The organism is Pseudomonas sp. XP1, from assembly GCF_053557675.1.
In genome coordinates, this window is record NZ_JBNRIJ010000016.1 from 8,897 (window position 1) to 63,744 (window position 54,848).

53 protein-coding genes, 4 tRNA genes and 2 pseudogenes (1 of these 59 cut by a window edge) are annotated in these 54,848 nt (G+C 62.3%); 38 read left to right on the forward strand and 21 right to left on the reverse strand.

The window, feature by feature from the left end; all coding sequences use genetic code 11:
• The 4 genes from tsaA to ACK1U9_RS15415 form a co-directional block, all read right to left on the reverse strand.
• The coding region (gene tsaA / locus ACK1U9_RS15400) for a tRNA (N6-threonylcarbamoyladenosine(37)-N6)-methyltransferase TrmO (RefSeq protein WP_449109992.1) at window positions 1–626 on the reverse strand (626 nt) is incomplete at its 3' end.
• Window positions 627–632: 6 nt separating this feature from the next.
• The gene (locus tag ACK1U9_RS15405; protein WP_013973832.1) at window positions 633–1,094 is read right to left on the reverse strand and encodes a YehS family protein; all 462 of its coding nucleotides are present in this window, start codon (window positions 1,092–1,094) and stop codon (window positions 633–635) included.
• A 48-nt stretch (window positions 1,095–1,142) separates the two neighbouring features.
• On the reverse strand, window positions 1,143–1,853 hold the full coding sequence (locus tag ACK1U9_RS15410) for an rRNA pseudouridine synthase (protein ID WP_046616220.1): 711 nt from the start codon (window positions 1,851–1,853) through the stop codon (window positions 1,143–1,145).
• 77 nt (window positions 1,854–1,930) lie between these two features.
• Complete coding sequence (locus tag ACK1U9_RS15415; protein WP_108481168.1) at window positions 1,931–2,383, reverse strand: GNAT family N-acetyltransferase; 453 nt, start codon at window positions 2,381–2,383, stop codon at window positions 1,931–1,933.
• A 199-nt stretch (window positions 2,384–2,582) separates the two neighbouring features.
• Here ACK1U9_RS15415 and ACK1U9_RS15420 point away from each other — a divergent pair, with 199 nt between their 5' ends.
• The 4 genes from ACK1U9_RS15420 to ACK1U9_RS15435 all read left to right on the forward strand — a co-directional run bounded on the left by ACK1U9_RS15420 (window position 2,583) and on the right by ACK1U9_RS15435 (window position 6,764).
• The gene (locus ACK1U9_RS15420; RefSeq protein WP_449109993.1) at window positions 2,583–3,299 is read left to right on the forward strand and encodes a hypothetical protein; all 717 of its coding nucleotides are present in this window, start codon (window positions 2,583–2,585) and stop codon (window positions 3,297–3,299) included.
• A 143-nt stretch (window positions 3,300–3,442) separates the two neighbouring features.
• The gene (locus ACK1U9_RS15425; RefSeq protein WP_135002168.1) at window positions 3,443–4,288 is read left to right on the forward strand and encodes a DUF6502 family protein; all 846 of its coding nucleotides are present in this window, start codon (window positions 3,443–3,445) and stop codon (window positions 4,286–4,288) included.
• Window positions 4,285–5,958: a DUF5666 domain-containing protein gene (locus ACK1U9_RS15430; RefSeq protein WP_108480105.1), complete on the forward strand. Its 1,674-nt coding sequence runs from the start codon at window positions 4,285–4,287 to the stop codon at window positions 5,956–5,958. The genes ACK1U9_RS15425 and ACK1U9_RS15430 overlap by 4 nt, the downstream gene beginning before the upstream one ends.
• A gap of 56 nt (window positions 5,959–6,014) precedes the next feature.
• Window positions 6,015–6,764, forward strand: a complete 750-nt coding sequence (locus tag ACK1U9_RS15435) for a hypothetical protein (protein ID WP_108480106.1) — start codon at window positions 6,015–6,017, stop codon at window positions 6,762–6,764.
• 71 nt (window positions 6,765–6,835) lie between these two features.
• Here the strand turns inward: ACK1U9_RS15435 and rimO are convergent, their stop codons facing one another.
• Complete coding sequence (rimO, locus tag ACK1U9_RS15440) at window positions 6,836–8,167, reverse strand: 30S ribosomal protein S12 methylthiotransferase RimO (protein ID WP_013973825.1); 1,332 nt, start codon at window positions 8,165–8,167, stop codon at window positions 6,836–6,838.
• Window positions 8,168–8,402: 235 nt separating this feature from the next.
• On the opposite strand from rimO, the gene ACK1U9_RS15445 reads away from it, so the two are divergent.
• On the forward strand, window positions 8,403–10,313 hold the full coding sequence (locus ACK1U9_RS15445) for a potassium transporter Kup (RefSeq protein ID WP_046616214.1): 1,911 nt from the start codon (window positions 8,403–8,405) through the stop codon (window positions 10,311–10,313).
• Window positions 10,314–10,377: 64 nt separating this feature from the next.
• Here the strand turns inward: ACK1U9_RS15445 and ACK1U9_RS15450 are convergent, their stop codons facing one another.
• From ACK1U9_RS15450 to ACK1U9_RS15465, 4 genes are all read right to left on the reverse strand, one after another.
• A complete protein-coding gene (locus ACK1U9_RS15450) occupies window positions 10,378–11,670 on the reverse strand; it encodes a virulence factor family protein (protein ID WP_046616213.1) in 1,293 nt (430 codons plus the stop codon).
• Window positions 11,670–14,312, reverse strand: a complete 2,643-nt coding sequence (gene mprF, locus ACK1U9_RS15455; protein WP_085600988.1) for a bifunctional lysylphosphatidylglycerol flippase/synthetase MprF — start codon at window positions 14,310–14,312, stop codon at window positions 11,670–11,672. Before mprF ends, ACK1U9_RS15450 begins: the two co-directional genes overlap by 1 nt.
• Window positions 14,313–14,571: 259 nt before the next feature.
• A tRNA-Met gene (locus ACK1U9_RS15460) sits at window positions 14,572–14,648 on the reverse strand.
• A 134-nt stretch (window positions 14,649–14,782) separates the two neighbouring features.
• Window positions 14,783–14,859, reverse strand: a tRNA-Met gene (locus ACK1U9_RS15465).
• A gap of 220 nt (window positions 14,860–15,079) precedes the next feature.
• On the opposite strand from ACK1U9_RS15465, the gene dinB reads away from it, so the two are divergent.
• Entirely contained in the window at window positions 15,080–16,138 is a 1,059-nt protein-coding gene (gene dinB / locus ACK1U9_RS15470; RefSeq protein ID WP_178081787.1) for a DNA polymerase IV, read from the forward strand.
• Between the two features lie 27 nt (window positions 16,139–16,165).
• On the opposite strand, the gene ACK1U9_RS15475 is transcribed toward dinB, so the two are convergent.
• The 3 genes from ACK1U9_RS15475 to ACK1U9_RS15485 all read right to left on the reverse strand — a co-directional run bounded on the left by ACK1U9_RS15475 (window position 16,166) and on the right by ACK1U9_RS15485 (window position 20,281).
• The gene (locus ACK1U9_RS15475; RefSeq protein ID WP_046616210.1) at window positions 16,166–17,119 is read right to left on the reverse strand and encodes a lipoprotein; all 954 of its coding nucleotides are present in this window, start codon (window positions 17,117–17,119) and stop codon (window positions 16,166–16,168) included.
• Window positions 17,120–17,139: 20 nt separating this feature from the next.
• On the reverse strand, window positions 17,140–18,855 hold the full coding sequence (locus ACK1U9_RS15480) for a proline--tRNA ligase (RefSeq protein WP_046616209.1): 1,716 nt from the start codon (window positions 18,853–18,855) through the stop codon (window positions 17,140–17,142).
• A 160-nt stretch (window positions 18,856–19,015) separates the two neighbouring features.
• Entirely contained in the window at window positions 19,016–20,281 is a 1,266-nt protein-coding gene (locus tag ACK1U9_RS15485) for an OprD family porin (RefSeq protein ID WP_108480107.1), read from the reverse strand.
• A 692-nt stretch (window positions 20,282–20,973) separates the two neighbouring features.
• Between ACK1U9_RS15485 and ACK1U9_RS15490 the strand changes: the two genes are divergently transcribed.
• The gene (locus ACK1U9_RS15490; protein WP_046616207.1) at window positions 20,974–21,393 is read left to right on the forward strand and encodes an HIT family protein; all 420 of its coding nucleotides are present in this window, start codon (window positions 20,974–20,976) and stop codon (window positions 21,391–21,393) included.
• 1 nt (window position 21,394) lies between these two features.
• Window positions 21,395–21,601, forward strand: a complete 207-nt coding sequence (locus tag ACK1U9_RS15495) for a SlyX family protein (protein ID WP_025340266.1) — start codon at window positions 21,395–21,397, stop codon at window positions 21,599–21,601.
• 62 nt (window positions 21,602–21,663) lie between these two features.
• Here the strand turns inward: ACK1U9_RS15495 and ACK1U9_RS15500 are convergent, their stop codons facing one another.
• The gene (locus ACK1U9_RS15500) at window positions 21,664–22,257 is read right to left on the reverse strand and encodes a cold-shock protein (protein WP_085600991.1); all 594 of its coding nucleotides are present in this window, start codon (window positions 22,255–22,257) and stop codon (window positions 21,664–21,666) included.
• A 277-nt stretch (window positions 22,258–22,534) separates the two neighbouring features.
• On the opposite strand from ACK1U9_RS15500, the gene ACK1U9_RS15505 reads away from it, so the two are divergent.
• From ACK1U9_RS15505 to ACK1U9_RS15590, 18 genes are all read left to right on the forward strand, one after another.
• The gene (locus tag ACK1U9_RS15505) at window positions 22,535–23,008 is read left to right on the forward strand and encodes a Dps family protein (protein ID WP_025340264.1); all 474 of its coding nucleotides are present in this window, start codon (window positions 22,535–22,537) and stop codon (window positions 23,006–23,008) included.
• A 161-nt stretch (window positions 23,009–23,169) separates the two neighbouring features.
• Window positions 23,170–23,499: a ribbon-helix-helix domain-containing protein gene (locus tag ACK1U9_RS15510; protein ID WP_024087590.1), complete on the forward strand. Its 330-nt coding sequence runs from the start codon at window positions 23,170–23,172 to the stop codon at window positions 23,497–23,499.
• A 92-nt stretch (window positions 23,500–23,591) separates the two neighbouring features.
• The gene (locus ACK1U9_RS15515) at window positions 23,592–23,813 is read left to right on the forward strand and encodes an FmdB family zinc ribbon protein (RefSeq protein ID WP_003254776.1); all 222 of its coding nucleotides are present in this window, start codon (window positions 23,592–23,594) and stop codon (window positions 23,811–23,813) included.
• Window positions 23,814–23,908: 95 nt separating this feature from the next.
• Entirely contained in the window at window positions 23,909–25,684 is a 1,776-nt protein-coding gene (gene aspS, locus ACK1U9_RS15520; RefSeq protein WP_449109994.1) for an aspartate--tRNA ligase, read from the forward strand.
• Between the two features lie 114 nt (window positions 25,685–25,798).
• A complete protein-coding gene (locus tag ACK1U9_RS15525) occupies window positions 25,799–26,545 on the forward strand; it encodes a YebC/PmpR family DNA-binding transcriptional regulator (RefSeq protein ID WP_046616204.1) in 747 nt (248 codons plus the stop codon).
• A 185-nt stretch (window positions 26,546–26,730) separates the two neighbouring features.
• Window positions 26,731–27,255 (forward strand): crossover junction endodeoxyribonuclease RuvC, encoded by a 525-nt coding sequence (ruvC, locus tag ACK1U9_RS15530; RefSeq protein WP_004375291.1) that lies wholly within the window; start codon window positions 26,731–26,733, stop codon window positions 27,253–27,255.
• 109 nt (window positions 27,256–27,364) lie between these two features.
• A complete protein-coding gene (ruvA, locus tag ACK1U9_RS15535) occupies window positions 27,365–27,982 on the forward strand; it encodes a Holliday junction branch migration protein RuvA (RefSeq protein ID WP_015271473.1) in 618 nt (205 codons plus the stop codon).
• The gene (gene ruvB, locus ACK1U9_RS15540; protein ID WP_108480111.1) at window positions 27,979–29,025 is read left to right on the forward strand and encodes a Holliday junction branch migration DNA helicase RuvB; all 1,047 of its coding nucleotides are present in this window, start codon (window positions 27,979–27,981) and stop codon (window positions 29,023–29,025) included. Before ruvA ends, ruvB begins: the two co-directional genes overlap by 4 nt.
• Before the next feature lie 125 nt (window positions 29,026–29,150).
• Window positions 29,151–29,603, forward strand: coding sequence for a tol-pal system-associated acyl-CoA thioesterase (gene ybgC, locus ACK1U9_RS15545; RefSeq protein WP_015271472.1), 453 nt, complete (start codon window positions 29,151–29,153; stop codon window positions 29,601–29,603).
• A 2-nt stretch (window positions 29,604–29,605) separates the two neighbouring features.
• Window positions 29,606–30,301: a protein TolQ gene (gene tolQ, locus ACK1U9_RS15550; RefSeq protein WP_015271471.1), complete on the forward strand. Its 696-nt coding sequence runs from the start codon at window positions 29,606–29,608 to the stop codon at window positions 30,299–30,301.
• Window positions 30,302–30,315: 14 nt separating this feature from the next.
• Window positions 30,316–30,768: a protein TolR gene (tolR, locus tag ACK1U9_RS15555; protein ID WP_196173963.1), complete on the forward strand. Its 453-nt coding sequence runs from the start codon at window positions 30,316–30,318 to the stop codon at window positions 30,766–30,768.
• Window positions 30,768–31,865, forward strand: coding sequence for a cell envelope integrity protein TolA (gene tolA / locus ACK1U9_RS15560; protein ID WP_046617158.1), 1,098 nt, complete (start codon window positions 30,768–30,770; stop codon window positions 31,863–31,865). The genes tolR and tolA overlap by 1 nt, the downstream gene beginning before the upstream one ends.
• 26 nt (window positions 31,866–31,891) lie before the next feature.
• Window positions 31,892–33,163, forward strand: coding sequence for a Tol-Pal system beta propeller repeat protein TolB (tolB, locus tag ACK1U9_RS15565; protein ID WP_046617157.1), 1,272 nt, complete (start codon window positions 31,892–31,894; stop codon window positions 33,161–33,163).
• A 53-nt stretch (window positions 33,164–33,216) separates the two neighbouring features.
• Window positions 33,217–33,717 (forward strand): peptidoglycan-associated lipoprotein Pal, encoded by a 501-nt coding sequence (gene pal, locus ACK1U9_RS15570; protein ID WP_003254755.1) that lies wholly within the window; start codon window positions 33,217–33,219, stop codon window positions 33,715–33,717.
• A 6-nt stretch (window positions 33,718–33,723) separates the two neighbouring features.
• Window positions 33,724–34,530 (forward strand): tol-pal system protein YbgF, encoded by an 807-nt coding sequence (ybgF, locus tag ACK1U9_RS15575; RefSeq protein WP_046617156.1) that lies wholly within the window; start codon window positions 33,724–33,726, stop codon window positions 34,528–34,530.
• 160 nt (window positions 34,531–34,690) lie between these two features.
• Window positions 34,691–35,338, forward strand: a complete 648-nt coding sequence (gene queE / locus ACK1U9_RS15580; protein WP_015271468.1) for a 7-carboxy-7-deazaguanine synthase QueE — start codon at window positions 34,691–34,693, stop codon at window positions 35,336–35,338.
• A gap of 17 nt (window positions 35,339–35,355) precedes the next feature.
• Complete coding sequence (gene queC, locus ACK1U9_RS15585; protein WP_046617155.1) at window positions 35,356–36,030, forward strand: 7-cyano-7-deazaguanine synthase QueC; 675 nt, start codon at window positions 35,356–35,358, stop codon at window positions 36,028–36,030.
• 60 nt (window positions 36,031–36,090) lie between these two features.
• Window positions 36,091–36,166: transfer RNA gene (locus ACK1U9_RS15590), tRNA-Lys, on the forward strand.
• 177 nt (window positions 36,167–36,343) lie between these two features.
• Here ACK1U9_RS15590 and ACK1U9_RS15595 read toward each other — a convergent pair.
• From ACK1U9_RS15595 to ACK1U9_RS15605, 3 genes are all read right to left on the reverse strand, one after another.
• Window positions 36,344–37,303 carry a cation diffusion facilitator family transporter gene (locus ACK1U9_RS15595; RefSeq protein ID WP_085600994.1) on the reverse strand — a complete coding sequence of 320 codons (960 nt, stop codon included), beginning with the start codon at window positions 37,301–37,303 and terminating at the stop codon, window positions 36,344–36,346.
• Window positions 37,304–37,458: 155 nt separating this feature from the next.
• Complete coding sequence (gene mcpU / locus ACK1U9_RS15600; protein WP_085600995.1) at window positions 37,459–39,522, reverse strand: methyl-accepting chemotaxis protein McpU; 2,064 nt, start codon at window positions 39,520–39,522, stop codon at window positions 37,459–37,461.
• 66 nt (window positions 39,523–39,588) lie between these two features.
• Complete coding sequence (locus tag ACK1U9_RS15605; RefSeq protein ID WP_085600996.1) at window positions 39,589–40,941, reverse strand: APC family permease; 1,353 nt, start codon at window positions 40,939–40,941, stop codon at window positions 39,589–39,591.
• Between the two features lie 445 nt (window positions 40,942–41,386).
• On the opposite strand from ACK1U9_RS15605, the gene ACK1U9_RS15610 reads away from it, so the two are divergent.
• Entirely contained in the window at window positions 41,387–42,895 is a 1,509-nt protein-coding gene (locus ACK1U9_RS15610) for a YdgA family protein (protein WP_449109995.1), read from the forward strand.
• Window positions 42,896–43,190: 295 nt separating this feature from the next.
• The gene (nadA, locus tag ACK1U9_RS15615) at window positions 43,191–44,249 is read left to right on the forward strand and encodes a quinolinate synthase NadA (protein WP_003254747.1); all 1,059 of its coding nucleotides are present in this window, start codon (window positions 43,191–43,193) and stop codon (window positions 44,247–44,249) included.
• A gap of 109 nt (window positions 44,250–44,358) precedes the next feature.
• On the opposite strand, the gene ACK1U9_RS15620 is transcribed toward nadA, so the two are convergent.
• Window positions 44,359–45,795, reverse strand: coding sequence for a M48 family metalloprotease (locus ACK1U9_RS15620; protein ID WP_025340255.1), 1,437 nt, complete (start codon window positions 45,793–45,795; stop codon window positions 44,359–44,361).
• A 122-nt stretch (window positions 45,796–45,917) separates the two neighbouring features.
• On the opposite strand from ACK1U9_RS15620, the gene ACK1U9_RS15625 reads away from it, so the two are divergent.
• Complete coding sequence (locus ACK1U9_RS15625) at window positions 45,918–46,157, forward strand: sulfurtransferase TusA family protein (protein WP_004375233.1); 240 nt, start codon at window positions 45,918–45,920, stop codon at window positions 46,155–46,157.
• 19 nt (window positions 46,158–46,176) lie between these two features.
• Window positions 46,177–47,247, forward strand: a complete 1,071-nt coding sequence (locus tag ACK1U9_RS15630; protein ID WP_015271461.1) for an AI-2E family transporter — start codon at window positions 46,177–46,179, stop codon at window positions 47,245–47,247.
• A gap of 88 nt (window positions 47,248–47,335) precedes the next feature.
• Here ACK1U9_RS15630 and ACK1U9_RS15635 read toward each other — a convergent pair whose 3' ends face one another.
• Together ACK1U9_RS15635 and ACK1U9_RS15640 are read right to left on the reverse strand one after the other, a co-directional pair.
• Window positions 47,336–47,809 carry a peroxiredoxin gene (locus tag ACK1U9_RS15635; protein WP_108480117.1) on the reverse strand — a complete coding sequence of 158 codons (474 nt, stop codon included), beginning with the start codon at window positions 47,807–47,809 and terminating at the stop codon, window positions 47,336–47,338.
• A gap of 11 nt (window positions 47,810–47,820) precedes the next feature.
• On the reverse strand, window positions 47,821–48,381 hold the full coding sequence (locus tag ACK1U9_RS15640; protein WP_013973793.1) for a glycine cleavage system protein R: 561 nt from the start codon (window positions 48,379–48,381) through the stop codon (window positions 47,821–47,823).
• Window positions 48,382–48,640: 259 nt separating this feature from the next.
• Between ACK1U9_RS15640 and dapA the strand changes: the two genes are divergently transcribed.
• The 8 genes from dapA to ACK1U9_RS15680 all read left to right on the forward strand — a co-directional run bounded on the left by dapA (window position 48,641) and on the right by ACK1U9_RS15680 (window position 54,021).
• Window positions 48,641–49,528, forward strand: a complete 888-nt coding sequence (dapA, locus tag ACK1U9_RS15645) for a 4-hydroxy-tetrahydrodipicolinate synthase (RefSeq protein WP_046616494.1) — start codon at window positions 48,641–48,643, stop codon at window positions 49,526–49,528.
• Between the two features lie 15 nt (window positions 49,529–49,543).
• Window positions 49,544–50,665, forward strand: coding sequence for an outer membrane protein assembly factor BamC (bamC, locus tag ACK1U9_RS15650; protein WP_004375223.1), 1,122 nt, complete (start codon window positions 49,544–49,546; stop codon window positions 50,663–50,665).
• A complete protein-coding gene (locus ACK1U9_RS15655) occupies window positions 50,666–51,424 on the forward strand; it encodes an MBL fold metallo-hydrolase (RefSeq protein ID WP_046616493.1) in 759 nt (252 codons plus the stop codon).
• 30 nt (window positions 51,425–51,454) lie between these two features.
• On the forward strand, window positions 51,455–52,165 hold the full coding sequence (gene purC, locus ACK1U9_RS15660) for a phosphoribosylaminoimidazolesuccinocarboxamide synthase (RefSeq protein ID WP_004375217.1): 711 nt from the start codon (window positions 51,455–51,457) through the stop codon (window positions 52,163–52,165).
• Between the two features lie 91 nt (window positions 52,166–52,256).
• Window positions 52,257–52,346: transfer RNA gene (locus tag ACK1U9_RS15665), tRNA-Ser, on the forward strand.
• Window positions 52,347–52,550: 204 nt separating this feature from the next.
• Window positions 52,551–53,183: a hypothetical protein gene (locus tag ACK1U9_RS15670; RefSeq protein WP_449109996.1), complete on the forward strand. Its 633-nt coding sequence runs from the start codon at window positions 52,551–52,553 to the stop codon at window positions 53,181–53,183.
• Between the two features lie 98 nt (window positions 53,184–53,281).
• Window positions 53,282–53,803: a transglycosylase domain-containing protein gene (locus ACK1U9_RS15675; protein WP_449109997.1), complete on the forward strand. Its 522-nt coding sequence runs from the start codon at window positions 53,282–53,284 to the stop codon at window positions 53,801–53,803.
• A 23-nt stretch (window positions 53,804–53,826) separates the two neighbouring features.
• Window positions 53,827–54,021, forward strand: a complete 195-nt coding sequence (locus tag ACK1U9_RS15680; RefSeq protein WP_196188445.1) for a hypothetical protein — start codon at window positions 53,827–53,829, stop codon at window positions 54,019–54,021.
• A gap of 3 nt (window positions 54,022–54,024) precedes the next feature.
• On the opposite strand, the pseudogene ACK1U9_RS15685 reads toward ACK1U9_RS15680, so the two are convergent.
• Together ACK1U9_RS15685 and ACK1U9_RS15690 are read right to left on the reverse strand one after the other, a co-directional pair.
• Window positions 54,025–54,492 (reverse strand): annotated as a pseudogene (locus ACK1U9_RS15685) (recombinase family protein); the annotation flags it as partial.
• A gap of 232 nt (window positions 54,493–54,724) precedes the next feature.
• A pseudogene (locus ACK1U9_RS15690) lies at window positions 54,725–54,848 on the reverse strand (addiction module antidote protein) (its annotated part continues 41 nt past the right edge of the window); the annotation flags it as partial.

Genomic DNA, 54,848 nt, shown 5'->3' on the forward strand with positions numbered 1-54,848 from the left:
TCCCAGAACTTCACCCCATACACCCGCTCGGCCGGCGGCACCTGGTAGGCCGGCCGTGGGTCCTGCGCCAGGCATTGCTCGATCAGTTCGACCAGCGGTTCACCCAGGCGCAGTGCATGTTCGCGGGCCTGGGGCAGGGCGTTGTCGCCCCACTGCACGGCGATCGCGGCAGGTGCTTGGTTGGCCATCTGGTTGCTGGCGCCAGCGATGCTGTCGGCGTACGGCACATACGGCTTGATGTCCAGCACCGGCGTACCGTCGAGCAGGTCGATGCCAGACAACAGCAGGCGCCCTGGCTCGACGCCTTCCAGGCGTACCACTGACTGGCCGATGCCATTGGGCCGGTGAGTAGCGCGGGTGGCGAACACCCCCATGCTCTTGTTGCCCCCCAGGCGTGGTGGCCGCACCTTCAGGCGGGGTTTGTCTTCCAGTGCCTGGTGGAACAGGAACAGCAGCCAGACATGGCTGACCTGCTCCAGCCCTTCGACCGCATCGCCCTGGTCGAACGGCGGCAGCAGCTCGAGCACGCCGCGTGCAGCGGGCGCCAGTTGCGGCTGGCGCGGGATGGCGAACTTCTCCTTGAAACAGGAGCGGATGATGCCGACCGGGGTAACCGTATGCTGCATGGCCAATCAGCCGCGCACGCGCAGGGTCAGGCCCTTGAGGAAGTTGCGCAGCAGCTGGTCGCCGCACGGGCGGTAGTTGTCATGGCCGGCCTTGCGGAACAGCGCGCTGAGCTCGGGCTTGCTGACCGGGAAGTTGACCGACTTGAGGATCGCATGCAGGTCGTCTTCCTTGAGCTCGAAGGCTACCCGCAGCTTCTTGAGGATGAGGTTGTTGGTCACCGGCAGCTCGATCGGCTGCGGCGGGCGGCTGTCATCCTTGCCGCGACGGTGGATCACCAGGCCGTCGAGAAAGTGCGCCATGACCCGTTCAGGGCAACGCACGAAGCCTTCCTCGTCTTCCTTCTTCAGGTAGGTGGCCAGCACCAGGGGATGCACGTCGAGGCCGGATAGCCCGATGATTTCGGCCATCTTGGCGTCATTCACCTTGAGCATGTAGCGCAGGCTGCGCAGGACGTCGTTGTGGTTCATTGTTGCAGAATCCTGTTCAGGTGCCGCACCTGCGGCGCGGCGTATTGCTTAGAAACGTTCGGTAGCGGCCAGGTAGCGCCACTGGCCCAGGGGCAACTTGCCCATCGACACGCCACCCAGGCGAATGCGGCGCATGCCCACCAGCTCCAGGCGCAGATAGGCGCACAGCTCGGCGATCTGCCCTGGCTGCGGATTTTTCAGGGCCATGCGCAGGTGGGTCTCGTTCTGCCAGCTGGCCTTGGCTTTGGGCAGCTCGCGGTCATTGCGGGTGGCACCGCGCGCCAGGCGTTCCAGCGCCTGGGGCGTGGTCTCGCCGCGTACTTCAACGATGAATTCCTGTTCCAGGCGGCGCAGGTCGGCGTCGATCTTGCGGGTTACCCGCCAGTCCTGGGTGAATACCTGCAGGCCGCTGGCACCGCGCTCCAGCGGCGCCACGCAAGCCTGCCGGGCAAAATGCCCGTGCAGTGCGCGAACACCTTCGCGGTGGGCTTCGCTGAGGCTGCCCATGTTCATGCTTGCGCGGGCGGTTTCGCTGTCCAGGCTGGCCGGCTGGTTCAGCAGCAGGGTTACCGGTTCCAGCGTTTCGGCACGGGCACCAGGTAGCAGTTCGACGCGCTGCTGCTCGACCTTGAACTGCGGTTGCTCGACCACCACGCCATCGACCGTGACCCAGCCGCCTTCAATGTACAACTCGGCCTCGCGGCGGGAGCAGCCAAGCTGCTCGATAAGGCGTTTGGACAGGCGGACGGGTTCGGACATGACGGCGATTCGCAAAGGCAGGGAAAGACCTGCATTGTACCTGCCCGCGCGGCAGAGGGGCTGGGAATCTGTTCCATTTACGCCGTTTTGCGCAGGCGCAGGTGCAGCAGCGGGTAGGGTTGCCCCAGGCCGTCGGTTTCCGAACGGCCGATCACCTCGAAGCCTTCATGCAAATAGAAGCCCAAGGCTTGTTGGTTCTGTTCATTGACGTCCAGGCGCTCGGCATTGAGTTCGTCGATCGCATAGTGCAGCAGGCGCTTGCCGACCCCTTTGCCACGGTAATCCGGTGCGACGAACAGCATGTCCACGCGCCCGTTGGCGACCCCGGCGAAGCCGCAGATGCGCTGGCGGTCCTTGCAGCAGATCAACATCACTGCATCAAGGTAGCGACGCAGCACCTGGTCGCGCAGCAAGACGATGTAGCAATCCGGCAGGAAGTCGTGGGTGGCGCGTACCGAGTCCTCCCACACCTGTACCAGTTCGCCGTAGTCACTAAAGCGCGGGGTTTGCAGCGTCAGTACCGAATGCATGCCGGTGTTCCTCCATGACGGTAAGGCAAACATAGCAGGGCAACCGCCGGTCGGCTTCTCCGGGCGTTGCTTGAACGTCGGGGGGCCGCAGTCTATTACTTTGTCGTGGGAAAAATTCCCACAGAAGAAAAAGCAGGAACCGAACACAAGATTCCGGTTCGATCTGGCGTTTCTCATGGCGACGACCTGGAGACGAAATATGCAAATCCATGTGCTGTTCAAAAAGGCGCTATTGGCGGTTGCCGTTGCTGGCGTGCTATCGACTTCCATTGTTCTGATCCCAGACTCGATATCCAGTGGTTCCAGCGCCTATGCCAAGGATGGTGGCGGCGGAGGTGGTCACGGAGGCGGTGGCGGAGGCCATGGTGGCGGTGGTGGTCACGGTGGCGGCGGTGGTGGCCATGGCGGTGGCGGTGGTCACGGTGGCGGCGGTGGTGGCCATGGTGGTGGCGGTGGTCACGGTGGCGGCGGTGGTGGCCATGGCGGTGGCGGCGGTGGTCACGGTGGTAGCGGTGGTGGCCATGGCGGTGAAGGCGGTGGCCACGGCGCTGGCGGAGATGGAGATGGCCATGCCGGCAACAGTGGGCGCGGCCATGACGGCTCCTCGAACTCTGGGCGCAGCGGCAACCACGCTGAGGCGGGTGATGATCATGGCAATCACGTTGGCGGTGAGCCTGGGGACGATCACGGCAATCACGTTGGCGGCGAGCCCGGTGACGATCATGGCAATCACGTTGGCGGTGAGGCCGGGGACGATCATGGCAATCATGTTGGCGGTGAGCCTGGCGATGACCACGGCAATCACGTTGGTGGTGAACCTGGTGATGATCGTGGCGATCATCTGGGTGGCGAACCGGGTGATGACCGCGGTGAGCATGCCGCAGGCGAACCGGGTGATGACAACAGCAGGAGCTGACTGGCGCTGAACGGCAGCCCCACTCAACGCGAATGCAATGAGCGCCGACGACTATCCCTCATCTCGTCCGGGATATGGTCACAGTTGGTGTGGGATCTTTTCCCGCGTCGTATACTGGGTTCATCTGTCAAGGAATGCGCTCAATGCAATCGCCTACCATCCCCCCTTCGATGTTAAGCGCACTGCGGCGTGTCATGCGTCCTCTGGTGCGCCTGATGCTGCGCAAAGGGGTCACCTACACGATGTTCGCCGACCTGCTCAAGGAAGTGTTCGTCGATGTGGCCCACCGCGAGTTTCGCCTGGACGGTACGGTACCGACCGACAGCCGCATCAGCCTGCTCACAGGCGTGCATCGCAAGGATGTCCGGCGTTTGCGCAGCGAAGGGGGCACATCGCTCGCAGCACTGCCGGAAAACATCACGTTAGGTGCACAGTTGGTCAATATGTGGACCACCGGCAAGCCGTTCTGCTCGGCGCCTGGCCAGGCGCTGCCGTTGCCGCGCCTGGCGAGCGTTGGCGGCGATTGTTCCTTCGATGCCCTGGTGGCGAAGATCAGCACCGACATCCGCGGGCGGGTTGTGCTGGATGAGTGGTTGCGCCTGGGTATCGTCCGGCTCGACGACCAGGACTGTGTTCACCTGCAGGCCCAGGCATTCGTGCCGCAGAAAGGCTTCGACGAAAAGGCCGCTTACTTTGGCCACAACCTGCATGACCATGCCTGCGCAGCAGTGCACAACCTGAGTGGGGGCGGCCAGCCGTTCTTTGAGCGCAGTGTGCACTATGACGCCTTGAGCCCGGCCAGCGTCGACCATTTGCGTGCAACGGTGGACAAGGACGGCATGCAGATGCTGCTTGCCTTCAGCCGGCTCGCAGCAGAGCTGGAAGATGCCGATGTGCCCAGCGCCGAGGAACGTCAGCGCATCACGGTCGGGCTTTATTTCTACACTGAAACTACCGACCCCGGTTTGTCGAAGACTCCAGACCCATGACTTCCCTCGCACGCTGCCTCAGTGTCGTCACACTGGTCCTGGGTTTCGGGTTGAACCTGGTGGCGCCTGCTGAAGTGGCCGCAGCACCGGTATGTGTCAGCCGTGACGAAGTGGGTATGGCGGGGGCGGCGGGCTTGCAGTTCCCAGGCGGTATTGGTGGTACCGGGGCCAGGACGGGCGGTGTCGGTGGTACCGGCGTACGCAGCGAAAACGGCGGAGTGGGTGGCACCGGTGCGCCGCTGCCGCAGCGTCCCGGCGGCACGGGCGGGACCGGCGCGGTGGCCGACGGTGTGGACGGCACCTTCATCGATCACGGCGGGGCAGGCGGTACCGGTGCACCGATCCTGCGCCCGGGCGGTACCGGTGGTACCGGCATTGTCGGCACCATTACCGGGTTCGCCTCGATCTGCGTCAATGGCCTGGAAGTGCACTTTGGCAAGGACGTGCCGGTGAGTGAAAACGGTGCGCCTGCCAGTAGCGCTCACCTGGCAATCGGCCAGGTTGTCGCGGTGGAGGCATTTGCCGGCAAACGCGGCCTGCAAGCAGGGCGCATCTCGATCCTCAACGTTTACGAAGGGCCGCTGACGGCACTGCCCAATGCTTCGGCCCCTCTGCGGGTCATGGGCCAACCTGTGCGGCTTGCTGCAGGGGCGCGGGTGGCTGAAGGGTTGCGCCCGGGCGAGCCGGTCAGGGTCAGTGGCCTGCGCGATGCCAGGGGCGAAGTGGTAGCCAGCCGTATCGAACGGGCGCCGGGGCTCAGGGAAGCCAGTGCCATCGGTGCGGTTGACCGTGCCGGCAGCCTACAGGGGCTGAAGCTGGGGACCCGTGTGGCACCCGCACGGGAAGTGCTGGTACGTGGCCAGTGGACCGGACGCCAGCTGGAAGTGGCGCAAACCCGCCCAGACCCGAGCCTGCCTTTTGCTGGCCGTGTGCAGGCGGCGGTGATCGAGGGGCTGGTGCAGCGCAGCCACGCTCAGCAACTGGTGGTGGCAGGTATCAAGGTGACGCTGGGGCAGGGCACCGTGATCGTCGGCAAGCAGCCCGCGGCATTGGCGCTCGATCAACGTGTGCGGGTGAGCGGGGTGTTCAGTGGCAAGCACGAGCTGCGGGCAACCCGCGTGGAGTTCCACGACGACCGTGCCGACAACCCGGACAGAGGGCGTTCGGGGCGTGGCAGCGAACACGGTACCCGTGACGCTGAGGGTTCCGGCGATAGCGGGCATGGCGGCCGCGATGCGACCAGTGATCGCATCGAAAGCAGCGATGATCACAGCGGACACGGCGGTGTTGACGATTCCAGTGGTCGGGACAGTGCTGAAAGCGTGGACAAGTCCGGAAAGTCGGAGCATGTCGACACCGTGGAGCAACCCGAGAGCAGCAATAGTGGAAGCTCTGACCGGGTAGAGAAGGTCGAGCTTGAAAAGGTGGAAAAGATTGAAAAAGCAGAGAAGCTTGAAAAGGTAGAGAAAGTAGAAAAAGTCGAGAAGTCCGAAAAGCCCGAAAAGGTCGAGAAGATCGAGAAGATCGAGAAAACCGAGAGGCCCGAAAAGGTTGAGAAGATCGAAAAGCCTGAGAAAATCGAAAAAGTAGAAAAAGTCGAGAAGGTCGAAAGGCCTGAGACAGTAGAGAAAGTCGAAAAAGTGGAGCATCCAGAGCGATCCGGGCATTAGGCAACTAGGCTGGGTAGGTGCCATCACCTTTCCCGTCCGGGGATATCGAGGTGCAGATGAAACCCACGCTCCCTCTTTTTGCCTGTTTGCTGTGTTGCGCCAGCGCGTCGGTGCTGGGCGATACCTTCAGCGCCGCCATGGGCATGGACTATTCAAGTGGCGACTATGGCACGGGTACAACCTCGGAAATCTGGTACATCCCCGTGGTCGGCAAGTATGAAACCGGCCCAATGACCTACAAGGTCACAGTGCCCTGGCTGCGCATCACCAACCCTGAAGTGGGCCCGAATGGTGACCCCTTGCCCGGTGGCTGCCGGGATGTGGAAAGCGGGCTGGGAGACACGGTTGCCAGCGCCGGTTATGCCCTGCTCGATGGCAGTGACGGCGGCCTGATGCTGGACCTGATCGGCAAGGTCAAATTCCCCACTGCCGATGAAGACCAGTGCCTGGGCACCGGTGAATACGACTACACCGGCCAGGTAGACATCGCCAAGGCCCTTGGCCCGGTGACCGGCTTCGCGACCCTGGGCTGGAAGAAGTTCGGCGATCCGCCCGACAGCGATTTCGACGACCCAATATTTGCCAGTCTCGGCTTCGCCATGCCCGTGGCTGCAGGCACTTCCGCGGGTGCCTCCTATGACTGGCGGCAGAAGGTCGTCTCGACGGGCGCGCAGATCAAGGAACTTACCCTGTTCCTGACACACAAGCTCAACCAGCAGTGGAAAGTGCAACTCTATGCAGTCAAAGGCTTCTCGGATGCCAGCCCGGATGCAGAAGGCGGCCTGATGCTTTTTCACGCGTTCTGACGAAAAAGCCCCTGGCCCGGCAGTTCCTTGTGGGGAGTGGCGGGGCAGGGGCTTTTCAGTATGCAGCTGCCTTAGATGGGTTCAGCCCACATGTCGTATTCGTCGGCATCCACCACGCGGCAACGCACCTTGTCACCCGGCTTGAAGCCGTGGTCGCCATCGATGAACACGCTGCCGTCGATTTCCGGGGCATCGAAGAAGCTGCGGCCAACCGAACCTTGCTCTTCCACTTCATCGATCAGCACGTCGATTTCCTTGCCGATGCGCAGCTGCAGGCGGGCGGCGCTGATGGCCTGCTGGTGGGCCATGAAGCGGTCCCAGCGATCCTGCTTGACGTCGTCCGGCACTTCTTCCAGGCCCAGGTCGTTGGCCGGGGCGCCTTCCACCGGCGAGTACTGGAAGCAGCCCACGCGGTCCAGCTGGGCTTCGGTCAGCCAGTCCAGCAGGTACTGGAAGTCTTCTTCGGTCTCGCCCGGGAAGCCGACGATGAAGGTGGAGCGAATCACCAGCTCCGGGCACTGCTCGCGCCAGTTCTTGATACGTGCCAGGGTGCGGTCTTCGAAGGCCGGGCGCTTCATGGCCTTGAGCACTTTCGGGCTGGCGTGCTGGAACGGGATGTCCAGGTACGGCAGGATCTTGCCGGCGGCCATCAGCGGGATCACGTCGTCGACGTTCGGGTACGGGTACACGTAGTGCAGGCGTACCCAGGCACCCAGGCTGCTCAGTGCTTCGCACAGCTCGAGCATGCGGGTCTTGACCGGGCGGCCGTTCCAGAAGTCGGTCTTGTACTTGACGTCGACGCCGTAGGCGCTGGTGTCCTGGGAAATCACCAGGATTTCCTTGACCCCGGCCTTGACCAGGCGCTCGGCCTCGCTCAGCACTTCGCCGACCGGGCGGCTGACCAGCTTGCCGCGCATCGACGGGATGATGCAGAAGCTGCAGCTGTGGTTGCAGCCTTCGGAAATCTTCAGGTACGCATAGTGGCGCGGGGTCAGCTTGACGCCTTGCGGCGGCACCAGGTCGATCAGCGGGTTGTGGTCCTGGCGTGGCGGCACTACTTCGTGCACGGCATTGACCACCTGCTCGTACTGCTGCGGGCCGGTCACCGACAGCACGCTCGGGTGCACGTCACGAATGCTGCCTTCCTCGACACCCATGCAGCCGGTGACGATGACCTTGCCGTTTTCCTTGATCGCTTCGCCGATCACTTCCAGCGACTCGGCCTTGGCGCTGTCGATGAAGCCGCAGGTGTTGACCACCACCACGTCGGCGTCCTCGTAGGTGGGCACGACTTCATAGCCTTCCATGCGCAGCTGGGTCAGGATGCGCTCGGAATCGACCAGGGCTTTTGGGCAACCCAGGCTTACGAAACCTACCTTGGGGGTGGCGGGCGTGGTGGACATGACTAACCTCGGTATTGAATGCAGGTCGCCCGACCGGAATCGGGGGCGATCTTGACGGGCGCTTTTGGCGCCTCTGATCAAAAAGTGCGCAATTCTAGCGAGCGCAGGGTCGCTTGACCAGCAGAAATGCGACGAACGCTGCGCTATGCTTCGCGCCATTGTGTCGGGGGTACCAGTATCACCTGGCGCATGGGGAATTCTACTGGCCTTGCAAGGCCGTCTGCGGGAGTGGTCGATGGTTCAGGCAAGCAGTCACGCCGAGGGCGGGCACGAGGGGAAGCAGGGCGCGACGCGGTCGGTGAGCCTGCTCGTGGCGGCGGTCGGGGTGGTTTATGGCGATATCGGCACCAGCCCGTTGTATACCCTCAAGGAGGTCTTCAGCGGCGGGTACGGAGTACCGGTCAACCATGACGGCGTGCTGGGGATCCTGTCGCTGATCCTGTGGTCGTTGTTGTGGGTGGTGTCGTTCAAGTACGTGATGTTCATCCTGCGCGCCGACAACCAGGGCGAGGGCGGCACCATGGCACTGACTGCACTGGCGCGGCGGGCGACGGCGGCCTATCCGAGGTTGCGTACGCTGATGGTGGTGTGCGGGTTGATCGGCGCTTCGCTGTTCTATGGCGACAGCATGATCACCCCGGCGGTGTCGGTGCTGTCGGCGGTGGAGGGCATGGGGCTGGCCTTCGAAGGCATCGATCACTGGGTGGTGCCGATTTCGCTGGTGGTGCTGGTGGCGCTGTTCCTGGTGCAGAAGCACGGCACCGAGAAGATCGGCAAGCTGTTCGGCCCGATCATGGTCACCTGGTTCGTGGCGCTGGGCGTGCTGGGTGTGCATGGCATCTCGCAGAGCCCGGAGGTACTCAAGGCATTCAACCCGGTCTGGGCGGTGAACTTCTTCGTGGTTCACCCCGGCATGGGCGTGGCCATCCTCGGCGCGGTGGTGCTGGCGCTGACCGGTGCCGAGGCGCTTTACGCCGACATGGGCCACTTTGGCCGCAAGCCGATCGCCCGCGCCTGGTTCCTTCTGGTGCTGCCGGCGCTGGTGCTCAACTACTTTGGCCAGGGCGCGATACTGCTGCAGAACCCGGAGGCGGCACGTAACCCCTTCTACCTGCTGGCGCCGGGCTGGGCACTGCTGCCGTTGGTCGCGTTGGCCACCATGGCCACAGTGATCGCCTCGCAGGCGGTGATCTCGGGGGCCTTCTCCCTGACCCGCCAGGCCATCCAGCTGGGCTACATACCACGCATGCAGATCCAGCACACCTCAAGCGACGAGCAGGGGCAGATCTACATCGGTGCGGTGAACTGGGCGCTGATGGTTGGCGTGGTGCTGCTGGTGATCGGCTTCGGGTCGTCCGGCGCCCTGGCGGCAGCCTACGGCGTGGCGGTGACCGGTACCATGCTGATGACCACCCTCCTGGTCTCGGCGGTGATGTTGCTGCTGTGGAAGTGGCCACCGGTGCTGGCGGTGCCGATCCTGCTGGGTTTCCTGTTTGTGGATGGGCTGTTCTTTGCCGCCAACGTGCCGAAGATCATCCAGGGCGGGGCCTTCCCGGTCTTGGCCGGCGCTGTGCTGTTCCTGTTGATGAGCACCTGGAAGCGCGGCAAGCAGATCCTGATGGAGCGCATCGACGAAGGCGCGCTGCCGCTGCAGCTGTTCATCAGCAGTATCCGCATTCAGCCGCCGCACCGGGTCGAAGGCACTGCGGTGTTTCTGACGGCGCGCTCCGATGCGGTGCCCCATGCGCTGTTGCACAACATGCTGCATAACCAGGTGCTGCACAGCCAGGTGGTGCTGTTGACGGTGGTCAGCGAGGACCGGCCACGGGTACCGGAGCAGGAACGCTTTGAAGTGGAGGCCTATGGCGACGGGTTCTTCCGCGTGTTGCTGCACTTCGGCTTCATGGACGAACCGGACGTGCCGGCGGCGTTGAAGCTGTGTCACCTGGAAGACCTGGACTTCAGCCCGATGCGCACCACCTTCTTCCTCAGCCGCGAGACCGTGATCGCCTCACGGCTGGAGGGCATGTCGCGCTGGCGGGGCAACCTGTTCGCGTTTCTGCTGAAGAATGCCAACGGCAATTTGCGCTTCTTCAACCTGCCGCTGAACCGGGTAATCGAGCTGGGGACCCAGGTCGAGATTTGAACCTGCGCCAAGGCCGCTCCTACATCGATCGCGTAGCCTGTAGGAGCGGGTTTACCCAAGGCTATCAGTTCTGTGCCGCCACACTCGACTTGCCCTGGCGCGTCTCGATCTCGCCAATCAAGCGCTTGGCCAGTGCCGGGTAGTTTTCGTCGAAGTGGTGCCCCCCCGGCAGCTTCAGGCGTTCACCCACCGCAGTCTTGTCGGTGCAACCGCTCTCGTCGGTTTCTTCCACACCATACACGCACACCACCTTGGAAGCAGGCAGCCTGGCCATTTCCGGCCCGGTTGGCGCTTCCTGGCCTTCCTTGCCCAGCCAGCCTTCGACTTCGATCTCGAAGCTGCCGCTGCGGGCAAAGGCCAGCAACATCACCGCGTCGATACGTTGCTGGTCCTCGGCCGGCAGACGGTTGTAGATCGCCGGCAGCACGTCGGCACCGAATGAATAGCCGGTCAGCACGAAGCGCTTGGTGCCCCACTTCTGCCGGTAGTGCTGCATCAGCTCGGACAGGTCGGCGGCGCTTTGTTCCGGGGTCTTGTGCTGCCAGTAGTAGCGCAGCGTATCAATGCCGACCACCGGGTAGCCAAGCTTGGCCATTTCACCGGCCACGTCGCGGTCCAGGTCTCGCCAGCCGCCGTCACCGGAAAGGAACAGGGTGACCGTGTCGGTGGTCTGCCCGGCTGGTACCTCGACCACCGGGATGGCGAGGGCGTTGCCGTCGTGGCCGACCAGGGCCTGGGTCAGCTGGGCCTTGAGCACTTGTGGCAGGTGGATGTCATAGTCGCTGATACTGGTTTCGGCATTGGCCTGGTCGCGTACGAAGGCGGCGCTGGCGTCATCCGGGTTGTCGTTCCAGGCGACGTTCCAGTGGCCGTGCGCGGCCGACTTCGGCAGCGCTGCCTGGCAGCCGGGTTGTTCCAGGCTGAAGTCCACGGAAATTGCCCGCGCCTTGTCGTTGTTCTGGCTGGCCAGCCAGCGCCAGGCCTGGGCGGCACCAGGGCCGATACCGGCGACCAGGGTCGGTTTCTCTGGCAACTGGCCCATGGCCTGGTCCATGGCCTGTTGTTGCTTGCTGCAGTCGTTGGGCGGCAGGATCACCTGCACCAGTTGCGCTTCGCCAGCCTGGGCCAGGTCCAGCAGTTGCCTGTCGGTCAGCGCCTGGTCCTGGGGTACACCGATGGCCACTCGAACCTTGGGGTGTACCCCAGGGGTCACACGGGTGATGTGGGTGTCATTGATGCTCAATTGTTCCAGGTGCGCCTCGGGTGCCGGGCGCGTCCATAGCCAGAACGCCAGCGCGCCTCCCAGGGCGGATAAAAGCAGGGGCACCAGCAGGTACAGCCAAAAGCGTCGGGTCATCAACGTTTCACCAATCCAGTCAGGCCGCCTGCGATCAGGGCGGCGGTGTCGGCCAGTGCCACCAGCGGGTCGAGCCCGGCCGGCACGGCCATGTAGCGGGGTTCCCAGTCCGGTTGGAACTTGTCCTTGAAGCGTCGAAGCCCCTGGAAGTTGTACAACTGCTCGCCACGGCGGAACACCATCGAGCCAAGGCGCTGAGTCAAGGGCGCGCCACGCCGCGGCTGCAGGCCGGAAAGCGGCACCATGCCCAGGCTGAAGCGGGCGTAGTCATGGCTTTTGTAGTGCAGGATCAGGCCGATCATCATGAACTCCATGGTCAGCTTCGGCGCCTCGGGGTGTGCACGCATCAGGTCGAGGCTGGCCAGTTCGTTGCCATGGGTTTCCAGCAGGTTGGCGAAAGCCACCGGGCGGCCCTGGAAGCGGATCAGGGCAATGCGGAAGTGCTGCAGATATTCAGGGCTGAAGCGCCCCAGCGAGAAGCCTTTCTCGCGCACATTCTTGCCGCCAAGCCAGGCGTCGGAGATTTCCTTCAGCTCTGCCAGCGGGGCATGCCCGGGTTCGTGAATTTCCAGGCTCAGGCCGTCACGGCCGCCGCGGTTCCAGGTGTAGCGCAGGTCCTTCATTTCCTTGCCCTTGGCTTCGAGGTCGAAACGGCGCAAGTCGACCCGGGCTTCTTCGCCCAGCTTCAGTGCGGTCAGGCCGATGTCCATGTAGAACGGTAGGTTCTCGGCCCGCACCTGATAGAACACCGGGCGGGCATGGTGCAGGTCGCACAGGTCGCGGAACTGCCAGATCATCTCGGCACGCTCCTGGGCCGGGCCGATCGGGTCGTACAGGGCTACCAGGCTGCGACCGCGACGGGCGTACATCAGGAATGCGTTGTCGCGAGGGTGGAACAGCAGCGCCTTGTCGCCGGTCAGGGCCAGGCCGCCATCGGGCTGGTCGGAGGCCAGCAGAATACGGTTGGCACGCAGCAACTCCTCTTCGTCTGGCAGGTGGATCACCGGTGGTGCGGTGCGCAGCAGCCAGGTCAGGGCCACGGCCGCCAGCAGCACTGCGCTGCCCATGGCGGCGCGCAGGCCCCGTGGGGCATCGGCGTCGAGGGTGAACTGCCACCACAGCTGATGGCTGTAGGGCACATCCTGGTAGGCGAACAGCAACAACCAAACCGATGCGCCGACCACACAGGCGCTGGCCACCAGAAACACCGGCGAGAACGGCAACTCGAGCAAACGGCTGGGGCGGTAGAAGGAACGGCGGAACAGAGCGAGCAGGGCGGCAGTGAAAGTCAGCAGGCAGGCCTCTTCCCAATCGAAGCCCTTGAGCAGCGACAGCAGGGCGCCGACCAGCAACAGCACGGTGGTCAGCAGCCAGGCGGCGGACAGGCGCCGGCGCAGGCCCTGGGCCAGCAGCAGGCAAAGCACGCCGATCAGGCTGGCGCCGAAATGCGAGGCATCGATAAGGCGGTGCGGCACCAGGAACCCCATGTGCTCCAGGCGGGTGTCGATCTCGGGCGTGGCCCCGGAGAACAGCAGCACCACCCCGGACAGGAACACCAGGATCGACAGGATCGGCGCGGCCAGCCCGGAAGCGGCCTTGATTGCCTGTTGCGCGAACAGCAGCCGTCGGGCCTCGTTGGCCAGCAGCAGCACGCAGGCCAGCAGCAGCGGCAGCACCACGTAGATCAGCCGATACAGCAGCAGGGCCGCTGCCAGTGGTGCCGCGCCGAGTTGGTCGGCAAAAGCCGCCAGCAGGATCGCTTCGAATACCCCGACGCCGCCCGGTACGTGGCTGAGCACACCTGCAGCCAAGGCCAGCAGGTACACCAGGACAAAGGCACCGAACGGTGGTGCTTCGGGCAGCAGCAGATACAGCACGGTGGCGGCAGCGGCGACATCCAGTGCGGTGATCAGCAATTGCAGGGCGGCCAGGCGTGCGCCCGGCAGGCGAAGCGTGCGGCGGCCCAGTTGTACCAGCAGGCTGTTGGCCAGTGGTTGCTCAGCCAAGCGTCGGCGGTACAACCCGAACACCAGCACGCTGCATGCCAGCAGCACGGCTATTGAGGCACCCGCCAGCAAGCCAGGCGCCAAACCCAGTGCGGCAGACGCCGCCGGCAGGTCGCTCAAGGTCGCCAAGGCGGCCAGGGGCGGCAGCGCGCAGCCCAATGACAGGCTGGCAAAAACGGTCATCCGTGCAACTTCACCTGCGCCAACCCCCTGGCGTGCATACAGGCGATAGCGCACCGAACCGCCCGAAAGCATCGACAGGCCGATGGCGTTGCCGATGGCAAAGGCGCTGAAGCCGCCCAGCACCAGGCTGCTCACCGGCAGCTTCACGCCGGCATAGCGGCTGGCCGACCACTCGTAGCCCAGCAGGACAACGAAACCGAGCACGGTAGCCAGCAAGGCGCCAAGTAACGACTGGGTCGGTACGCTGAGCATGGCATCGTGCAAGGCATAGATGTCCAATTCACTCAACAGGTGGCGGCAGGCGATCAAGGCCATGGTGAACAACACCAGGGTCACTACCAGGCCGATCGGCTGGCGGTAGCGGCTCAAGCGTTCCAGCAAGGGCAGGCGTTGCACAGCACCGGGCAGCGCCGAGGCAAGCGGCACCGGTGGTTCGGGGTTGTGGGAAGTCATGGATTGCCCCGGCCTTGCAGCGCGAGGTGAGGGAAAAGTGTGGCCAAGTGAAAGTCCCTTAGGTGAACGTATCCAATGTTACTCCGGCCTCAAGCGTTTTCAGCCACTTGGCAGGGTTAAAGATAGTTCATCCTGGGAGCGACCTTTCAAGCCTGTAGGTTGGCTTAAAGGCGGAGAAATGGGGACGACGTAAGTCGGGAGGGGAAAAGCAACAAACCCCGCGCTGCTGTTACACAGGCGGGGTTCGTTCTGACGAATATGGTTGCGGGAGCCGGATTTGAACCGACGACCTTCGGGTTATGAGCCCGACGAGCTACCAGGCTGCTCCATCCCGCGTCAGTGGGGCGAATTCTACAGTTTCCAGAATGGATGTCAAGCGCTAGTCGTTGATTTTTTTGAAATTTCTTTCAGCGCATTATTTGATGCAAAAGAAAAAGGCCACTGTGTGAACAGTGGCCTTTTCTCGAATCTGGTTGCGGGAGCCGGATTTGAACCGACGACCTTCGGGTTATGAGCCCGACGAGCTACCAGGCTGCTCCATCCCGCGCCTGTGAGATCGAATTCTACGGATTTACCCGTGAGTGTCAAGCTTTTTTCTGAAAAAACCTTTCCTGTTCAAACTCTTAGCGTTTGAATATGGCGCGCAGCTCAGGCGCGACGGGGCTTTCAGGCCGATTATCGACCAGTGCCGCGCACAGGCTGCATACCCCGAAGGCGCATGCGATACTATCTGTATGAATTTACAGTGCTGACGGTCATTCATGTCCTTGCGCAAGATCATCCACGTCGACTGCGATTGCTTTTATGCCGCGATCGAGATGCGCGACGACCCGCGCCTGGCCGGGCGGCCCATGGCGGTGGGGGGCTCGGCCGACCACCGTGGGGTGATCGCCACCTGCAACTATGAAGCGCGTGCCTATGGCGTGCGTTCGGCCATGTCGTCGCGGCACGCGCTGAAACTGTGCCCGGACCTGCTTATCGTCAAGCCGCGCTTCGAGGCCTACCGTGAGGCCTCGCGGGAAATCCACACGATCTTCCGCGACTACACCGAGCTGATCGAGCCGCTGTCGCTGGACGAGGCCTACCTGGATGTGAGCGACAGCCAGTGGTACTCGGGCAGCGCCACGCGCATTGCCGAGGATATCCGTCGCCGGGTCGCACGCACCCTGCATATCACTGTCTCGGCCGGTGTGGCGCCGAACAAGTTCCTGGCCAAGATCGCCAGTGACTGGCGCAAGCCCAATGGCCTGTTCGTGATTACCCCGGGCGACGTGGAGGCATTCGTCGCCGCCCTTCCGGTAGCCAGGTTGCATGGGGTGGGCAAGGTAACGGCAGACAAGCTGGCGCGGTTGGGTATCGAGACCTGCCTGGACCTGCGCGAATGGTCGCGCCTGGCGCTGGTGCGCGAGTTCGGCAGCTTTGGCGAGCGTTTGTGGGGGCTGGCGCGGGGTATCGATGAGCGTGCGGTGCACAATGATAGCCGCCGGCAGTCGGTCAGCGTGGAAAACACCTACGACACCGACCTGCCGGACCTGGCCAGTTGCCTGGCACGGCTGCCCGAGCTGCTGGAAAGCCTGAACGAGCGTATCGCCCGCATGGACAGCAGTTACCGGCCGGAAAAACCCTTCGTCAAGGTCAAGTTCCATGACTTCAGCCAGACCACCATGGAGCAGGCGGGGGCGGGCAGGGACCTGGAGAGTTATCGACAATTGCTGGGGCAGGCGTTTGCCCGTGGTGGCAAGCCGGTGCGCTTGCTGGGTGTAGGCGTGAGGTTGCGCGACTTGCGCGGGGCGCATGAGCAGCTGGAGCTGTTCCCGCCTAAATGAAAGGGGCCGCAAAGCAGCCCCAACGTGTTACTGCGCGCCTGGGTCGGCCACCAGCCGGCCAGTGGCCTTGGTCAGCGACTGCAGAAACTCCTGCTGCAACTCCGGGTCGTTGCGCGTCAGTTCGATCAGGCTCTGTTCCATTTCACTGGCTTCCTCTTCCAGGCCCAGTTCGGACAAGCGCTTGACCCGGTGTACCCATTGGCCGACATCGTCATCTTCGAGGTCATCGAAGATCAGTTCATGGGCTTCGAGCAGCTTGCTGCGCAGGGTGGCACTGACCAGCAGGCTGGCATTGCCACGTACCGCGTTGTCCTCGTCCAGCACCTGCAGATGCAGGGTACCGATGTGGTTGAGGTTCTGCTCGGAGAACGGGCTGTCGAGCAGGTTCAGGCGCAGCACGCCGTTCCTGTCGGTGGTCAGCTCGTGAGTCATCTTGCCGGCCTTGACCTCGACCAGGCGCTCGCTCCAGGGCACGCTGGTAGATTCCTCGCGCTTGCCTTTCTGCACTTCGCTGATCCCGGCCAGGTTCTGCTGGGCACGGCCGTTGGACGGCACGTTCATGAACGGGTTGAGCCCGTCCACGCCGTAGCTGAGCCAGTCGTGGGTGATGCTTTCCGGCAGGTTGCCCAGGGCGAAGACATTGACCACGTTGGCACCCACGCCCGCCACCACGGCCACCGCACCCAGCGGGATCTCGTAGATCTCCCGCCAGGGTTGGTAAGGCGTGTAGCGGTCATAGCTGCGGGTGACTTCGTACTCGGTGACTTCGAAGCGTTTCTGCTCATGCACGCGCACACGTCGTTGCGGAAGCTCCATCACCTTCGGCTCGCCGACATCGATCTGCAGGGTGTGCTCGAGCAGTTTGCGCTCGACGCGCTCCTCATGGTCGCTGCGCTGGGACATCTGGTTGGCGCAGCCGCTGACGAGCAGGGCGCCGCACAGTGCGGCGCCCCCCAGGGGAAAGGTACTTCGCTTGAACATGATCACTCGTGCATTGGTTATCAGCGGCGAACGCGGGCCTGCAGGAAGGTCAGCACTTCATTGAGCGGCAACGCCTGGGCGTCCTGCTCGGTGCGGTGCTTGTACTCCAGGTTGCCTTCGGCCAGGCCGCGATCGCTGACAACGATGCGGTGCGGGATGCCGATCAGCTCCATGTCGGCAAACTTGATGCCTGGGCTGGTCTTCTTGTCACGGTCGTCCAGCAGCACTTCGTAACCGGCAGCAGTCAGCTCGGCGTACAGCTTGTCGGTCGCCTCGCGAACCACCTCGGTTTCGTAGCGCAGCGGTACCAGGGCGATCTGGAACGGGGCCAGGGCGTCGTTCCAGATGATGCCCTTGTCGTCATAGCTCTGCTCGATGGCAGCGGCGACCACGCGGGACACACCGATGCCGTAGCAGCCCATGGAAAGGGTTACCGGTTTGCCGTTCTCGCCCAGTACCTGGCACTTCAGTGCCTCGCTGTACTTGGTGCCGAGCTGGAAGATGTGGCCTACTTCGATACCGCGCTTGATCACCAGGGTGCCCTGGCCGTCCGGGCTCGGGTCGCCTTCGACCACGTTTCGCAGGTCGGCGACCTGTGGAACCGGCAGGTCGCGCTCCCAGTTCACGCCGAAGTAGTGCTTGTCGTCGATGTTGGCGCCAATGCCGAAGTCGCTCATCAGGGCAACCGAGCGGTCAATGACGATTTCCAGCGGCAGGTTCAGCGGGCCGAGCGAGCCGGCGCCGGCACCGATGGCCTCGCGCAGTTCGGCATCGGTAGCCATGACCAGCGGGTCGGCAACCTGTTCCAGCTTGGCCGCCTTGATTTCGTTCAGTTCGTGGTCGCCCCGTACGATCAGGGCGACCAGCTTGCCTTCCTCGGCACCGCGCACGATCAGGGTCTTGACGGTTTTCTCGATCGGCAGGCCGAAGTTTTCCACCAGTTGGGCGATGGTCTTGGCGTTCGGGGTGTCGACCAGGCGCAGCTCCTCGGTAGGAGCCGGGCGCACGGTTTCACGCGGGATGGCCTCGGCCTTCTCGATGTTGGCGGCGTAGTCGGAGCTGTCGCTGAAGATCACGTCGTCTTCGCCGGACTCGGCCAGTACGTGGAATTCGTGCGAATAGCTGCCACCGATGGAACCGGTGTCGGCTTGCACTGGGCGGAAGTCCAGGCCCAGGCGGGTGAACACGTTGCTGTACGCCTGGTGCATGCGGTCGTAGGTTTCCTGCAGGGAAGCCTGGTCGGCATGGAACGAGTAGGCGTCCTTCATGATGAACTCGCGGCCGCGCATCAGGCCGAAGCGCGGGCGGATCTCGTCACGGAACTTGGTCTGGATCTGGTACATGTTGAGCGGCAGCTGTTTATAGCTGGACAGCTCGTTGCGGGCCAGGTCGGTGATGACTTCTTCGTGGGTCGGGCCAACGCAGAAGTCGCGCTGGTGGCGGTCCTTCAGGCGCAGCAGCTCGGGGCCGTACTGTTCCCAGCGGCCGGATTCCTGCCACAGCTCGGCGGGCTGGATGCTGGGCATCAGCACTTCCAGGGCGCCGGCAGCGTTCATTTCCTCACGCACCACGGCCTCGACCTTGCGCATCACCCGCAAGCCCATCGGCAGCCAGGTGTACAGGCCGGAGGCCAGTTTGCGGATCATGCCGGCACGCAGCATGAGCTGATGGCTGATGACCACTGCGTCGGCAGGGGTTTCTTTCTGGGTGGCGAGCAAATATTGACTGGTGCGCATGGTGAGCCGTGTCGATTGCCTAAGACATTGAAATGACCCCGCATTGTACGGGGGCGAAACGAAGGCGTACAGGATGCCCCAGGGCGTGACACTTGTCAGCCAAGAAAAAGCCCGGCGTGATCGCCGGGCTTTTTCAGGTGCGGGGCACTGCAAGCCAGGCTTACAGGATGCTCAGCGGGTACTCCACGATCAGGCGCAGTTCGTCGATCGATGGGGAATCGTAGTAAACGCCATCGGAAGAGCGGTAGGTGGCCTGACGTACGCGGAAGCTCAGGTCTTTCGCCGGGCCGCTCTGCAGTACGTACTTGATATCGACGTCGCGTTCCCATTCCTTGCCGTTGCTGGTGCCGGCGACGTTGGCGTCGGTACCGCGTACATAACGGGTCATGAAGGTCAGGCCCGGGATGCCGTATTCGGCGAAGTTCAGGTCGTAGCGAGCCTGCCAGGATTTCTCGTCTTCGGCGTTGAAGTCGGAACGGGCCACGGAGTTGGCCAGGAAGATGGTGCCGCCACCGTCGATGCCATAGCCATAGTCGCCGTCGCCGGTGACTTTCTGGTAGGCCAGGGTGAAGGTGTGAGCGCCGATGTTGTAGGCGCCCGACAGGCTGAACGCGCGGTTGTCCAGCTTGTCGCCATCGAATGCGAGGTAATCGGCCGAGCCTTCGCTCTTGGTGTCATAGATGTTGAAGTCGAACACCAGGCCTTGTTTGTCCGAGATCGGCAGTGCCCAGTTGACGTTGGCGTAGTACTTGCGCCAGTAGTCTTCGACCTTCGAGTAGTACAGGCTGGTGCTGAGGTTGTCGGTGAAGGCGTAGGTACCACCGACCACGTTGGCTTCCTTCAGGCCGAAGCTGTCGCGGTTGGTCTGCTCCTGGGCGGTCAGGCTGGTGAAGTGACCAGCATGCAGGGTCAGGCCCTCGATCTCGTTGCTGGTGATCAGGGTGCCCTGAGCGATTTCTGGCAGCAGGCGGCTGTCGTCGGTAGCGAAGACCGGCAGTGCGGTGAACTGGTCACCCACTTTCAGCACGGTGTCGGAGATACGGAACTTAACCGCACCACCGCCCTTGGAGTAGTCATCCTGCGAACGGCCGTCGGAGCCGGTCGGGAACAGGCCGGTACCGGCGCGGCCCTTGCCGCTGTCCAGTTTCAGGCCGAGCATGCCGATGGCATCGACACCCACACCCACGGTGCCCTGGGTGAAGCCGGACTCGAAGGTGCCGAGGAAGCCCAGGCCGGTTTCTTCGCGACGGCTCTGGCCGCCTTCGTTGTTACGGAAGTCACGGCTGAAGTACAGCATGCGGGTCTTGACGTTCAGCTTGCTGTCTTCGATGAAACCTTTGGACTCGTCCTGGGAAGAGGCCACTGCCAACTGCGAGGTCCCTGCCGCAACGGCCAGGGCGATCATGCTCCACTTCATCACGCGCATCGTGATTTGCTCCTTTGGTTTTTAGGAAGAGTACCGCTGCGTCCAAGTTTTCTAGTTATATGGGGCAGCTCTTTCTTGTTATGTCGGCGAAAATGTATAGCACGCAGACTGTTGTTGGCGATATGGGTATAAACATCCTTTTCGGAACTTTTTCACCATGTCGCTTTTAGGTATTTCCATGTCGCAAATCACGCCCCGGTTTAAGGGCCGTACAACTCCAGCGCTGTTTCTTTCACCGTAACGAAGCTGTAACTACCGATTCCGGTTGCGGAAACTCCCTGGTAACCAATGCCGCTGTTGTTATTTGTCGCGTACACCTGCCGATGCAGATGTCGTGCCGACTTGGCGTGAAAGGAATGCAACAAGCGTGCTCAAAATTCGCAACGCTTCATGAAATTTTCACAAAACCTGCTACCGGGGGTCGGAAAGTGCCGTAAACACGGGGCGAGAGCCGCCTGGCGGGGTATTACAGTCAAGAATCATTAAAATTTGAAAAGCTGTCATGAAAGTCAATGTGTTACCGCAACTTGTTCATGCAGCGTCACCTGTGGGGTGGCAAGTGTGGTGCGAGGTGTGCCGGCAGCCTCATTTTGGTGCGAAAAGTAGCGCTGTGTTACCGGGAGCGTGCACGGTATCCTTGCAGGTCTGTTTTCCGCGTGACGCGGGTTGGTTCTGCCTGAAGGAGATTTGCCGTGTTCGTCCTCGATTCGCGTTTGCAGCAGGATTCGCTGGTGCTGGGGGAATTTGCGTTGTGCCAGTTGCTGCTGAGCAAGGATGCCAACTACCCATGGTTCATCCTGGTGCCCAAGCGCGCCGGCATCAGCGAACTGTTCGAGCTCGATGCTGCGGAGCAGCAGCAGTTGTGGCAGGAAACCACCAACCTGGCCGAAGCGCTGAAAGCCAGCTACAGCGCCGACAAGATGAACGTGGCCACCTTGGGCAATGTGGTCAGCCAGTTGCACATGCACGTGATCGTGCGCCAGCGCGACGACGCGGCCTGGCCGGCACCGGTGTGGGGCAAGTGCCCGGCAGTGGCCTACACCGACGATCAGGTGCAAGCGATTCGCCAGCGCTTGCGCGGGCTGCAGCTCGCCGGCTACCAGGAGGCCTGACATGTCGCTTGAATCGCGAGTGGTCGAACTGGAAACCCGCCAGGCGTTCCAGGATGACACCATCCAGGCGCTGAATGACGTGGTGGTCGAGCAAGGGCGGGTGATCGAGCGGCTGCAGTTGCAGATGGCCGAGCTGATCAAGCGTTACGAAGAGATGGTTGGTCAGTACGGCAGCGAAGGGGACGAGGCGCCACCGCCTCATTATTGATACCTGAAACCCTGCAGGAGCGGGAATGCCCGCTCCTGCAGGGGATGGTTTCTGCAGTCAGATCAGCGGCGGGTTACCGCAACCACATCCTCGGCCTGTAGGCCTTTGTCGCGGTGCATAACGGAAAACTCCACGCGCTGGCCTTCCACCAAGATGCGGTGGCCTTCGCCGCGAATGGCGCGAAAGTGCACGAAGATATCATCGCCCGAGTCGCGGGAGATGAAGCCGAAGCCCTTGGATGTGTTGAACCACTTCACGGTACCGGTATCACGATTGCCGGTATCCTGCGCAGCATGTTGGCTGGCGCGGGCCTTGCGCGGGCTGCGGGCGAAGCCCACGGCCAGGTGCACGGCCACGGCCAGCGCCGCGCAGACCAGTGCGGCCAGGTTGCCCATTTCCGGGCGGGCCAGCAATGTCAGGGTCTGCAGCACCACCGCCACTACCAGCAGGGCGCAGGCCAAATGCTGCAACTGCTGCCGCGCGCCGCGGTAGTACAGTGGCACGACCGGGGCCAGCACCAGGTTGAGCAGGCCGAGCAGGCTCAGGTACACCGCGTCGGGTTGTTGCAGGAAGGGTGAAGCATCGGTTTTCAGGCTGGGTATGAGCGATAGCAGCAAGGCTGCCACGCCCGTCACCAGATGGACGATCTTGAACATGGGTTGGCTCACAGTTGATAAGGCCGATCACAGGAAGAGCTGGCAGCACGGTGCGCATGAGGTGTAGAGCGCGAACACGCGGTAGCCAGCCTATGCACCCGGCAATGACAAGCCGCACGGGTGGCACCCTGCCTATTTAACAGTAAAGCCGCAGGCTACTCAAACCGCAGGCCGCGACGGGCGATGTGTTGCGCCATGTCACATGCGGCGTGTGCCAAGTGTTGCTAAAGTGGTCGGCACCCGCTTGGGTCTCAAGCCTTATGGAAAGGGGAACTTCATGGCAATCGATATCGGTATCAGTGAAGAAGATCGCAAGTCCATCGTCGATGGGCTGTCCCGCCTGTTGTCGGATACCTACGTGCTGTATCTGAAAACCCATAACTTCCACTGGAACGTCACCGGTCCGTCGTTCCGCACCCTGCACCTGATGTTCGAAGAGCAGTACAACGAACTGGCACTGGCGGTCGACTCGATCGCCGAGCGCATCCGCGCCCTGGGCTTCCCGGCACCGGGAGCCTATGCATTCTATGCGCGGCACTCCTCGATCAAGGAGGAAGAAGGGGTGCCGCCTGCCGACGAGATGATCCGCCAGCTGGTCCAGGGCCAGGAAGCCGTGGTGCGTACCGCGCGCAGCATCTTCCCTGTGGTGGACAAAGTCAGTGACGAGCCGACCGCCGACCTGCTCACGCAGCGCATGCAGGTGCACGAAAAAACCGCCTGGATGCTGCGGGTGCTGCTCGACGGCAAGTAGATACCCTGCGCTGTACCGGCCCGTAGGAGCGGCCTTGTGTCGCGATGGGCTGCTCCTACAGGTTCTGCGCAATTTTGTGCAGGAAGATTTTGCCACTGCTTTAAGCTCGCCCATCAGCGCTTCATAGGCCACCTGGTACCTGTGACGAGGAAGTGTGGCGCATGATGCAAGCAAGCAAACGTGTGGCTGGCCAGGGGCGTTGGCCAGGTAAACAGTGCATCGACCCGTTCAAGGCGGATTTCGACATGTTGCAGACCCAGCCGGTGTCACGCTCGGTGCGGCTCAACGGTTTTTCCACCTGCCTGCGGCTGGAGGCCGTCTACTGGGGTATCCTGGAGCGCATCGCCGCGGCCAACCGCTGCTCGGTTAGCGCGGTGCTGTCCTACGTCGATCGCGAGGTACACCTGCGCCAGGGTGGGGTGCGCAACTTCAGCGGGCTGATCAGGGTGATCTGCGTCGCCTGGCTGCTGGACCCGCCAAGTGTGCGCTGATCGCCTGGCGGGCTGCGCAGTGCTTGCTAACCATATATAATCCCGCTTTTTGCTGCCCCGGCAGCCAGCGTTGTGGTTGACGAGAGACACCCATGCCCCTTTATGACTATCAATGTGCATCCTGCGAGCACCGCATGGAAGTGCTGCAGAAGATCAGCGCCGCGCCGCTGACCGATTGCCCGGCCTGCCAGGCGCCGGCGCTGAAGAAGCTGTTGTCGGTGCCCGGCTTCCGCCTGAGCGGTAACGGTTGGTACGAAACCGACTTCAAGACCGGGGCGAAAAAGAATCTGGCAGGCGGCGACAAGGCCGACTGAGTTGAATGCTGTGACCGGGTCTTGCAGTATTAGCCCTCTCCGGGCGGCCAAGGCCTCCACCGAATACACGAATCACGAGAAGCGAAACCACCATCATGATGCGCAGCCATTATTGCGGCCAACTGAACGAGAGCCTGGACGGCCAGGAAGTCACCCTTTGCGGCTGGGTCCATCGTCGCCGCGACCACGGCGGGGTGATCTTCCTCGACATCCGTGACCGCGAAGGCATGGCCCAGGTCGTGTTCGACCCGGATCGCGCCGAAACCTTCGCCGCTGCCGACCGCGTGCGCAGCGAATACGTCGTGCAGATCACCGGCAAGGTCCGCAAGCGCCCTGAAGGTGCGGTGAATGCCAACATGGCTTCCGGCGCCATCGAGATCCTCGGCTACCAGCTGAACGTGCTCAACGAAGCGGAAACCCCGCCGTTCCCGCTGAACGAATACTCCGACGTCGGCGAGGAAACCCGCCTGCGTTACCGTTTCATCGACCTGCGTCGCCCGGAAATGGCCGACAAGCTGCGCCTGCGTTCGCGCATCACCAGCAGCATCCGTCGCTTCCTCGACGAGAACGGCTTCCTCGACGTCGAGACGCCGATCCTGACTCGTGCCACCCCGGAAGGCGCACGTGACTACCTGGTGCCTAGCCGTACCCACGCCGGCAGCTTCTTCGCCCTGCCGCAGTCGCCGCAGCTGTTCAAGCAGTTGCTGATGGTCGCCGGCTTCGACCGCTACTACCAGATCGCCAAGTGCTTCCGTGACGAAGACCTGCGTGCCGACCGCCAGCCGGAATTCACCCAGATCGACATCGAGACCAGCTTCCTCGATGAAAGCGAGATCATGGGCCTGACCGAAAGCATGATCCGCAAGCTGTTCAAGGAAGTGCTGGGCCTGGAATTCGGCGAATTCCCGCACATGACCTTCGAAGAAGCCATGCGCCGCTACGGCTCCGACAAGCCGGACCTGCGTATTCCGCTGGAACTGGTCGACGTCGCCGACCAGCTCAAGGATGTCGACTTCAAGGTGTTCGCCGGCCCGGCCAACGATCCCAAGTGCCGCGTCACCGCCCTGCGCCTGCCAGGCGGCGCCAGCATGCCGCGCAGCAAGATCGACGAGTACACCAAGTTCGTCGGCATCTACGGTGCCAAGGGCCTGGCCTACATCAAGGTCAACGAGCGCGCCAAGGGCGTCGAAGGCCTGCAGTCGCCGATCGTCAAGAACATCCCCGAGGCCAACCTCAACACCATCCTCGACCGCGTTGGCGCCGTTGACGGCGACATCGTGTTCTTCGGTGCCGACAAGTTCAAGGTGGTCAGCGAAGCCCTGGGCGCGCTGCGTATCCGCCTGGGTCACGACTTCGAGCTGCTGACCTGCGAATGGGCACCGATGTGGGTGGTCGACTTCCCGATGTTCGAAGAGAACGAGGATGGCAGCTTCACCGCGCTGCACCATCCGTTCACCGCGCCGAAGTGCACCCCGGAAGAGCTCGAGGCCAACCCGGCCGTGGCCCTGTCCCGTGCCTACGACATGGTCCTGAACGGTACCGAACTGGGTGGCGGTTCGATCCGTATCCACCGTAAAGAGATGCAGCAGGCCGTGTTCCGCCTGCTGGGCATCGAGGCGGCAGAACAAGAAGAGAAGTTCGGCTTCCTGCTCGACGCCCTTAAGTTCGGTGCGCCGCCTCACGGTGGCCTGGCCTTCGGCCTGGACCGCCTGGTCATGCTGATGACTGGCGCCCAGTCGATCCGTGAAGTGATCGCCTTCCCGAAAACCCAGAGCGCCGCTTGCGTCATGACCCAGGCCCCTGGCATGGTCGACGCCAAGGCCCTGCGCGAGCTGCACATCCGACTGCGCGAACAGACCAAGGTCGAGTAAGCAGTCCCCGGGCGCATCCACATGGATGCGCCTTTGCGTTTCGGCGCAGGCAATTTCCCGCCCCGCCCCTTACTGGGGCGGGGCTGTTTGTGATTCAAAGGATTCGGAGTCGTTATGGCTGGTCATTCCAAGTGGGCGAACATCAAGCACCGCAAAGAGCGCCAGGATGCCAAGAGAGGCAAGATCTTCACCAAGTGGATCCGCGAACTGACGGTCGCTGCCAAGCAGGGTGGTGCTGACCCGGCATCCAACCCGCGCCTGCGCCTGGCGCTGGACAAGGCACTGGGCGCCAACATGAGCCGCGACATCATCGATCGTGCCGTGGCCCGTGGTGCCGGCACCAACGAAAGCGACAACGTCGAAGAGCTCAGCTACGAAGGTTACGGCCCGGGTGGCGTGGCGATCATGGTCGAGGCCATGACCGACAACCGCAACCGTACCGCCGCTGCCGTGCGTCATGCCTTCACCAAGTGTGGTGGCAACCTGGGTACCGACGGTTCGGTGGCCTACCTGTTCGAGCGCAAGGGGCAGATCAGCTTTGCCCCGGGCGTTGAAGAAGATGCGCTGATGGAAGCGGCGATGGAAGCCGATGCCGATGACGTGGTGGCCAACGACGACGGCTCGTTCGACGTGTTCACCTCGTTCAACAGCTTCTATGCCGTGCGCAACGCGCTGGAAGAGGCGGGCTTCAAGGCCGCTGACGCGGAAATCGTCATGCAGCCGACCACCAGCGCCGAACTCGACCAGGAGGGTGCCGAAAAGGTGCTCAAGCTGATCGACATGCTCGAAGACCTCGATGACGTGCAGAACGTCTACTCCAATGCCCAGATTTCCGACGAGATCATGGAAAACCTCGGCTAAGGTATCCTGGCGATCCAGGCCAGTTCTTCAAGTTTGTCAGCGCCTGTACCGGCCCTTTCGCGGGTAAACCCGCTCCCACAGGTACTGCACCAGCTTCAAGAGCGGTGCAGTACCTGTGGGAGCGGGTTTACCCGCGAAAGGGCCGGTACAGTTTGCAGAGATGCATCAACTTTTCGACAGGCACTATGACTCTGATTCTTGGTATCGACCCCGGCTCGCGCATCACCGGCTATGGCGTGGTACGCCAGACCGCCCGTGGTTGCGAGTACGTGGCGTCGGGCTGCATTCGCACCGGCAGCGGCGAGCTGCACGAACGTTTGCAGATCGTTTTTCGTGGCGTGGGTGAAATCATCGCCCAGCACGGCCCGGTCACCATGGGCATCGAGCGGGTATTCATGGCCCGTAACGCCGATTCGGCGCTCAAGCTCGGCCAGGCCCGTGGTGCGGCCATCGTCGCCGCCGCCGAAGCCGGCCTGGAAATCGCCGAATACAGCGCCACCCAGGTCAAGCAGGCGGTAGCCGGTACTGGTGGGGCCAACAAGGAGCAGGTGATGATGATGGTCATGCACCTGCTGAAACTGACGCAGAAACCGCAGATCGACGCCTCCGACGCCCTGGCCATCGCCCTGTGCCACGCGCATACCCGCTCCAGCCTGGTGCCGCATGGCCTGGCCACGGCACGGCGACGCGGCGGGCGCTTGCGTCTGTAGGCGCTTCATGCGCTGATACACATTTTGTTCGGGTGATGCGTTCACCCGCTGCATTTGCTGATAGGGTTGAGCGGTCTTTGACCGGCTCCCCGAGAGGAAGGATCGGAACGTGATTGGACGTTTGCGCGGCACCCTGGCGGAAAAACAGCCGCCGCACCTGATTATCGACGTCAACGGCGTGGGTTATGAACTGGAAGTTCCCATGACCACGCTGTACCGTCTGCCCAAGGTGGGCGAACCCGTCACCGTGCACACCCACCTGGTGGTGCGCGAGGATGCTCACCTGCTCTACGGTTTTGCCGAAAAGCGCGAGCGCGAGCTGTTCCGCGAGCTCATCCGCCTGAATGGCGTAGGGCCGAAGCTGGCCCTGGCGTTGATGTCCGGGCTGGAAGTGGACGAACTGGTGCGCTGCGTGCAGGCCCAGGACACCTCGGCCCTGGTGCGCGTGCCTGGTGTCGGCAAAAAAACCGCCGAACGCCTGCTGGTCGAGCTCAAGGATCGCTTCAAGGCTTGGGAAACTTCCCCGGCCATGTTCACCCTGGTCTCTGATGGGCCGCTGCCGGTCGCCAGTGCATCCACAGCCGAAGCCGATGCCGTCAGCGCCCTGGTTTCGCTGGGCTACAAGCCGCAGGAAGCCAGCAAGGCGATCGCCGCGATCAAGGACAAGGCCGGCCTGAGCAGTGAGGAACTGATCCGCCGCAGCCTGAAAGGGATGATTACCAAGTGATCGAAGCCGACCGTTTGATCGCCGCCAGTGGCCGCGACCGTGAAGAAGTCCAGGACCGTGCGATCCGCCCGCTGCGGCTGGACGAGTACATCGGCCAGCCGGTGGTGCGCGAGCAGATGGCGCTGTTCATCCAGGCCGCCCGTGGCCGCAGCGAGTCGCTCGACCACACGCTGATCTTCGGCCCACCCGGCCTGGGCAAGACTACCCTGGCCAACATCATCGCCCAGGAAATGGGCGTGTCGGTCAAGAGTACTTCGGGGCCGATCCTCGAGCGCCCGGGTGACCTCGCTGCGATGCTGACCAACCTCGAACCGCACGATGTGCTGTTCATCGACGAGATCCACCGGTTGTCACCGGTCGTCGAGGAGGTGCTGTACCCGGCGATGGAGGACTTCCAGCTCGACATCATGATCGGCGAAGGGCCAGCGGCCCGTTCGATCAAGCTCGACCTGCCGCCGTTCACCCTGGTTGGCGCCACCACCCGTGCCGGCATGCTCACCAACCCGCTGCGGGACCGTTTCGGTATCGTCCAGCGCCTGGAGTTCTACAGCGACAAGGACCTGGCCACCATCGTCAGCCGTTCGGCCGGCATCCTTGGCCTGGCCATCGAAGACCAGGGTGCCTATGAGATCGCCCGCCGGGCTCGTGGCACGCCACGTATCGCCAACCGCCTGCTGCGCCGCGTGCGCGACTACGCCGAAGTGCGCGGCAAGGGGCAGATCACCAAGGCCGTGGCCGACATGGCGCTCAACCTGCTGGACGTCGACGAGCGCGGTTTCGACCACTCCGACCGCCGCTTGCTGCTGACCATGATCGAGAAGTTCGACGGTGGCCCGGTCGGCGTGGACAACCTGGCCGCGGCCATCAGTGAAGAGCGCCACACCATCGAGGACGTGCTCGAACCGTACCTGATCCAGCAAGGCTACATCATGCGCACGCCGCGCGGCCGCGTGGTCACCCGGCATGCCTACCTGCACTTTGGCCTGAACGTACCCGGGCGCCTGGGGGAGGGTGGGGATTTTTCCGAAATGGGCGATGAGTGACAGATCGAAAACGGCTTTTCGTGGTCCTACCGCTGGCATGCCGAGGGTGCGCTGGCAATAAGACATTAATGAAGAAAAAACAGTTGCCACAGCGGATTGGCAAGCTGAGGAGTAAGCACTAGAGTATGCGCGCGCAAAATGGCCTGGAACCTTTCGCACACCGTTGTCGCGTCTATTACGAAGATACCGATGCCGGTGGCGTGGTGTATTACGTCAATTACCTGAAATTCATGGAGCGCGCGCGTACCGAGCGGCTGCGGCACCTGGGTTTTTCACAGGCGCAGCTGGCTGAAGACAACCTGCTGTTCGTGGTCCACTCCAGCGAAGCGCGCTATCACGCGCCGGCGCGGCTGGACGACGAGCTGCGGGTCACCGCGCAAGTACTTGAACTCAATCGCGCCAGCCTGCGCTTCGTGCAGCAGGTCTGGCGGGAAAAAGATGAAACGCTGCTCTGCGAAGGGCAGTTCCTGGTGGCCGCCGTGCGCGCCGACACTTTCAAACCCCGAGCCATACCCCCGGAGCTGCGTGACGCCTTTGCGGCGGACGGCTCGGGTACTCAATCGAATGCAGGAGAATAAGCGTGGAAGCTAACGTCGTCGACCATACCTCCATGTGGAGTCTGGTCAGCAATGCCAGCGTGTTGGTACAGCTGGTAATGCTGACCCTGGTGGCCGCCTCGGTCACCTCATGGGTCATGATCTTCCAGCGCAGCACCATGCTGCGCGCCGGTCGTCGTGCGCTGGATGCCTTCGAGGAGCGCTTCTGGTCGGGCATCGACCTGTCCAAGCTGTACCGCCAGGCAGGCAGCAACCCAGACCCGGATTCCGGTGTCGAGCAGGTCTTCCGTGCCGGCTTCAAGGAATTCTCGCGCCTGCGCCAGCAGCCGGGCGTCGACCCGGACGCGGTCATGGAGGGTGTTGCCCGTGCCATGCGCGTAGCCATCTCGCGCGAGGAAGAAAAGCTCGAGCAGAGCCTGCCATTCCTGGCCACCGTCGGTTCGACCAGCCCGTACATCGGCCTGTTCGGTACCGTATGGGGCATCATGAACTCCTTCCGCGGCCTGGCCAGCGCCCAGCAGGCCACCCTGGCCACGGTTGCCCCGGGTATCGCCGAAGCGCTGATCGCCACCGCCATCGGCCTGTTCGCGGCAATCCCGGCGGTTATCGCCTACAACCGCTTCTCTGCCCGCAGCGAAGTGCTGATCGGCCGTTACTACACCTTCGCCGACGAGTTCCAGGCGATCCTGCACCGCAAAGTGCACACCAGCGAAGAGTAATCAGGTAGAAGCCCATGGCCCGAGTTCGCCACAAACGCAAGCCCGTCGCCGAGATGAACGTGGTGCCCTACATCGACGTGATGCTGGTACTGCTGGTCATCTTCATGGTGACGGCGCCCATGCTCAACCAGGGCGTGAAGGTAGACCTGCCCAAGGTATCCAGTGAAGCCTTGCCGCAGGACAACAACGTCCAGATCCTCACCATCTCCATCAGGGCCGACAAGACCTACTACTGGAACCTTGGCAGCGAAGTCGATACCGACAAGCAGATGGACAAGGCCATGACCTTGCCTGCCATGACCGACGCGGTGACCAAGATCATTGCCGCCGGCCGTGACCAGGGCAAGCAGACCCAGGTGTTCATTCGTGGCGACAAGGCTGTCGACTATGGCGCGGTCATGGGTGCCATGGGCGGGTTGCAGAAGGCCGGTGTCGGTAACGTTGGCCTGATTACCGAGGCGCCCTGATGCAACAGCGAGAGCCATCCGCCTCGGAAAGCTACTTCTGGCCCAGTATCTGGGCCATCGGCCTGCATGTGCTGGTGTTCGCCCTGCTGTTCGTCAGTTTTGCCATGACGCCTGAGCTGCCGCCATCCAAGCCGATCGTCCAGGCTACCCTGTACCAGCTCAAGTCCAAGAGCCAGGCGACCACCCAGACCAATCAGAAGATTGCCGGGGAAGCGAAGAAAACCGCTTCGCGCCAGACCGAGGTCGAGCAGCTGGAACAGAAGAAGGTCGAGCAGGAGGCCGTGAAGGCCGCGGAACAAAAGAAAGCCGACGCCGCTCAAAAGGCCGAAGAGGCTCGCGAGGCCGCCGAAGCCAAGAAAGCCGAGGCAGCTGCCGAAGCCGCAGAGGCCAAGAAAGCCGCAGAAGCCAAGAAGGCCGAAGAGGCGAAGAAGGCTGCCGAGAAGCAGCAGGCCGACATCGCCAAGAAGAAGGCCGAGGAAGAAAAGAAAAAAGCCGAGGAAGAGGCCAAGAAAGAGGCCGCTGAAGAGGCGAAGAAAAAAGCCGCCGAGGACGCCAAGAAAAAGGCGGCCGAAGAGGCCAAGAAGAAAGCAGCCGAGGACGCCAAGAAGAAAGCGGCGGCCGAGGAAGCGAAGAAGAAGGCAGCTGAAGAGGCCAAGAAAAAGGCTGCTGCAGATGCCCAGAAGAAAAAGGCACAGGAAGCGGCCCGCAAGGCGGCGGAAGACAAGAAAGCCCAGGCCCTGGCCGAGCTGTTGTCCGATACCACCGAACGGCAGCAGGCGCTGGCCGACGAGCAGGGTGACCAGGTGGCCGGCGACTTCGACGACCTGATCCGCATGCGCGCGGCCGAGGGCTGGGCACGTCCGCCTTCCGCGCGCAAGGGCATGACGGTGGTCCTGCAGATCAACATGTTGCCGGACGGTACCATCACCAGCGTCAGCGTGGCCCGGTCCAGTGGTGACGGCCCGTACGACAGCTCGGCGGTGGCAGCAGTGAAGAACATCGGTCGACTGACCGAGATGCAGGGTATGAAGCCGAGCGATTTCAACCAATATCGTTCGTTCAAGATGACATTTACACCTGAGGATCTAGCGTTGTGATTAAACGTCTGAGAGGACTGCTGGTCATGCTGTGCTGCGTGGCAGGCATGGCCGTGGCAGAGGAAAAGAACATCCTGGTCACCAGCGGCAGCGACCGGGCCACGCCCATCGCGGTAGTGCCGTTCGGTCTGCAGGGCGGCAGCGTGCTGCCGGAAGACATGGCCGACATCATCGGCAACGACCTGCGCAACTCCGGCTACTACTCGCCGATTCCGCGGCAGAACATGATCAGCCAGCCGTCGCAGGCCAGCGAAGTGATCTTCCGTGACTGGAAAGCGCTGGGCGCACAGTACGTGATGGTCGGCAGCATCGTGCCGTCCGGCGGTCGCCTGCAGGTGCAGTACGCACTGTTCAACGTCGCCACCGAGCAGCAAGTGCTCACCGGTAGCGTCGCGGGCAGCGTCGACCAGCTGCGCGACATGGCGCACTACATCGCCGACCAGTCGTTCGAGAAGCTCACCGGCATCAAGGGTGCGTTCTCCACCCGCATGCTGTACGTGACGGCCGAGCGCTTCTCCACCAACAACACCCGCTATACCCTGCAGCGTTCGGACTACGACGGTGCACGTGCGGTTACCCTGCTGCAATCGCGCGAGCCCATCCTGTCGCCGCGCTTTGCTCCGGATGGCAAGCGCATCGCCTATGTTTCGTTCGAGCAGAAGCGCCCGCGCATCTTCGTCCAGCACATCGATACCGGTCGCCGCGAGCAGGTCACCAACTTCGAAGGCCTGAACGGTGCGCCAGCCTGGTCGCCGGACGGCACGCGCCTGGCGTTCGTGCTGTCGAAGGACGGCAACCCGGACATCTACGTTATGAACGTGGCTTCGCGCCAGATCAGCCGTGTCACTGCCGGCCCGGGCATCAACACCGAGCCGTTCTGGGGCAAGGATGGCAACACCCTGTACTTCACCTCCGACCGCGGCGGCAAGCCACAGATCTACAAGCAGTCGGTCAGTGGCGGTGGTGCCGAACGTGTAACTTTCGTGGGTAACTACAACGCCAACCCGAAACTGTCGGCGGACGAAAAGACCCTGGTGATGATCCATCGCCAGCAGGGCTTCACCAACTTCAAAGTTGCAGCCCAGGATTTGCAGCGCGGAAGTGTAAAGATTCTCTCGGAAACGAGTCTTGATGAGTCACCCACTGTTGCGCCAAACGGCACCATGCTAATCTACGCCACCCGCCAGCAGGGCCGGGGAGTCTTGATGCTCGTGTCGCTTAATGGCCGCGTGAGGCTCCCACTTCCTACCGCTCAAGGCGAAGTCAGAGAACCGTCCTGGTCCCCTTACCTGAACTGATTGCGGCGTAATACTTTTGCTTAACACACTGGGGTTTCATTAGGAGTTTCACGATGGAAATGCTGAAGTTTGGTAAATTTGCTGCGCTGGCTCTGGCCATGGCCGTAGCTGTAGGTTGCTCCTCGAAGGGCGGTGACAACGCAGGCGAAGGCGCTGCTGTAGATCCGAACGCTGGCTACGGTGCCAACACTGGCGCTGTTGACGGCTCCCTGAGCGAAGAAGCTGCCCTGCGCGCAATCACCACCTTCTACTTCGAATACGACAGCTCGGACCTGAAGCCAGAAGCCATGCGCGCTCTGGACGTTCACGCCAAGGACCTGAAAGCCAACGGCAACCGCGTTGTTCTGGAAGGCAACACCGACGAGCGCGGCACCCGCGAGTACAACATGGCTCTGGGTGAGCGTCGTGCCAAGGCCGTTCAGCGCTACCTGGTTCTGCAGGGCGTTTCCCCTGCTCAGCTGGAACTGGTCTCCTACGGTGAAGAGCGTCCGGTTGCCACTGGCAACGACGAGCAGTCCTGGGCTCAGAACCGTCGCGTAGAACTGCGTAAGTAAGTTCTCATGCGTATGTGCCGCCGTGTAGTAACCGTCCTCGCACTCAGCCTGCCGCTCGCGGCCTGGGCTGAGGTCCCTGTAGTTGATGACAACGCAGGCAGTTATCCGCCTGCGGGTTATGGCACGAGCGGCGCCTATGCCGGGTCAGGGGCTTCGGCCCCTGCCTCTGCACAGGGCCAGCTGTTCATGCAGCTGCAACAGATGCAGGATCAGCTTTCCCGCCAGCAAGGCATCATCGAAGAGCTGCAGAACGATGTGTCGCGCATGAAGCAGGAAAACCTGGAGCGTTACCAGGACCTGGACCGTCGCATCAACAGTGGCGCCGCGCCTGCCGCGACCCCTGACAATTCCTCCGGTGGTGGTGCCTCCAATGCCGCCCCCGATGCAGCAGCAGGTGCTGCTGCGCAACAACCGGCCGCCAGTAGCGAGCCGGGTGATCCGGCGAAAGAAAAGCTCTACTACGATGCCGCTTTCGACCTGATCAAGCAGAAAGACTTCGACAAGGCCAGCCAGGCGTTCAGCGCCTTCCTGCGCAAGTACCCCAACAGCCAGTACGCCGGCAATGCCCAGTACTGGTTGGGTGAAGTTAACCTGGCCAAGGGCGACCTGCCTGCTGCCAGCCAGGCGTTCGCCCAGGTCAGTCAGAAGTATCCGAAGCACAGCAAGGTGCCGGACTCGCTGTACAAGCTGGCCGACGTCGAGCGCCGCATGGGCAACACCGACAAGGTCAAGGGTATCCTGCAGCAGGTCATTACCCAGTACCCTGGCACCTCGGCCGCGCAACTGGCCCAGCGTGACCTGCAGAAGCTCTAAGCCGTACCGTTTGAAAGAAACCCGCGCCTGTCGCGGGTTTTTTCGTTAGAATCACTGCCCTTTTTTCGTAAACACGCTGCTGCGGATAACGCTATGTCGAGTCCGCGACAGTGCCTGACGGAGGCGGACAGCCTGTTTAGCTGTCACGCCCGTGGCGAGCATGCAAGACACATTACGCATCACCGAAGTCTTTTACTCCTTGCAGGGTGAAACGCGAACGGCTGGGTTGCCCACGGTTTTCGTGCGCCTCACCGGTTGCCCCCTGCGCTGCCAGTACTGTGACAGTGCCTATGCCTTCAGTGGCGGTACCGTTCGCACCCTCGATTCGATCCTTGAGCAGGTCGCCGGCTTCAAGCCGCGCTACGTCTGTGTCACCGGTGGCGAGCCACTGGCCCAGCCCAACGCCTTGCCGCTGTTGCAGCGCCTGTGTGACGCCGGTTACGAGGTGTCGCTGGAAACCAGCGGTGCGCTGGATATTGCCGGCACCGACACCCGCGTCAGCCGCGTGGTCGACTTGAAGACCCCTGGCTCCGAAGAGTCGCACCGTAACCGCTACGAGAACATCGAACAGCTGACCCGCAACGACCAGGTCAAGTTCGTTATCTGTTCCCGCGAGGACTACGACTGGGCGGTCTCCAAGCTGATCCAGTACAACCTGGCAGAGCGTGCCGGCGAGGTGTTGTTCTCGCCCAGCCACCACCAGGTAAACGCCAGCGAGCTGGCGGACTGGATCGTCGCCGACAACCTGCCCGTACGCTTCCAGCTGCAGCTGCACAAGCTGCTGTGGAACGACGAACCCGGACGTTGATTGAGGAGCAAGCACAGATGACCGAAAAACGCGCAGTAATCCTGTTGTCCGGCGGCCTGGACTCGGCCACCGTGGTCGCCATGGCCAAGGCCGAAGGCTACAGCTGCTACACCATGAGTTTCGACTATGGCCAGCGCCACCGCGCGGAACTGAACGCCGCGGCCCGCGTTGCCCGCAACCTGGGTGTGGTCGAACACAAGGTGATTGGCCTGAACCTGGACGGCATCGGCGGCTCGGCATTGACCGACAGCAGCATCGACGTTCCGGAAACCCCGGGTGAAGGCATCCCGGTCACCTACGTGCCGGCGCGCAACACCGTATTCCTGTCCCTGGCCCTGGGCTGGGCAGAGGTGCTTGAAGCCCGTGACATCTTCATTGGTGTGAATGCCGTGGATTACTCCGGCTACCCCGATTGCCGCCCCGAGTTTGTCGAAGCCTTCGAGCGCATGGCCAACCTTGCGACCAAGGCCGGTGTCGAAGGGCAGGGCTTCCGTATACAGGCACCGCTGCAGAACATGAGCAAGGCGCAGATCGTGCAGGCCGGTATGGCTCGCGGCGTGGATTACAGCCTGACCGTTTCCTGCTACCAGGCCGATGATGACGGCCGTGCCTGCGGCAAATGCGACAGCTGCCGCCTGCGTGCCGACGGCTTCAAGGCCGCCGGAGTCGAAGACCCGACGCGATACTTTTGAAAAAAGTTTGATGGGGTGTTGATTTCCCGTTAGAAATCAGTATTATACGCGCCATCCAACGGGTCGTTAGCTCAGTTGGTAGAGCAGTTGGCTTTTAACCAATTGGTCGTAGGTTCGAATCCTACACGACCCACCATATGCAGTACGTCAAAGCCCGCTACCGGCAACGGTCGCGGGCTTTTTCGTTTTCGGCTGCTTGTACTGGCCCATCGCCGGCAAGCCAGCTCCCACAGGGCTTGCGCATGACTCGGGGCTGATGCGGTCGAGGTGGGGGCTGGCTTGCTGGCGAAAGAGGCGCAAAGCGCCCCCCAGCTTACTCAGCCCACTCCGGATCCCCTGTAAACACCACCGTCAGCCAACGGTCCGGCCCTTCACCGCCCACGGCATCACCGATCTCGTTGCGCCACGCATCCCATTCATCGATGGTTTTCGCGGCCATTGCCTTCGGCACGATGAAATACAGTTCGATCTCCCGCGAGCGCCCGACCTTGGCCACATAGGCGCGGTATGACTGCAGCCCGTGGCGAGCAACGAAGGCCTTGGCGACTTCATCCACGTGCAGCTTGAGGTCGCCTGGGGTCACCAGGAAAATTTCCGAAAGGGCCTGGCGCACCACCGACATCGGCAGTGGCACGATCACCAGGCAGACCAGCGCCAGCACCGCCGGGTCGATATACGGCGACACCCACTCCAGCGATGTACCCTGCACTGCATAGCCAAAGCAGAACGCGATCAGCAGCGCGGCGGTGATGCTGGCCGACATCACCCAGCCCTTGACGTCCATGCGCACGAAATCCGAGCCCAGCTTGCGGTTGGCGCGGGCCTCGACGATCGCGATGGTCACGCAGGCGATCACGGTCAGCACCGCGTAGACCATGGCGATGCCGAACTCCAGGTGACGCCCGCCTTGCAGCAGGCTGCTGACGGCGTTGATCAGCGCATAGATGGCCACGCCGCTGAGCAGGATGCCGTTGAGCGCCAGCACCATCGGCTCCAGGTGCCAGAAGCCCATGGTGAAGCGCTCTCGCAACTTGCGTGACATCTGCACGCTGGTGGTGTGCGCGGTAATCAGCCTGACCACCACCAGCGACAGCCCGCTCATGCTGGCATCGACCAGCGAATAGACGCCGTCGAACACGATGGAGAACGAGCCGGAGGCCAGGCCGAAGGCGATGCCGATGATGGCAATGAACAGGGTGACGGCGATCGAGGTGCGTAACAGGCCCTGTTCGCTGGTGATGTCGAAGAAGGTGGATCTGGTTGGGTTTTGCATAAATTGTGCTCTAGAAGAAACGATGATGCTGAATTGCCTGTCAGGGCCTCTTCGCGGGTGAACGCGCTCCCACAGGCTGGCGTCGCCTTCGAGATCGGCGCAAAACCCTGTGGGAGCGGGTTCACCCGCGTAGAAGGCGCACCGGCCCTGACAGGTTAGACGCGGAACTGCTCCATCAGCGCCTGCTGCTGGTTGGCCAGCCGGTTCAGGGCCTGGCTGATCCGCGCTGATTCATCGGCCTGGCCTGCCAGCGATTCGGTCACATCGCGAATGCCGGCAACATTGCGGTTTACTTCCTCGGCCACCGCGCTCTGCTCTTCAGCCGCCGAGGCAATCTGCAGGTTCATGTCGCTGATCACCGCCACTGCCTCGCCAATACGTTGTAGCGCCGGCAGCGCCTGTTCCATCCGCGCAGCGCTGTCCTGGGCCTGGCGCTGGCCTTCGTGCATGGCGCCCACCACATCCTGGGTGCCTTGCTGCAAGCCTTCGATGACCTGGCGAATTTCCTCCACCGACACCTGGGTACGTTGGGCCAGACCGCGCACTTCATCGGCCACCACGGCAAAACCACGCCCGGCTTCGCCTGCACGGGCGGCTTCGATGGCCGCGTTGAGCGCCAGCAGGTTGGTTTGCTCGGCAATAGTGCGGATCACTTCCAGCACCGAACCGATCTGCCCACTGCGGCCTTCCAGTGCGCGTGCTTCGTCCATGGCGCTGTTCATGCCGGCGGCCAGGCGGTCGATGCCCTGGCGGGTGCTGTCGATCAGTTGCAGGCCCTCGCGGCTGGCCTGGTCGGCAGCGCGTGCGGCCTGGGCCGCCTGCGAAGCGTTATGGGCGACATCAAGAGCGGTGGCGCTCATTTCATTGGCGGCGGTGGCCACCTGTTCGATTTCGCGGTGCTGTTGCTGCATGCCGCTGCTGGTCTGGCTGGCGATGGCTGCCGACTGGTCGGCGGTGCCTCGGGCTTCCTGCAGCGAGCCTTTGACCTGGGCTATGACCGGCTGCAGCTTGTCGAGAAAGCGGTTGAACCAACCGGTAAGCTGGCCCAGTTCGTCCTGGCGGGCGTAGTCCAGGCGGCGGGTGAGGTCGCCTTCGCCGCTGGCGATGTCTTCCAGGCGCGCGGCCACGGCCAGGATTGGCCGGGTCACGCCGCGCGCGGTCAGCCACACCAGCAGCAAACCGACTACCGCCGCGCCCAGGCCAACCAGCAGGCTGGTGAGGTTGGCGCTGTGGTTGTGCGCATCCAGGCGCTGGTTGAGGGCGACCGCAGGCGCCTGCAGTACGCTTTCCGGCAGTTCCAGCAATACCTGCCAAGGGGCGGCATCAGGGATTGGCGTGAACGGGTGGGCAACACGCAGCAGGCCGTCGGCTACCGCCTTGTCCATGGGCTCGCCGAGTTTGCTGTCGTCGCGGCTGTTGCCGGCCAGCAGGCCAGCCGCGCTGGCGATACTGACCTGGCCCTGGCCGTCGAACAGTTCCCGGCGGCCGTCCAGGCTCAGCTGCTGCAGGTTGGCCAGACCGATGTCCAGGCCGACCACGCCGACCACCTTGCCGTGCTCCAGCAGCGGCAGGGCGATGCTGGTCATCAGCACCTCGCGGCCATTCACTTCGTCGAGGTATGGCTCGAGCATGCAGGTTCTGGCGGTGTCCTGCGGACAGGTCAGCCAGCGGTTCTTCGCCACACCGTTGCTGCCGATGCTGGCGTCACCGAGCATCGATTCCGGCATGGCTTCAAGCTCCAGGGTGCCGGGGCGGGGTTGTGACCAGTACAGCGAGAAGCGCCCGCGCTCATTGCTGCCCATGGCATCCTGGCCGAGGTACTGGCTGTCCGGGTCCAGGGCGTTGGGCTGGAACACCAGGTACAGGCCGATCACATCCGGGTTGCCGGCCAGGCTGGCGCGGGCCTGGCGCGTCAGTTCGGCGCGCAGGTCGTTGCCGCCACGGGCCTTGAGCACCTGCACCAGGCGGGCAAAGCCATTGCCGTACTGGTAGGCGTCCATGAAATAGCGCTGGATGCGCAGGGCCTGGGTTTCGGCATGGGCCTGCAGGCGCAGGCGTGCGCTGCTGTCGAGCATTTCAGTGTTGGCCTGGTTGACCAATGCCGCACTGCGCCGCGCCTGGGCCAGCGATGTGGTTACCAGCAGGGCAACGATGGCCAGCAGGCACAGGCCGGCGAGGAGGGTGATCTTCCACTGGATGGAGAGGCGACGCAGCGGCATGAGGGCTTTCCTTTTCGATCAAATGCAACGCCCGCGATCAGGCGCGGGCGTTGTCGACAGCATGGGTCATTCAGCGATGTAGTTGGGTGGGGAGTCCCTGAAGGCTTTGGTCAGCCAGGCCAGGTACAGCAGGCCGAGCAGTGCCCAGACACCACCGAACAGCAGCGAGTGGGCGTTCAGGTCCAGCCACAGCGAGACGATTATGCAGAAGCCGATGGTGGGCGCCACCAGGTACGTCAGCTGATTGGCCAGGCCCTGGCGCTTGCCTTCGCGCAGGTAGCAGTGGTTGATCACCGACAGGTTGACGAAGCTGAACGCGACCAGCGCACCGAAGTTGATGATCGAGGTGGCGGTGACCAGGTCGAAGAAGATCGCCGACAGCGAAATCAGGCCCACCACCGCGATGTTCAGCACCGGCGTCTTGTAGCGCGAGTGCAGCCGGGCGAACAGGCTGGCCGGGATCACGTTGTCGCGGCCCATCACGTACAGCAGGCGCGACACGCTGGTCTGTGAGGCCAGGCCCGAGGCGATGGTGTTGATCACGGTGCAGGCGATGAAGATCGACTGGAACAGCTTGCCGCCGACGTACAGGGCGATTTCCGGCAGTGCCGCTTCCTGGTCGTGGAAGCGGGACATGGTCGGGAAGTAAGCCTGGATGAAGTACGACACGGTGATGAACACCAGGCCGCCAATCAGGGCGGTGAGGAAGATCGCGCGAGGGATGGTCTTGCCCGGGTCGCGGGTTTCTTCGGACAGGCAGGTGACCGCGTCGAAGCCGAGGAACGAGAAGCACAGGATGGTCGCACCGGCGGCCAGGGCGCTGAGCTGGGTCTTGTCGTCGGCGAACGGCAGCAGGCTCCAGGCGGTACCCAGCCCTTCACCCTGGTCCAGGCCACGCACGCACAGGTAGATGAACACGGCGATGATCGCCACCTGCACGGCCACGAACAGCAGGTTGAAGTGCGCCACCAGGTTCACGCTGCGCATGTTGATCAGGCTGATCAGGGTGACGAAGCCGGCTACCCACATCCACTCCGGTACTTCCGGGAACATGGCCGAAAGGTACAGCTTGGCCAGCAAGGCGTTGACCATTGGCAACAGCAGGTAGTCGAGCAACGACGACCAGCCGACCAGGAAGCCGACGTGCGGGTTGATCGCGCGCTGGGTGTAGGTATAGGCCGAGCCCGACTGTGGGAAGCGCCTTACCAGGGTGCCGTAGCTCACGGCGGTGAACAGGATCCCGGCCAGCGCCAGGATGTAGGCGCTGGGTACGTGGCCGGCAGTAATCCCGGAAACGATGCCGAAGGTGTCGAACACGGTCATCGGGGTCAGGTAGGCCAGGCCGATGATGATCACGTGCCAGAGGCGCAGGGTTTTACGGAGTTGGCCGTTGCCGGAAGCGCTGTGATCAGGCTGCATGCTGGCATGGCTCCTGCGGCTGGGCGTAAACGGCGGGCACGGTGTACTGCGCATGCGGCAAGGGCGAGCGGGTGGGCTCCATGTTGTTCACCTTTATTGTTGGAGCAGCGGGGACGCGGGGGAGCGCGCAAAGTGGTGAAAATAAAAAACGATGGGTAGCTTGGTGTCAAGTTAAACATGACAAGATGTTGCTGGATTGAAATATTTATCGATTAAAGTGGGGTTTTGTTCGGTTTTTGCGCGTTTTTTTGCGGTTATGATCAATTTTGGTGTTCGCAAAAATTAACGAAGGCCGGTCGCACTTGGAAGGTATGTCAGGCGTTTCCCAAAAACGGGATTTCTCGAGACTGGCCAGCGCCAGGGCTGGGCTGCAGTGGTACTCTTGGCGTCCTGTGTGGCCCTTGGCCGCCTACGAAGCCCATATGGACAGCAATCGGTTCTATTCATGAAGAAATCAGTTGGCATCCTTTCCGGCCTGGCTATCGCCATTGCCGTCGTAACCACCGCTGGCGCCTGGTACACCGGCAAGCAGCTGCCTGCGGAGCTGGACAACGCCCTGGTCCGCAGCAACGCAGAACTCAAGAAGGCCCTGGTGAGTACCGGTGGCAGCATGAGCATCGAACGGGTGTCGCTGGAGCAGCATTTCTTCAGCAGTACCGCCCAGTACCGGCTCAAGGCCCGCGATATCAACCTGGGCGAAGGCGAAGTTGTGAATTTCGACGTGGGCGTTACCGACCAGATCGAGCACGGCCCGTTCCCCTGGTCGCGGGTAAAGGCGCTTAAGCTGATGCCGGTGCTGGCAGTCAGCAACAGCACGCTGCAGAAGGACGACGCCACCGCACCGTGGTTTGCCGCAGCGGGCGAGCAGGCCCCGGTCAGTGCCCAGACCAGCCTGGGCTACGATGGCAATGTTGTCAGCCAGGTCCAGCTGGCGCCAGTCAAGCTCGACGAAGCGGACGGCAACAGCCTCGACTTCTCGGGCATGCAACTGCAAGTCAGTGGTGACCAGGAAGGCAAGGCCTCGAGCTTCCACGGCCAGGCCGATCGGTTCGTGATGAAACTGGTACGCGATGACCAGCCGCCTGCCACTTTCGAGCTCAACGGCCTTAAGGTCGGCGGCCAGCTGGCGGCCACCGCGCACGAGGCCATCTATGTAGGCAATGTCGACCTGGCGCTGGCCGAAACCAAGGTCACTCTGGGGCCGAAACAGCAGGTGCTGGTGGTCAAGGGGCTGGAGCAGAACGCCCTGCAAGCCCTTGAGGGCCCGGATACCGTGGGTGGCCGCGTGGAGTACAAGGTCGGGGATATCACCTGGGATGGCCGTGCGGTGGGCAAGGCGCAGATGGCAGTGAGCATCACGTCGGTCAACGCGCCGGCGCTACAGGCGCTGTCGACGTGGTACCAGGCGCACCTGCCGGAATTCGAGGCCGCAGCTGCCGCTGGCCAGCCGGTGCCGGAAATCCAGATGGACGATGAGGAGAAGGCCAGGTTCCAGGGCGAGCTGCAGAAGTTGCTGGCTGCCAAGCCCCGGGTGGCAGTGGAAAACCTGTCGTTCAGGACCGCCAATGGCGAAAGCCGCTTTGACCTGTCGATGGGCTTCGCCGCCCCGGCCAGCTTCGACCTGCCGCCTGATCAATTGAGCAAGCAACTGATCACCGAGGTGAAGAGCAAGCTGTCGTTGTCCAAGCCTATGATCGGCGACCTGGCAACCTTGCAGGCACTGCTGGATGGCCAGACCGACGCCCAAGCCATTGCCATGCAATCGAGCCAGGCCGGGGAAATGGTCGGCATGATGGCGCTGCAGAGTGGCATGGCCACCGTGCAGGGCAACGATGTGGTAAGCAGCCTGCACTATGCCGATGGCATGGTCGACTTCAACGGCAAGAAGATGACCGTGGAAGAGTTCGCGATGCTCATGGCCTCGCACCTGGCGGCCCTGTCGCCGCAGGGCTGACGTTTCTCCTGTTCCGGCCTTTTCGCGGGCGCGTCCGCTTCCACAGGTTACTCCTTGCCCCTGAGGGCAGCGCTGTAACGGTGGGAGCAGGCGTGCCCGCGAAGAGGCCAGCACAGGCAACACAAAAACCACTTTAGAATTCGCTGGATTGTCTGTAGCCTTCGGCCTCCGATAATAATCCGCGCCCGCAGAGGGCCGTGGCGGCCTTCGTGCCGTCCGGCACCCTTAGCCGATCTGTCAGGGCCGGGTGATACACTCGATTCGACGCGCGCACGCGCCTGCAGGTCCAGCGATCATGACCCAGATTTCCGAACGCCTGTTGGTTCAGGCCCACCTCGACGCCAAGCAGCCCAACCCGCTGACAGCCGAGCAGGAGGCCGAATACCGTGCGGCCATCGCTGCCGAGCTCAAGGCCCAGAACGCCGTGCTGGTCGCCCACTATTACTGCGACCCGGTCATCCAGGCGCTGGCCGAAGAAACCGGCGGCTGCGTGTCCGACTCGCTGGAAATGGCCCGCTTCGGCAAAAACCACCCGGCCGAAACCGTGATCGTCGCCGGTGTGCGCTTCATGGGCGAGACGGCGAAAATCCTCACCCCGGAAAAGCGCGTGCTGATGCCGACCCTGGAGGCTACCTGCTCGCTCGACCTGGGTTGCCCGGTAGAAGAGTTTTCGGCCTTCTGCGACCAGCATCCCGAACGTACCGTGGTTGTCTACGCCAACACTTCCGCTGCCGTGAAGGCCCGTGCCGACTGGGTGGTGACCTCGAGCTGCGCGCTGGAAATCGTCGAAAGCCTGATGGACAACGGCGAGACCATCATCTGGGGCCCGGACCAGCACCTGGGGCGTTACATCCAGAAGCAAACCGGTGCCGACATGCTGCTGTGGGACGGTGCCTGCATCGTTCACGAAGAGTTCAAGTCGCGCCAGTTGGCCGACATGAAGGCGCTGTACCCGGATGCGGCGATTCTGGTGCACCCCGAGTCGCCGGAAGCGGTGATCGAGCTGGCCGATGCGGTGGGCTCCACCAGCCAGCTGATCAAGGCTGCCCAGACCCTGCCGAACAAGACCTTCATCGTCGCCACCGACCGCGGCATCTTCTACAAGATGCAGCAGCTGTGCCCGGACAAGGAGTTCGTCGAAGCCCCCACCGCCGGTAATGGCGCGGCGTGCCGCAGCTGCGCGCATTGCCCGTGGATGGCGATGAATACCCTGGAGCGGGTGCTGGATTGCCTGCGTAATGGCACGAACGAGATCTTCGTCGACCCGGCGCTGGTGCCGAAGGCAATCAAGCCGCTGAACCGGATGCTGGACTTTACCCAGGCAGCGCGCCTGAAGTTGTCCGGTAACGCCTGACGCCAGACCGCGTCGCTTTCTTCGCGGGTAAACCCGCTCCCACAGGTACAGCACAGCGCTCACGGGCGGTGCGGACCCTGTGGGAGCGGGTTTACCCGCGAAAGGGCCGTCAACGCCCCATCATTTCCTGAACCATGCGCTGTTGCTCCATGATCTCGCGCTGGCGCTGGTCAATCTGTGCTGCCAACGGGAAGTTCCCACCCGACCGGCGCTTGGCGTAATCCAGCTGCTGGATCGCCTGGTCGAAATCGCCCACCAGGGTGAAGTACTCGGCCCGCGCCCGGTGCAAGCCAATGGTATTGCCCGAAAGGCCCCGCACTTCGGCCATGTCGTACCACACGTCCGGGTCATCCGGCCGGCTCTTCACCAGTTCGTTCAGCACCTTTTCCGCCTCGGCGGGCTTGTTCAGCTTCACCAGCAGATCGGCACGCACCTGCTTCAGCGGGTAGTTGCCCGGGTACAACCCCTGCATGCGTTCGGCGCGCTGCTGCGCGTCGGCCAGGCGGTTGTTGGTGATGTCCAGGTCGATCTGCGCCAGGTTGTAGGTAATGTCGTTGGGCGCCTTGGCCAGCAGCGGCTTGAGCAGTTCGCGCGCCTCGTTCAGCTGGCCGCCCTTGATCTGCGCGAGGGCCAGGCCGTAACGCGCGGCGTCCAGCTTGGGGTCTTCGTCCAGCTGGGCGCGGAAGCGTTTGGCCGCCAGCCCAGGGGTGCCTTCGTAGGTCAGCGCCACCCGGGCACGGATCAGCTGGTAGCGCATGCTGTCCTCGACGCCGCCCTTGGGAGCCTGCTCGGCGCGGTTGCGGGTGTCGGCGATACGCGACTCGGTTACCGGGTGGGTCAGCAGGAATTCCGGCGGCTTGGCATCGTAACGGTACTGCCGGGCCAGGCGCTCGAACATGGTCGGCATGTTGCGCGGGTCGTAGCCGGCCTTTTCCAGGTTCTGGATGCCGATGCGGTCGGCTTCCTGTTCGTTCTGCCGCGAGAAGCGCCGCTGTTCCTGGATCGCTGCCGCCTGGGTACCGGCGATCACACCGATACCGGCATCACCGCCGCCACCGGCCGCCAGCACGATACCGGCCAGCAGCGCCGCCATCATCGGTAGCTGCATGCGCTGCTGGGCCTCGACGCCGCGGGCGAAGTGGCGCTGCGACAAGTGCGCCAGTTCGTGGGCCAGTACCGAGGCGTACTCGCCTTCGGTCTGGGCGTTGAGGAACAGCCCGCCGTTGACCCCCACGATACCGCCCGGGGCGGCAAAGGCATTGAGCTCGCGGCTATCGATGAGGATGAATTCCAGGCGGCGGTCCTGCAGTTGGCTGGTTTCGGCCAGGCGGTACACGCTGGTTTCGACGTAGTCCTTCAGCTGCGGGTCGTTGAGCTGGTTGACCTGGCCGCGCAGCAGGCTCAGCCAGGCACGGCCGAGCTGGTGCTCCTGCTGTGGCGAGACGATCGCGGAACTGGCGTCGCCCAGTGATGGCAGGTCGTCAGCATGGCCGGGAAGGGCCAACAGGCAGGCCAGCGTCAGCAGGGTAGGGCGCAGTAGATTCATGCATGAAGCTCGCGTCGGTCAAAGATACCTACTGTAGCGGGCTCACACGTTGGCGACCAGTGGCGCTATCCTAGCCGGCCAAATCCAGATACCGCCTGGCAATACCGTTGGAGAGCCCCGCAATGAGTGAAACCCTGACTTGTGACGCCGAACTGGACGCCAGCGGGCTGAATTGCCCTTTACCGCTGCTGAAGGCCAAGATGGAGCTCAACCGCCTGGCCAGCGGCGCGGTGCTCAAGGTAATCGCCACCGACGCCGGCTCCCAGCGTGACTTCCGCACTTTCGCCCAGTTGGCAGGTCATACCCTGCTGCGGGAAACGGCCGAGGCCGGCACCTACACTTACTGGCTGCGCAAGGCCTGAGTCTTTCCAAGGATCGTCAATGTTCAAAGTGCTTCGCGACTGGATGCAGCGCTACTTTTCCGATGAGGAAGCGGTGGTGCTGGCGGTCCTGCTGTTCCTTGCTTTTACCGCGGTACTCACCCTGGGTGGCATGCTTGCGCCGGTGCTGGCGGGCATGGTGCTGGCGTTTCTGATGCAGGGGTTGGTCAATGCCCTGGAGCGCTTGCGGGTACCCACCCGGTTGGCGGTGATGCTGGTGTTCGCCCTGTTCATGGGCGCGCTGGCGGTGTTCATGCTGGTGCTGGTGCCGCTGCTGTGGCACCAGCTGATCACCCTGTTCAACGAACTGCCGGGCATGCTCGGCAAGTGGCAGTCGCTGTTGTTGCTGTTGCCCGAGCGCTACCCGCACCTGGTGTCGGACGAGCAGGTGCTGCATGCCATCGAGTCGGTGCGCGGGGAGATCGGCAAGTTCGGCCAGTGGGCGCTCACCTTCTCGCTATCGAGCCTGCCGTTGCTGGTCAACGCCATGATCTACCTGGTACTGGTGCCGATCCTGGTATTTTTCTTTCTCAAGGACCGCGAACTGATCGGCCGTTGGGTCAGCGGCTACCTGCCACGCCAGCGCAGCCTGCTGAACCGGGTGGGCAGCGAGATGAACCGGCAGATCGCCAACTACATCCGCGGCAAGGGCATCGAGATCCTGATCTGCGGCATCGCCACCTATATCGCCTTCATCAGCCTGGGGCTCAACTACGCCGCGTTGCTGGCGCTGCTGGTAGGGCTGTCGGTGGTGGTGCCTTACGTGGGCGCGGTGGTGGTGACCGTGCCGGTGACGTTGATCGCACTGTTCCAGTGGGGCTGGGGTGACCAGTTCATCTACCTGATGACGGTGTACGCGATCATCCAGGCGCTGGACGGCAACGTGCTGGTGCCGCTGCTGTTCTCCGAGGCGGTGAGCCTGCACCCGGTGGCGATCATTTGCGCAGTGCTGCTGTTTGGCGGGTTGTGGGGGTTCTGGGGGATCTTCTTCGCCATCCCGCTGGCGACGCTGATCAAGGCTGTGCTGGATGCCTGGCCGCGGCAGGAGCCTAGCGTTTCGCCGATGCTCTGAATGCAAATGGGGCCGCTTTGCGGCCCATTCGGGACCTTGTGGGAGCGGCCTTGTGTCGCGAAAGGGGCGCAAAGCGCCCCCAACGACTTCAAGCCTTGTTCAGGGCCTGGGCAGCAGCCAGTACTGCATCCACATGCCCGGGTACCTTCACCCCGCGCCATTCCTGGCGCAGTACACCGTCCTTGTCGATCAGGAAGGTGCTGCGGTCAACGCCCATGTATTCCTTGCCATACAGCTTCTTCAGCTTGATCACGTCGAACAGCTGACACAGGGCTTCGTCCTTGTCGCTGATCAGCTCGAACGGGAAGCCTTGCTTGGCCTTGAAGTTTTCGTGCGACTTGATGCCATCGCGCGACACGCCGAACACCACGGTGTTGGCCGCGGCAAAGGCATCGTGCTGGTCACGGAAGCCCTGGCCTTCGGTGGTGCAGCCCGGGGTGCTGTCCTTCGGGTAGAAATACACCACCAACTGCCGGCCCTTGAGCTCGGCCAGGCTGACGGTCTGCCCGCTGGTAGCCTGGGCCTGGAAGTCGGCAACGGGTTGGTCGAGTGCTACAGCCATGTTCGGTTTCCTTACATTGGGTTCTGTGGACGCCATGGCTCGATCAGCGCATCGAGGTTCAGGGCATCGGCAAAGTCCAGGAACTGGTCACGCAGCCAGCTGATCTGGGTGCCGGCCGGCAGAATCACGGTGAACTGGGCATTGAGCATGCTGCTGCCGGTCTGCGGCGCCAGGTAGGTATCGCAGGTCATGGCTTCCAGCTCGACGCGGTGGTCGAGGAAGAACTGGCACAGCTCGTTGATGATGTCCGGCCGGTAGGCGGCGCTGACGTAGGCCACGTAGGGCAGGGCCTGCGGGCGCACTTCCTGGTCGGCGCTGCGCACCACGTCCAGGGTCAGGCCGTGCTTCTTGCCCAGGCCAGGCAGCATGGCTTCGAGGCGCGCCAGGGCGTCCCAGCTACCGCCTACCTGCAGTACCAGGGCGCTGGTCTCGCCGTGGCGGCTCAGGCGCGAGGTGACCACCGCGCAGCGGTTTTCGAAGGCAGCGCGGCTGAGGACGTTGGCCAGCTCCATGGGGTTGGGGCCCAGGGCACTGATGACAAGGAATTGTTCGCGGACGGTGGGGGTGGACATGCAGCATTCCTAAAGCGATGAGCGGTCGGCACAGGACGGGCGAAAGCCTCCTGTCGGCAGGGCCCGGGGCTCGCATGCGAGGTCGTGGACGCTGGCGGGGAGCAAGGTCGACGGCCCGGCGGGCCGCGCTGCACCGATCAAAGCATCAAGGGTAGCGAAATAAGGCGCCGAGGGGAATGCTCCGCCCGCCTGCTTCGCTTGTGCAAGGCCGATGCCCCCAGTACCATTACCGCTCTCTTTTTCCGGCAGGAGCAGTTACATGATTGCGGGCAGTATGGTGGCATTGGTCACACCCATGGATGCACAAGGGCGTGTGGACTGGGGCAGCCTCGACAAACTTGTAGACTTCCACCTGGAAAACGGCACCCACGCGATTGTCGCTGTCGGCACAACCGGTGAGTCCGCCACGTTGGATGTCGAAGAACACATCCTGGTCATCAAGCACGTGGTCGAGCGCGTCAAGCGCAGCAACAAACCGATCCCGGTCATCGCCGGCACCGGTGCCAACGCCACTGCTGAAGCCGTGCACCTGACCCAGAACGCCAAGAATGCCGGCGCCGACGCCTGCCTGCTGGTGGTACCGTACTACAACAAGCCGACGCAAGAAGGCCTGTACCAGCACTTCAAGCACATCGCCGAAGCCGTCGACATCCCGCAGATTCTCTACAACGTACCCGGCCGCACCTCCTGCGACATGCAGGCCGATACCGTGATCCGCCTGTCGAAGGTCAAGAACATCATCGGCATCAAGGAAGCCACCGGCGACCTGGCCCGTGCCAAGGCCATCCTGGATGGCGTCGACAAGGACTTCATCGTCCTGTCCGGCGATGACCCGACCGCCGTCGAGCTGATCCTGATGGGCGGCAAAGGCAACATCTCCGTCACCGCCAACGTCGCCCCGCGCGAAATGGCCGACCTGTGCGAGGCCGCCCTTGAGGGCAATGCCGAGAAGGCCCGCGCAATCAACGAAAAACTCATGCCGCTGCACAAGGACCTGTTCTGCGAAGCCAACCCGATCCCGGTGAAATGGGCGCTCGTCGAGATGGGCCTGATGCAAAAAGGCATTCGCCTGCCGCTGACCTGGCTGAGCGAAGGCTGCCACGAAAAAGTCCGTACTGCCTTGCGCCAGTCCGGCGTACTGGTTTAAGAGGAAGTACACCGCATGAAGCGACTGGCTGGTCTTTCCGCCCTTGCCCTGATCATCTCCAGCACCAGTGGGTGTGGCTGGCTGTGGGGCGAGGATGGCTATTTCCGCGACCGCGGCAGCGATTACCTGCAGGCGCGCCCGACTGCGCCGATGCAGCTGCCGCCGGACGCCAGCAACGTCAAGCGCCTTGACCCGTTGCTGCCGATCCCGCGCAACGTCGCCGACGACAGCGCCACCGGCGAGTTCGAGGTGCCGCGCCCGCAACCGATGACCGGTGGCGCCGCCCAGGTTACCGACTACAGCCTGCAGCGCAGCGGCAGCAGCCGTTGGGTGCTGGCCCAGCATTCGCCGGCCGAAGTATGGCCTGTGGCTCGCCAGTTCTTCGAAGACAACGGCTTCCGCATCGCCGAAGAGCGCCCGCAGACCGGCGAATTCAACACCACCTGGCAGCGTTTCGACGAACTTTCGGCTTCGCTCGGCCAGCGCCTGGCCAGCACTGCGAGCAGCGCTGACAGCGAAGTGCGCGTGCGTGTGCGCATGGAGCCTGGTGTGCAGCGCAACACCTCCGAGGTGTATGTGGTCAGCGTCGAGCGCCCGGCTGGCAGCACTGCCGAACCCGATTTCCCGTCCACCTCCAGCAACACCGGTGCCGATGCCCTGCTGGTCGACGAAATGCTTGCCAGCATGAACCGCAGCGCCGAGAAGGGCGGTTCGGTATCGCTGCTGGCCGCGCGCGATTTCGACGCGCCAAGCCGCGTCAGCCTGAGCGAAGACGGCAGCGGCAACCCGGTGCTGTACCTGGGCGCCGACCTGGACCGCGCCTGGTCCAGCGTGGGCCGTGCCCTGGAGCAGGGTGGCGAGTGGCGTGTCGAGGACATCAACCGCAGCCTGGGCCTGTACTACATCAACCTGTCTGAAAAGCCTGAAGACAAGCAGAACCAGCCTGGCTTCTTTGGCCGCATGTTCGGCAGCGAGCCGACCAAGGAAGAGCGTGAAGCCCGTGCCGAACGCTACCAGGTTCGTCTGAGCAAGGTAGGTGAGAGCGTGCAGGTCACGGTCGAGAAGAACATCAACACCGTGGCCCCGGCCGATGTCGCCCGCCGCGTGCTGAGCGCCATTCAGGACCACCTGGGCTAAGTGCGCTTCGCGGTACTCGGAAGCGGCAGCCAGGGAAACGGCACGCTGATCGCCAGTGGTGACACGTTCATCCTGGTCGATTGCGGGTTTTCCCTGCGCGAGACCGAGCGGCGCCTGGCGCTGCTCGGCGTATCGGCGGCCCAGCTCAGTGCGGTACTGGTTACCCACGAACATGCCGACCACGTACATGGGGTCGGCTTGCTGTCACGGCGCTACAATGTACCGGTCTACCTCAGCCAGGGGACCTTGCGCGGCATGCGCAAGCCGGTGGAGGTGGCCGGTTTTCTCGCTTGTGGCGAAAGCCTGCGTATCGGCAGCCTGGAAGTGACCGCGGCGCGGGTCGAGCACGACGCCTACGAGCCGCTGCAGTACGTGGTCAGCGACGGCCAGCGGCGCTTCGGCATGCTGACCGACCTTGGCTCGTACGACGCGCTGCTGCTGGAGCGTTATCAGGGCCTGGATGCACTGTTGATCGAGGCCAACCACTGCCGCGACCTGCTGGCACGCGGTCACTACCCGGCCTTCCTGAAGCAGCGGGTGGGTGGCATGCAAGGGCATTTGAACAATCACCAGGCCGCGCGCCTGGTGCACGAGTTGGGCTGGAGCAACTTGCAACACCTGGTGCTGGCCCACCTCAGCAGCAAGAACAACCTGCCACAGTTGGCTCGCCAGTGCTTCGTCGACACCCTTGGGTGCGACCCGGACTGGCTCCAGGTGGCGAATCAGGAACACGGGCTCGACTGGCGCGAAATCGCCTAGCCCAACACCTCAAGCAAGCGGAGCCCAATCATGGAAAAACGCGACGAACTCTACCGCGGCAAGGCCAAATCGGTTTACAAGACCGACGACGCCGACCGCTTGATCCTGCTGTTCCGTAACGACACTTCGGCGTTCGACGGCAAGCGTATCGAACAGCTCGACCGCAAAGGCATGGTGAACAACAAGTTCAACGCCTTCATCATGCAGAAACTGGAAGAAGCCGGCGTGCCGACCCAGTTCGACAAGCTGCTGGGCGACAACGAGTGCCTGGTGAAGAAGCTGGACATGATCCCGGTCGAGTGCGTGGTGCGCAACTACGCAGCCGGCAGCCTGGTCAAGCGCCTGGGCGTGGAGGAGGGCATCAAGCTGGAGCCGTCCACCTTCGAGCTGTTCCTGAAGAACGACGAGAAGGGCGACCCCTTCATCAACGAATCTCACGTTGTCGCGTTCGGCTGGGGCACCGCCGAGCAGCTGGCCGAAATGAAAAAGCTGTCGCTGAAGGTCAACGAAGTGCTGAGCAAGCTGTTCGATGACGCCGGCCTGCTGCTGGTCGACTTCAAGCTGGAATTCGGCGTATTCCACGGCCAGATCGTGCTGGGCGACGAGTTCAGCCCGGACGGCTGCCGCCTGTGGGACAAAGAGACCCGCAAGAAGATGGACAAGGACCGCTTCCGCCAGGGCCTGGGCGATGTGATCGAAGCCTACGAAGAAGTTGCCAAGCGCCTGGGTGTGCCGCTGTAAGCGGCACGTTCACGCAAGCGCCTGATACCACGCGATTTTTTTTAAAAAAAGGTTTGCGTTTTAAAAGAACGCTGGTATGATGCGCGGCATTGGAGAGATGCCGGAGTGGTCGAACGGGACGGATTCGAAATCCGTTGTACTGGCAACAGTACCTAGGGTTCAAATCCCTATCTCTCCGCCATTATACGTGAAGCCCCGCAGATCAAGGTCTGCGGGGCTTTTTCGTTTCTGGGTTGTACGTAGAGTTTGTACGTAGCCAACCTTCACGTATGCCGCTGTGACGGGTGCCTTTTCAACCGTAACCGCTGAAAGTCCATCTAGGTATCGATCCAGGATGATGGTAATGTGCCATCTTCTGCTTTCTAGATGAATCCAGCGAGGCTACATGTCCCTTTGCGATACAGTGATCGCTGCCCTTTCTGCGTTGAAGGGGATGGCGATGGCGGCAATTGATTATGTACACCATTTTGGTAGCAGCTCTACGAACTATGGTTCTCTAGTTGCGGCATTAATCGCTGCGGCAATACTGTTTATAATTCGAGAGTCTTTCAATAGGGCGGCCACATTCTCAGGGACGTTCTACGTGAAGACTACGGTGGAAGAGACTGCCCGAAATCCGTACCGGGGTATGGATGTTTACTATACCGTGGTCGTATATTCTGACGGTCATGTTGTTTCTGGAACCTCTGAGAAAACAGGTGAGAAGTGCATAGAGCATTCGATGGAATATGTGGGTACGAAAAGAAAGCGTGGTGTTGTTAATGGAATGATAGAGCGGAACTATTTACGCTCTAGCGTCATGAATATCCACATCGTAGAGCAAGGGCGGGACCGAGAGTATACAACCTACATGTCTATTAAAATTAGTCGTTACAGATTTGTGTGGGGGCTATTTACAGGGACTTTCTACTCGACGGCGGCTAATTCAAAAGGGAGTGTCCTTTGTGGAAGAATAGAGTTCAAAGAGCATCCTACAGGTTATGTACAGTACCAATCTACTTCGGGATCTTCATCATAAGCCGGCTTTGCTACAAGTCAGTACTGGAAGATTATGAAAAGTGCTGTAGCCTAATAGTCGGTTATCGAGGTTGCCACGATGCCCATGTGACAGGGTCTTTGATCAAAACCCTAGTTGTTGCAGAAGATCATCGAAATGCCGTTCACTATGGTGTGGACCCGCTGGCAATTTTGCGAACTATCAAAGTTCGGATATTTCAAGGTAGGCGACAAGGTGCCAGCACGATAGAGCAACAGTTAGTTAGAACAATCACCGGTCGTTATGAAAAGACACCTCGACGCAAAATCAGAGAGCAGCTTCTTGCGGTGATGCTGAATGCGAAGTTCGATAAAGAAGAATTGGCGTCTTGCTATCTAAAAATTGCTTACTACGGCGCGTCGCTAGCGGGGTATAAAGGAATTGAAAGAATAAAGGCTGTAACTTCGGTTGATTCGGATTCGGTTATTGTAGCTCATCTGAAATATCCAAAGACCAGAAATGCTGATGACTTGATGGCTAAAAAGCACATGGTTCGCGTTGAACATATTAATAAGTTGCTGCGTTACCATGGCGCCTATGATCGTCACGGTAGCCACGGCCCAATCAAATTCCTAGGGCGGCAGAACGAGGCAAGCAGATAGTCGCGTTGATCGGGAGCGTTCAGATGGTTGTTAAGCAGATTCTTCAAAAAGAGACTGAAGAAAAGGCCATTGCTGAAGCGAAATCTCGCGGCCTGAATGGCTATGCCGCCAGCGACCTTGTTTGCGAAGCGGTGGATGTCATCGAAGTCTTCTTTGCTTACATAACGTGGACCAAGGTTGCCGACGGCATTATCCAGTCGAAGGACAGAGCATGGTAGTGATCAGGTCACCTTGTTCCAGTGCCGTTTGACTGTGGCGATACCGATGTTGAGTTCGGCTGCCACTTCCGCCTGTGTCATGTTCTTGGGCTTGGCTTTCCGCACCGTCTTGGTGGTATCAATCGCTTCAGGGCGTCCCAACTTCTTACCTTCAGCCTTGGCACGTTTCAGGCCGGACTGGGTACGCTCGATCAGCAGGTCACGTTCAAACTCTGCGACAGCGCCAAGCACCTGCATGGTCATCTTGCCCGCTGCACTGGTCAGGTCTACGCCACCAAGGGCGAGGCAGTGAACACGGATGCCGGTTGCTGCCAGTTGCTCGACCGTCTGCCGTACATCCATAGCGTTGCGTCCAAGGCGGTCCAGCTTTGTGACGATCAGCACATCACCTGATTCCATCCGCTCAAGCAGCTTCGGGAAGCCGGGACGCTCGCTGGCGGGGACGCTGCCGGAAATGGGCTTGGCGCTTACTGATGTATCCGGCAGTATTGATCTTCAATCGCGTCCGATCCTCTGGTGCTGGTTTGGTCTGGCATTACGTTCGGGCCTTCTTGTTTTTGGGAAATGGATTTTTCATCGCAGGTCTCCCGCACAGGCGGTCTTCCACGTGCAGCGTTTGGGATTAATATCCCCCGCAGGTGTGGGCCTGTAGGGGCTATTTCGTTGTGGAGCAGGTAGTTATCGGCTACTTCGCGCTTGTTGTCTTTGATACTTCTCTCAACGCTTGCTTCAGAACCAGAGCATCGTTGGTCTTCATGGCTTCTTGCAGAAACGCTTTGATCGTTTCGGGACTATCGAGAAACCGGGAAGCCTCGAAACGCTTGGTG

What these genes read in the sequence shown, in the direction of transcription:
- ACK1U9_RS15405 (WP_013973832.1), bottom strand. Translation starts at nt 1,094, where the DNA reads ATGAACCACAACGACGTCCTGCGCAGCCTGCGCTACATGCTCAAGGTG.
- ACK1U9_RS15410 (WP_046616220.1), bottom strand. Translation starts at nt 1,853, where the DNA reads ATGTCCGAACCCGTCCGCCTGTCCAAACGCCTTATCGAGCAGCTTGGC.
- ACK1U9_RS15415 (WP_108481168.1), bottom strand. Translation starts at nt 2,383, where the DNA reads ATGCATTCGGTACTGACGCTGCAAACCCCGCGCTTTAGTGACTACGGC.
- ACK1U9_RS15420 (WP_449109993.1), top strand. Translation starts at nt 2,583, where the DNA reads ATGCAAATCCATGTGCTGTTCAAAAAGGCGCTATTGGCGGTTGCCGTT.
- ACK1U9_RS15425 (WP_135002168.1), top strand. Translation starts at nt 3,443, where the DNA reads ATGCAATCGCCTACCATCCCCCCTTCGATGTTAAGCGCACTGCGGCGT.
- ACK1U9_RS15430 (WP_108480105.1), top strand. Translation starts at nt 4,285, where the DNA reads ATGACTTCCCTCGCACGCTGCCTCAGTGTCGTCACACTGGTCCTGGGT.
- ACK1U9_RS15435 (WP_108480106.1), top strand. Translation starts at nt 6,015, where the DNA reads ATGAAACCCACGCTCCCTCTTTTTGCCTGTTTGCTGTGTTGCGCCAGC.
- rimO (WP_013973825.1), bottom strand. Translation starts at nt 8,167, where the DNA reads ATGTCCACCACGCCCGCCACCCCCAAGGTAGGTTTCGTAAGCCTGGGT.
- ACK1U9_RS15445 (WP_046616214.1), top strand. Translation starts at nt 8,403, where the DNA reads ATGGTTCAGGCAAGCAGTCACGCCGAGGGCGGGCACGAGGGGAAGCAG.
- ACK1U9_RS15450 (WP_046616213.1), bottom strand. Translation starts at nt 11,670, where the DNA reads ATGACCCGACGCTTTTGGCTGTACCTGCTGGTGCCCCTGCTTTTATCC.
- mprF (WP_085600988.1), bottom strand. Translation starts at nt 14,312, where the DNA reads ATGACTTCCCACAACCCCGAACCACCGGTGCCGCTTGCCTCGGCGCTG.
- ACK1U9_RS15475 (WP_046616210.1), bottom strand. Translation starts at nt 17,119, where the DNA reads ATGTTCAAGCGAAGTACCTTTCCCCTGGGGGGCGCCGCACTGTGCGGC.
- ACK1U9_RS15480 (WP_046616209.1), bottom strand. Translation starts at nt 18,855, where the DNA reads ATGCGCACCAGTCAATATTTGCTCGCCACCCAGAAAGAAACCCCTGCC.
- ACK1U9_RS15485 (WP_108480107.1), bottom strand. Translation starts at nt 20,281, where the DNA reads ATGCGCGTGATGAAGTGGAGCATGATCGCCCTGGCCGTTGCGGCAGGG.
- ACK1U9_RS15495 (WP_025340266.1), top strand. Translation starts at nt 21,395, where the DNA reads ATGTCGCTTGAATCGCGAGTGGTCGAACTGGAAACCCGCCAGGCGTTC.
- ACK1U9_RS15500 (WP_085600991.1), bottom strand. Translation starts at nt 22,257, where the DNA reads ATGTTCAAGATCGTCCATCTGGTGACGGGCGTGGCAGCCTTGCTGCTA.
- ACK1U9_RS15505 (WP_025340264.1), top strand. Translation starts at nt 22,535, where the DNA reads ATGGCAATCGATATCGGTATCAGTGAAGAAGATCGCAAGTCCATCGTC.
- ACK1U9_RS15510 (WP_024087590.1), top strand. Translation starts at nt 23,170, where the DNA reads ATGATGCAAGCAAGCAAACGTGTGGCTGGCCAGGGGCGTTGGCCAGGT.
- ACK1U9_RS15515 (WP_003254776.1), top strand. Translation starts at nt 23,592, where the DNA reads ATGCCCCTTTATGACTATCAATGTGCATCCTGCGAGCACCGCATGGAA.
- aspS (WP_449109994.1), top strand. Translation starts at nt 23,909, where the DNA reads ATGATGCGCAGCCATTATTGCGGCCAACTGAACGAGAGCCTGGACGGC.
- ACK1U9_RS15525 (WP_046616204.1), top strand. Translation starts at nt 25,799, where the DNA reads ATGGCTGGTCATTCCAAGTGGGCGAACATCAAGCACCGCAAAGAGCGC.
- ruvC (WP_004375291.1), top strand. Translation starts at nt 26,731, where the DNA reads ATGACTCTGATTCTTGGTATCGACCCCGGCTCGCGCATCACCGGCTAT.
- ybgC (WP_015271472.1), top strand. Translation starts at nt 29,151, where the DNA reads ATGCGCGCGCAAAATGGCCTGGAACCTTTCGCACACCGTTGTCGCGTC.
- tolR (WP_196173963.1), top strand. Translation starts at nt 30,316, where the DNA reads ATGGCCCGAGTTCGCCACAAACGCAAGCCCGTCGCCGAGATGAACGTG.
- tolA (WP_046617158.1), top strand. Translation starts at nt 30,768, where the DNA reads ATGCAACAGCGAGAGCCATCCGCCTCGGAAAGCTACTTCTGGCCCAGT.
- tolB (WP_046617157.1), top strand. Translation starts at nt 31,892, where the DNA reads ATGCTGTGCTGCGTGGCAGGCATGGCCGTGGCAGAGGAAAAGAACATC.
- pal (WP_003254755.1), top strand. Translation starts at nt 33,217, where the DNA reads ATGGAAATGCTGAAGTTTGGTAAATTTGCTGCGCTGGCTCTGGCCATG.
- ybgF (WP_046617156.1), top strand. Translation starts at nt 33,724, where the DNA reads ATGCGTATGTGCCGCCGTGTAGTAACCGTCCTCGCACTCAGCCTGCCG.
- queE (WP_015271468.1), top strand. Translation starts at nt 34,691, where the DNA reads ATGCAAGACACATTACGCATCACCGAAGTCTTTTACTCCTTGCAGGGT.
- queC (WP_046617155.1), top strand. Translation starts at nt 35,356, where the DNA reads ATGACCGAAAAACGCGCAGTAATCCTGTTGTCCGGCGGCCTGGACTCG.
- ACK1U9_RS15595 (WP_085600994.1), bottom strand. Translation starts at nt 37,303, where the DNA reads ATGCAAAACCCAACCAGATCCACCTTCTTCGACATCACCAGCGAACAG.
- mcpU (WP_085600995.1), bottom strand. Translation starts at nt 39,522, where the DNA reads ATGCCGCTGCGTCGCCTCTCCATCCAGTGGAAGATCACCCTCCTCGCC.
- ACK1U9_RS15605 (WP_085600996.1), bottom strand. Translation starts at nt 40,941, where the DNA reads ATGCAGCCTGATCACAGCGCTTCCGGCAACGGCCAACTCCGTAAAACC.
- ACK1U9_RS15610 (WP_449109995.1), top strand. Translation starts at nt 41,387, where the DNA reads ATGAAGAAATCAGTTGGCATCCTTTCCGGCCTGGCTATCGCCATTGCC.
- nadA (WP_003254747.1), top strand. Translation starts at nt 43,191, where the DNA reads ATGACCCAGATTTCCGAACGCCTGTTGGTTCAGGCCCACCTCGACGCC.
- ACK1U9_RS15620 (WP_025340255.1), bottom strand. Translation starts at nt 45,795, where the DNA reads ATGAATCTACTGCGCCCTACCCTGCTGACGCTGGCCTGCCTGTTGGCC.
- ACK1U9_RS15625 (WP_004375233.1), top strand. Translation starts at nt 45,918, where the DNA reads ATGAGTGAAACCCTGACTTGTGACGCCGAACTGGACGCCAGCGGGCTG.
- ACK1U9_RS15630 (WP_015271461.1), top strand. Translation starts at nt 46,177, where the DNA reads ATGTTCAAAGTGCTTCGCGACTGGATGCAGCGCTACTTTTCCGATGAG.
- ACK1U9_RS15635 (WP_108480117.1), bottom strand. Translation starts at nt 47,809, where the DNA reads ATGGCTGTAGCACTCGACCAACCCGTTGCCGACTTCCAGGCCCAGGCT.
- ACK1U9_RS15640 (WP_013973793.1), bottom strand. Translation starts at nt 48,381, where the DNA reads ATGTCCACCCCCACCGTCCGCGAACAATTCCTTGTCATCAGTGCCCTG.
- dapA (WP_046616494.1), top strand. Translation starts at nt 48,641, where the DNA reads ATGATTGCGGGCAGTATGGTGGCATTGGTCACACCCATGGATGCACAA.
- bamC (WP_004375223.1), top strand. Translation starts at nt 49,544, where the DNA reads ATGAAGCGACTGGCTGGTCTTTCCGCCCTTGCCCTGATCATCTCCAGC.
- purC (WP_004375217.1), top strand. Translation starts at nt 51,455, where the DNA reads ATGGAAAAACGCGACGAACTCTACCGCGGCAAGGCCAAATCGGTTTAC.
- ACK1U9_RS15670 (WP_449109996.1), top strand. Translation starts at nt 52,551, where the DNA reads ATGTCCCTTTGCGATACAGTGATCGCTGCCCTTTCTGCGTTGAAGGGG.
- ACK1U9_RS15680 (WP_196188445.1), top strand. Translation starts at nt 53,827, where the DNA reads ATGGTTGTTAAGCAGATTCTTCAAAAAGAGACTGAAGAAAAGGCCATT.